This window comes from Sporosarcina sp. P32b, assembly GCF_002743335.1.
In the GTDB taxonomy this organism is placed as follows: Bacteria; Bacillota; Bacilli; order Bacillales_A; family Planococcaceae; genus Sporosarcina.
Window position 1 is genome coordinate 1 of sequence record NZ_PDZB01000001.1, and the last position, 57,671, is coordinate 57,671.

Annotated in this window: 53 protein-coding genes and 1 tRNA gene (1 of these 54 running past the window's edge); 40 read left to right on the forward strand and 14 right to left on the reverse strand. The window is 40.2% G+C overall.

Annotation, left to right across the window (positions count from 1 at the left end):
- The 14 genes from CSV64_RS16790 to CSV64_RS00060 form a co-directional block, all read left to right on the forward strand.
- Positions 1–272: hypothetical protein (locus CSV64_RS16790; RefSeq protein WP_233191837.1), on the forward strand; the 272-nt coding region annotated here is incomplete at its 5' end.
- Positions 273–1,240: 968 nt separating this feature from the next.
- Positions 1,241–2,242: a TAXI family TRAP transporter solute-binding subunit gene (locus CSV64_RS00005; protein ID WP_099633025.1), complete on the forward strand. Its 1,002-nt coding sequence runs from the start codon at positions 1,241–1,243 to the stop codon at positions 2,240–2,242.
- A 146-nt stretch (positions 2,243–2,388) separates the two neighbouring features.
- Positions 2,389–2,913 (forward strand): DUF1850 domain-containing protein, encoded by a 525-nt coding sequence (locus tag CSV64_RS00010; RefSeq protein ID WP_099633026.1) that lies wholly within the window; start codon positions 2,389–2,391, stop codon positions 2,911–2,913.
- On the forward strand, positions 2,903–4,939 hold the full coding sequence (locus tag CSV64_RS00015; protein WP_369823466.1) for a TRAP transporter permease: 2,037 nt from the start codon (positions 2,903–2,905) through the stop codon (positions 4,937–4,939). The genes CSV64_RS00010 and CSV64_RS00015 overlap by 11 nt, the downstream gene beginning before the upstream one ends.
- A gap of 383 nt (positions 4,940–5,322) precedes the next feature.
- Positions 5,323–5,472 carry a hypothetical protein gene (locus CSV64_RS16720; protein WP_169535185.1) on the forward strand — a complete coding sequence of 50 codons (150 nt, stop codon included), beginning with the start codon at positions 5,323–5,325 and terminating at the stop codon, positions 5,470–5,472.
- Between the two features lie 184 nt (positions 5,473–5,656).
- A tRNA-Val gene (locus CSV64_RS00020) sits at positions 5,657–5,729 on the forward strand.
- Positions 5,730–5,940: 211 nt separating this feature from the next.
- The gene (locus CSV64_RS00025; protein ID WP_099633027.1) at positions 5,941–6,834 is read left to right on the forward strand and encodes an RluA family pseudouridine synthase; all 894 of its coding nucleotides are present in this window, start codon (positions 5,941–5,943) and stop codon (positions 6,832–6,834) included.
- 190 nt (positions 6,835–7,024) lie between these two features.
- Entirely contained in the window at positions 7,025–9,127 is a 2,103-nt protein-coding gene (locus CSV64_RS00030) for a heavy metal translocating P-type ATPase (protein ID WP_099633028.1), read from the forward strand.
- A 95-nt stretch (positions 9,128–9,222) separates the two neighbouring features.
- Entirely contained in the window at positions 9,223–10,611 is a 1,389-nt protein-coding gene (locus tag CSV64_RS00035) for an aldehyde dehydrogenase (protein ID WP_099633029.1), read from the forward strand.
- Positions 10,612–10,923: 312 nt separating this feature from the next.
- Positions 10,924–12,414 (forward strand): UDP-N-acetylmuramoyl-L-alanyl-D-glutamate--2,6-diaminopimelate ligase, encoded by a 1,491-nt coding sequence (locus tag CSV64_RS00040; RefSeq protein ID WP_099633030.1) that lies wholly within the window; start codon positions 10,924–10,926, stop codon positions 12,412–12,414.
- Between the two features lie 114 nt (positions 12,415–12,528).
- Positions 12,529–14,106, forward strand: a complete 1,578-nt coding sequence (locus CSV64_RS00045) for a peptide chain release factor 3 (protein WP_099633031.1) — start codon at positions 12,529–12,531, stop codon at positions 14,104–14,106.
- Positions 14,107–14,299: 193 nt separating this feature from the next.
- Positions 14,300–17,467, forward strand: coding sequence for an efflux RND transporter permease subunit (locus tag CSV64_RS00050; RefSeq protein WP_099633032.1), 3,168 nt, complete (start codon positions 14,300–14,302; stop codon positions 17,465–17,467).
- 429 nt (positions 17,468–17,896) lie between these two features.
- Entirely contained in the window at positions 17,897–18,661 is a 765-nt protein-coding gene (locus tag CSV64_RS00055) for a TerC family protein (protein ID WP_099633304.1), read from the forward strand.
- A gap of 152 nt (positions 18,662–18,813) precedes the next feature.
- Positions 18,814–20,163, forward strand: coding sequence for a TrkH family potassium uptake protein (locus CSV64_RS00060; protein WP_099633033.1), 1,350 nt, complete (start codon positions 18,814–18,816; stop codon positions 20,161–20,163).
- 48 nt (positions 20,164–20,211) lie between these two features.
- On the opposite strand, the gene CSV64_RS00065 is transcribed toward CSV64_RS00060, so the two are convergent.
- The gene (locus CSV64_RS00065; RefSeq protein WP_099633034.1) at positions 20,212–21,966 is read right to left on the reverse strand and encodes a B12-binding domain-containing radical SAM protein; all 1,755 of its coding nucleotides are present in this window, start codon (positions 21,964–21,966) and stop codon (positions 20,212–20,214) included.
- Positions 21,967–22,149: 183 nt separating this feature from the next.
- On the opposite strand from CSV64_RS00065, the gene CSV64_RS00070 reads away from it, so the two are divergent.
- Positions 22,150–23,526, forward strand: coding sequence for an ATP-binding protein (locus CSV64_RS00070; RefSeq protein ID WP_099633035.1), 1,377 nt, complete (start codon positions 22,150–22,152; stop codon positions 23,524–23,526).
- A gap of 64 nt (positions 23,527–23,590) precedes the next feature.
- On the opposite strand, the gene CSV64_RS00075 is transcribed toward CSV64_RS00070, so the two are convergent.
- Complete coding sequence (locus CSV64_RS00075; RefSeq protein WP_099633036.1) at positions 23,591–24,238, reverse strand: hypothetical protein; 648 nt, start codon at positions 24,236–24,238, stop codon at positions 23,591–23,593.
- Positions 24,239–24,298: 60 nt separating this feature from the next.
- Positions 24,299–24,490 carry a YkvS family protein gene (locus CSV64_RS00080; protein WP_099633037.1) on the reverse strand — a complete coding sequence of 64 codons (192 nt, stop codon included), beginning with the start codon at positions 24,488–24,490 and terminating at the stop codon, positions 24,299–24,301.
- Between the two features lie 219 nt (positions 24,491–24,709).
- Between CSV64_RS00080 and CSV64_RS00085 the strand changes: the two genes are divergently transcribed.
- From CSV64_RS00085 to CSV64_RS00110, 6 genes are all read left to right on the forward strand, one after another.
- Positions 24,710–24,886: an aspartyl-phosphate phosphatase Spo0E family protein gene (locus CSV64_RS00085; RefSeq protein WP_099633038.1), complete on the forward strand. Its 177-nt coding sequence runs from the start codon at positions 24,710–24,712 to the stop codon at positions 24,884–24,886.
- Positions 24,887–25,073: 187 nt separating this feature from the next.
- A complete protein-coding gene (locus CSV64_RS00090; RefSeq protein ID WP_099633039.1) occupies positions 25,074–25,943 on the forward strand; it encodes an NAD(P)-dependent oxidoreductase in 870 nt (289 codons plus the stop codon).
- Between the two features lie 167 nt (positions 25,944–26,110).
- Positions 26,111–26,341 (forward strand): hypothetical protein, encoded by a 231-nt coding sequence (locus CSV64_RS00095; RefSeq protein ID WP_099633040.1) that lies wholly within the window; start codon positions 26,111–26,113, stop codon positions 26,339–26,341.
- A gap of 136 nt (positions 26,342–26,477) precedes the next feature.
- Positions 26,478–26,915 carry a cyclic-di-AMP-binding protein CbpB gene (gene cbpB, locus CSV64_RS00100; protein WP_099633041.1) on the forward strand — a complete coding sequence of 146 codons (438 nt, stop codon included), beginning with the start codon at positions 26,478–26,480 and terminating at the stop codon, positions 26,913–26,915.
- 148 nt (positions 26,916–27,063) lie between these two features.
- Positions 27,064–28,503: an MDR family MFS transporter gene (locus CSV64_RS00105; protein WP_199168362.1), complete on the forward strand. Its 1,440-nt coding sequence runs from the start codon at positions 27,064–27,066 to the stop codon at positions 28,501–28,503.
- On the forward strand, positions 28,490–29,377 hold the full coding sequence (locus tag CSV64_RS00110) for a transcriptional regulator CcpC (RefSeq protein WP_099633043.1): 888 nt from the start codon (positions 28,490–28,492) through the stop codon (positions 29,375–29,377). The genes CSV64_RS00105 and CSV64_RS00110 overlap by 14 nt, the downstream gene beginning before the upstream one ends.
- Positions 29,378–29,516: 139 nt before the next feature.
- On the opposite strand, the gene CSV64_RS00115 is transcribed toward CSV64_RS00110, so the two are convergent.
- The 4 genes from CSV64_RS00115 to CSV64_RS00130 all read right to left on the reverse strand — a co-directional run bounded on the left by CSV64_RS00115 (position 29,517) and on the right by CSV64_RS00130 (position 32,409).
- A complete protein-coding gene (locus CSV64_RS00115; RefSeq protein WP_099633044.1) occupies positions 29,517–30,707 on the reverse strand; it encodes an MFS transporter in 1,191 nt (396 codons plus the stop codon).
- A gap of 139 nt (positions 30,708–30,846) precedes the next feature.
- Complete coding sequence (locus tag CSV64_RS00120) at positions 30,847–31,302, reverse strand: redoxin domain-containing protein (RefSeq protein ID WP_099633045.1); 456 nt, start codon at positions 31,300–31,302, stop codon at positions 30,847–30,849.
- Positions 31,303–31,393: 91 nt separating this feature from the next.
- Positions 31,394–31,936: a peroxiredoxin gene (locus CSV64_RS00125; protein WP_099633046.1), complete on the reverse strand. Its 543-nt coding sequence runs from the start codon at positions 31,934–31,936 to the stop codon at positions 31,394–31,396.
- Positions 31,937–32,106: 170 nt separating this feature from the next.
- On the reverse strand, positions 32,107–32,409 hold the full coding sequence (locus CSV64_RS00130) for a hypothetical protein (RefSeq protein WP_099633047.1): 303 nt from the start codon (positions 32,407–32,409) through the stop codon (positions 32,107–32,109).
- 198 nt (positions 32,410–32,607) lie between these two features.
- Between CSV64_RS00130 and CSV64_RS00135 the strand changes: the two genes are divergently transcribed.
- Genes CSV64_RS00135 through CSV64_RS00155 form a run of 5 tightly spaced genes read left to right on the forward strand, consistent with a single transcriptional unit; the run spans position 32,608 to position 37,076 of the window.
- On the forward strand, positions 32,608–33,714 hold the full coding sequence (locus CSV64_RS00135) for an ABC transporter ATP-binding protein (protein ID WP_099633048.1): 1,107 nt from the start codon (positions 32,608–32,610) through the stop codon (positions 33,712–33,714).
- The gene (locus CSV64_RS00140; RefSeq protein ID WP_099633049.1) at positions 33,704–34,516 is read left to right on the forward strand and encodes an ABC transporter permease; all 813 of its coding nucleotides are present in this window, start codon (positions 33,704–33,706) and stop codon (positions 34,514–34,516) included. The genes CSV64_RS00135 and CSV64_RS00140 overlap by 11 nt, the downstream gene beginning before the upstream one ends.
- Positions 34,513–35,310, forward strand: coding sequence for an ABC transporter permease (locus CSV64_RS00145; protein WP_099633050.1), 798 nt, complete (start codon positions 34,513–34,515; stop codon positions 35,308–35,310). The genes CSV64_RS00140 and CSV64_RS00145 overlap by 4 nt, the downstream gene beginning before the upstream one ends.
- Positions 35,307–36,380 carry an ABC transporter substrate-binding protein gene (locus CSV64_RS00150; RefSeq protein ID WP_099633051.1) on the forward strand — a complete coding sequence of 358 codons (1,074 nt, stop codon included), beginning with the start codon at positions 35,307–35,309 and terminating at the stop codon, positions 36,378–36,380. Before CSV64_RS00145 ends, CSV64_RS00150 begins: the two co-directional genes overlap by 4 nt.
- Positions 36,381–36,416: 36 nt before the next feature.
- On the forward strand, positions 36,417–37,076 hold the full coding sequence (locus tag CSV64_RS00155) for a potassium channel family protein (protein WP_085428510.1): 660 nt from the start codon (positions 36,417–36,419) through the stop codon (positions 37,074–37,076).
- Positions 37,077–37,233: 157 nt separating this feature from the next.
- On the opposite strand, the gene rnjA is transcribed toward CSV64_RS00155, so the two are convergent.
- The 3 genes from rnjA to def all read right to left on the reverse strand — a co-directional run bounded on the left by rnjA (position 37,234) and on the right by def (position 39,913).
- Entirely contained in the window at positions 37,234–38,901 is a 1,668-nt protein-coding gene (gene rnjA / locus CSV64_RS00160) for a ribonuclease J1 (RefSeq protein ID WP_099626313.1), read from the reverse strand.
- 3 nt (positions 38,902–38,904) lie between these two features.
- Positions 38,905–39,114 carry a DNA-dependent RNA polymerase subunit epsilon gene (locus CSV64_RS00165; protein WP_099633052.1) on the reverse strand — a complete coding sequence of 70 codons (210 nt, stop codon included), beginning with the start codon at positions 39,112–39,114 and terminating at the stop codon, positions 38,905–38,907.
- A 241-nt stretch (positions 39,115–39,355) separates the two neighbouring features.
- Positions 39,356–39,913: a peptide deformylase gene (def, locus tag CSV64_RS00170; RefSeq protein ID WP_099633053.1), complete on the reverse strand. Its 558-nt coding sequence runs from the start codon at positions 39,911–39,913 to the stop codon at positions 39,356–39,358.
- 169 nt (positions 39,914–40,082) lie between these two features.
- On the opposite strand from def, the gene CSV64_RS00175 reads away from it, so the two are divergent.
- The 7 genes from CSV64_RS00175 (at position 40,083) to CSV64_RS00205 (ending at position 47,338) form a co-directional block, all read left to right on the forward strand.
- A complete protein-coding gene (locus CSV64_RS00175; RefSeq protein WP_099633054.1) occupies positions 40,083–40,709 on the forward strand; it encodes a YkyA family protein in 627 nt (208 codons plus the stop codon).
- A gap of 377 nt (positions 40,710–41,086) precedes the next feature.
- A complete protein-coding gene (gene pdhA / locus CSV64_RS00180) occupies positions 41,087–42,202 on the forward strand; it encodes a pyruvate dehydrogenase (acetyl-transferring) E1 component subunit alpha (RefSeq protein WP_099633055.1) in 1,116 nt (371 codons plus the stop codon).
- Positions 42,203–42,205: 3 nt separating this feature from the next.
- Positions 42,206–43,183 carry an alpha-ketoacid dehydrogenase subunit beta gene (locus CSV64_RS00185; protein WP_099633056.1) on the forward strand — a complete coding sequence of 326 codons (978 nt, stop codon included), beginning with the start codon at positions 42,206–42,208 and terminating at the stop codon, positions 43,181–43,183.
- Positions 43,184–43,217: 34 nt separating this feature from the next.
- A complete protein-coding gene (locus tag CSV64_RS00190; protein WP_099633057.1) occupies positions 43,218–44,591 on the forward strand; it encodes a dihydrolipoamide acetyltransferase family protein in 1,374 nt (457 codons plus the stop codon).
- A gap of 5 nt (positions 44,592–44,596) precedes the next feature.
- A complete protein-coding gene (gene lpdA, locus CSV64_RS00195) occupies positions 44,597–46,009 on the forward strand; it encodes a dihydrolipoyl dehydrogenase (protein ID WP_099633058.1) in 1,413 nt (470 codons plus the stop codon).
- A 78-nt stretch (positions 46,010–46,087) separates the two neighbouring features.
- Complete coding sequence (locus tag CSV64_RS00200) at positions 46,088–47,047, forward strand: NAD(P)H-dependent flavin oxidoreductase (RefSeq protein WP_099633305.1); 960 nt, start codon at positions 46,088–46,090, stop codon at positions 47,045–47,047.
- 12 nt (positions 47,048–47,059) lie between these two features.
- The gene (locus CSV64_RS00205) at positions 47,060–47,338 is read left to right on the forward strand and encodes a UPF0223 family protein (protein ID WP_085133120.1); all 279 of its coding nucleotides are present in this window, start codon (positions 47,060–47,062) and stop codon (positions 47,336–47,338) included.
- A 146-nt stretch (positions 47,339–47,484) separates the two neighbouring features.
- Here the strand turns inward: CSV64_RS00205 and CSV64_RS00210 are convergent, their stop codons facing one another.
- Positions 47,485–48,114, reverse strand: a complete 630-nt coding sequence (locus tag CSV64_RS00210) for a YktB family protein (protein WP_099633306.1) — start codon at positions 48,112–48,114, stop codon at positions 47,485–47,487.
- Between the two features lie 159 nt (positions 48,115–48,273).
- On the opposite strand from CSV64_RS00210, the gene CSV64_RS00215 reads away from it, so the two are divergent.
- Both CSV64_RS00215 and CSV64_RS00220 read left to right on the forward strand, forming a co-directional pair.
- A complete protein-coding gene (locus tag CSV64_RS00215) occupies positions 48,274–48,474 on the forward strand; it encodes a hypothetical protein (protein WP_085133121.1) in 201 nt (66 codons plus the stop codon).
- 153 nt (positions 48,475–48,627) lie between these two features.
- Positions 48,628–49,419, forward strand: a complete 792-nt coding sequence (locus tag CSV64_RS00220) for an inositol monophosphatase family protein (protein WP_099633059.1) — start codon at positions 48,628–48,630, stop codon at positions 49,417–49,419.
- 56 nt (positions 49,420–49,475) lie between these two features.
- Here CSV64_RS00220 and CSV64_RS00225 read toward each other — a convergent pair whose 3' ends face one another.
- On the reverse strand, positions 49,476–49,661 hold the full coding sequence (locus tag CSV64_RS00225; protein WP_099633060.1) for a YlaF family protein: 186 nt from the start codon (positions 49,659–49,661) through the stop codon (positions 49,476–49,478).
- A gap of 100 nt (positions 49,662–49,761) precedes the next feature.
- On the opposite strand from CSV64_RS00225, the gene typA reads away from it, so the two are divergent.
- Both typA and CSV64_RS00235 read left to right on the forward strand, forming a co-directional pair.
- Positions 49,762–51,603, forward strand: coding sequence for a translational GTPase TypA (gene typA, locus CSV64_RS00230; protein WP_099633061.1), 1,842 nt, complete (start codon positions 49,762–49,764; stop codon positions 51,601–51,603).
- 24 nt (positions 51,604–51,627) lie between these two features.
- The gene (locus tag CSV64_RS00235) at positions 51,628–51,963 is read left to right on the forward strand and encodes a YlaH-like family protein (protein WP_369802560.1); all 336 of its coding nucleotides are present in this window, start codon (positions 51,628–51,630) and stop codon (positions 51,961–51,963) included.
- Positions 51,964–51,980: 17 nt separating this feature from the next.
- Here CSV64_RS00235 and CSV64_RS00240 read toward each other — a convergent pair whose 3' ends face one another.
- Together CSV64_RS00240 and CSV64_RS00245 are read right to left on the reverse strand one after the other, a co-directional pair.
- Positions 51,981–52,184 (reverse strand): YlaI family protein, encoded by a 204-nt coding sequence (locus CSV64_RS00240; RefSeq protein ID WP_099661502.1) that lies wholly within the window; start codon positions 52,182–52,184, stop codon positions 51,981–51,983.
- A gap of 13 nt (positions 52,185–52,197) precedes the next feature.
- Positions 52,198–52,695, reverse strand: a complete 498-nt coding sequence (locus CSV64_RS00245; protein WP_099661503.1) for a hypothetical protein — start codon at positions 52,693–52,695, stop codon at positions 52,198–52,200.
- 177 nt (positions 52,696–52,872) lie between these two features.
- On the opposite strand from CSV64_RS00245, the gene CSV64_RS00250 reads away from it, so the two are divergent.
- From CSV64_RS00250 to CSV64_RS00260, 3 genes are all read left to right on the forward strand, one after another.
- Positions 52,873–53,154: an Fpa/YlaN family protein gene (locus CSV64_RS00250; RefSeq protein WP_099633063.1), complete on the forward strand. Its 282-nt coding sequence runs from the start codon at positions 52,873–52,875 to the stop codon at positions 53,152–53,154.
- A gap of 64 nt (positions 53,155–53,218) precedes the next feature.
- Complete coding sequence (locus tag CSV64_RS00255) at positions 53,219–54,388, forward strand: FtsW/RodA/SpoVE family cell cycle protein (RefSeq protein ID WP_099633064.1); 1,170 nt, start codon at positions 53,219–53,221, stop codon at positions 54,386–54,388.
- A gap of 14 nt (positions 54,389–54,402) precedes the next feature.
- Positions 54,403–57,671, forward strand: the 5' portion of a protein-coding gene (locus tag CSV64_RS00260) for a pyruvate carboxylase (protein ID WP_099633065.1). It continues 178 nt past the right edge of the window; 3,269 of the gene's 3,447 nt are visible here — the first part of the coding sequence; it begins with the start codon at positions 54,403–54,405; its stop codon lies off the right edge, out of view.

The following is a 57,671-nucleotide window of genomic DNA, read 5'->3' on the forward strand; positions in this document are numbered from 1 at the left end:
GTCGTGGAAGTGCTGGCTTATTACGTTTCTTTCAGGCGTACGTAATAAGCGGCATGGGGTTGTGGTTCTTGCACGTTCATTTTCTTTTTCCTGTTTGTTCAGTAGTTTGTGGTTTAGCTGTCTATGTAAGTGGCAAGTTCATTGTCGCCACTTCGGCGCTGGTGGATGGCTTTCGCGAGGAGCCAGAGACAGGAAAAGTTCGCCTGTCTTTGTCTCCTCGCTACGCCTACCACGGCAGGCGCCTTCGTTGGAGTGGGTGTAGGGCAGTTTAGGTAGTTGTTTTTAACCGTCGCAGTGCTGTCGGATTACGTTTCTGTTAATTGTGCGTAATAAGCGGCGTTGGGCTATGGTTCTTGCACGTTCATTTTCTTTTCCTGGTTAAATCAGGAGGTTGTGGTTTAGCTGTCTATGTAAGTGGCGAGTCCATTGTCCTCACTTCGGCGCTGGTGGATGGCTTTCGCGAGGGGCCAGAGACAGGATAGTTCGCCTGTCTTTGTCTCCTCGCTACGCCTACCACAGCAGGCGCCTTCGTTGGAGTGGGTGTAGGGCAGTTCGTATACTTCTTTTTCAAAATTACAAGATCAGTATCACCAAATCACTGATCTTTTTCCTATTAGAATCACAACTTAACTGAATACCCAACGGTAGCGCAGGCACAACTGCGGGGTAGGCCGTGGCCAGGAGACAACTGGTGGCACTTTGCCAGCTGGCTCCTGGCTGTAGGCAATCCCCCACGTGCCTGCGCGGGTCCAGAAAGCAGACACTCACTAACTTCAATGCCCGACAGCCGGTCGAGAGACGCCCCGACGTAAAGTGACAAAGACTCGGATCCGCATAGTCATTCCGCCAACCGCATTTGAGGTTGGGTAAGATACGCAATTAATCATTCTTGGAACCACAACCAAAATAGATTCCACTCACCAACTTCCGTCCCCAACAACCAGTCGAGCAACGCCCTCAACCCAAAATGCCAAAGCCACGAAGCCGCCTAGTAACTCTGCCGGCCGCGTTTATCCGCCGGGTGAACCACACATCGATCCGGTCCTCTCAAGTAAATCCGAAACATTGAAAAACACCAATGGTAGATATCCGACATGCGTTAAAAGCATTATATTTCCAAGGATGAATAGCATGAATGGTACAGAGAAATAATATATTAATATTATATTGACAAGTTAAAGCGCTTTCATGGTAGAATGGTAATGTCTATGACTACAAATAGAAAAGGGGAGATGGTCACATGAAGAAAAACTCACTTCGCCTACTGGCGTTAGTTTCCATGCTCGCGCTTCTTGTGCTCGCAGCTTGCGGTAACGACGAAAAAGCTGACGGCGACAAAGGTGCAGACGGAAACAAAGAGGAAGGTAAGGCAGAGCAAGACTACAAGTTCTTGAGCTTACTTACTGGGGGAACACAAGGAACTTATTATCCACTAGGTGGATCTTTTGCTGAATTCATTACTCAAGAAACAGGCATCAAGACGACTGCTGAAGTATCTCAAGCATCTGCTGCGAATATGACAGCGCTTAAAGATGGAGACGCAAACATTGCATTCGTACAAACAGACATCGCATACTACGCTTCTAAAGGTGAAATGATGTTTGACGGAGATGTAATCGACGAGGTATCTGCTGTAGGTTCACTTTATCCTGAAACAGTTCAGTTGGTTACGTTGAAGAAAAGCAATATTAAGACATTTGAAGATCTAAAAGGCAAAAGCGTATCAATCGGTGCTCCAGGTTCTGGAACAGCTGCAAACGCTGAGCAATTACTTGAAATTCATGGTTTAGCTTTAGGCGATATCAAAGCACAAAACTTGGACTTCGGTGAGTCACAAGAAAGTCTACAAGCTGGACAAATTGACGCTGCATTCATTACAGCTGGAACTCCAACAGGTGCTGTTGAAGGTCTAAACGCTACTTCTGAAGTTTTCATTATTCCAGTAGAAGACGACAAGGCTGATGAATTAATTGAGAAATACCCATACTACGCTAAAGAAATGATTCCTGCTGGAACGTATGGTTCTGAAGTAGAGACGCCTGCAGTATCAGTAGGTGCAATGCTTGTTATGCAGAACGATATTTCTGAAGAACTTGGTTACCAGATCACAAAGGCGATTTATGAAAACGCTTCGAAAATTCAACATGCCAAAGGTGCTTTGATTAAAGCAGAAAATGGTTTGAATGGTATTGGTATTCCTGTACACCCAGGTGCACAGAAGTACTTTGACGAAGTGAACTAATAAACTGAGTTAGTTATCTGATAGGAGCACGTGGGGACGGTAAAGCGAAAGCTTTGTCCGTCCCATTCTTAATTTTTTAAAGTAATTAGCGAATTTCATACACTATTGTGCTTATTGCATGTATTGTAACAGAAAGGAATAGGCGGATGAAATCAAGAAAAATCGTTCTTCTGCTGACGTTTCTGATAGGAGTTGTAATGCTGATCATATTGTTTTATCCATATAGACAAATGATCATACTAGAAGAGGTTCGGAGCGAACAGCCAAAGGCGTATTATCTTCCATTACACGAGAGTCGACATTTTCAAATTCATTATATTCACTCCATCCATTTGTCCAATGTGAAAGAGCAATATCGCATTACCGACAATGGAAAGCTCCGTTTCGAATTTATGCAGTATGAAGATGTAGCCATCGGATTACCAGGTTATGCAGAAGAAGGCGAAGTACTGCAAGTTGAAGATGGTGTTTATACGCTTACATTCGAAAACCGCGTGATAGATTCGTTTGTTCTCTACATAGGTAGGGTGAATGCAGATCTGTCTTTGCGATATGAGCAACAAGATTATCATCTGAAAGAATTTCTTCAAAAGGGTCATTCTTATGAATTCCATGTGGCAAAGGTATCAAATTATAAGATGTTAAAAGGAGTCAGATTAAATGGAAAATAATAAAGACCGGGAAAAAGATATTCCCGCCATTTCCGATGAAGAAATGGGTACGCTTTCTGAACAAGAACAACTTGAAATTCTTCAAAAGTACGACCCAGAGTCCAATACGAGAGATTTGAAAGGCTTATTTGGCAAGATTGTATTTTTCGGTTTGTTGGCATTTTCAATTTTTCAGTTATATACCGCGATTGGTAAACCATTTACAGCTCAAATTCAGCGATCTATTCACTTAGGTTTTGCTTTATCACTTATATTCCTCATGTTCCCTGCTAGAAAAAAGATCGGTGTGCGCCGCGACAAAGTACCGTTTTATGATATTATTTTATCTTTATTGGCGATAGCAGTTGGTTTATACTGGCCACTATTTATCAACGAACTAGTATTTCGTGTAGGGCGAGTATCTGATCTCGATTTAATTATCGGTATTTTAGCGGTACTACTAACATTAGAAGCAGCGAGACGGGCGGTAGGAATGCCAATCACCATCATCTCAGTTGTGTTTCTGGCTTATGCATTCTTCGGGCCTTATTTCCCAGGGTTCCTTGCACATAGAGGACAAAGCGTGGAAAATCTCGTTCAATTAATGTTCTTTACAACGGACGGGATCCTCGGTACGCCGATTAGTGTATCTGCCACCTTCATATTCGTCTTCCTTTTGTTCGGGGCGTTCTTAGTGAAGACGGGCGTAGGTAACTACTTCAATGACTTAGCTGTAGTATTGGCAGGTCGTTTGACTGGTGGACCTGCAAAAGTCGCAATATTCTCAAGTGCGTTGCAAGGTACTATTTCAGGTAGTTCTGTAGCCAACGTTGTAGGATCCGGTTCATACACGATTCCTATGATGAAGAAGCTAGGTTATCGTAAGGAATTCGCAGGTGGAGTCGAGGCAGCTGCCTCTACAGGTGGACAGATTATGCCGCCGATTATGGGAGCCGCTGCATTCCTAATGGTTGAATTTATCGGCGGTGTAACGTATTGGGAAATTGCCAAAGCGGCCGCTATCCCGGCGCTACTGTACTTCACTGGAATTTGGATTATGACTCATTTCGAAGCAAAGCGTGTTGGTTTGAAAGGATTGGATGCATCCCAGATTCCGAACCGCAAAGAAACGCTGAAAAAGATTTATTTATTACTACCGATTTTAGGCATTATCGTCTTCTTGTTGATAGGTATTCCAACAATGAAAGCAGCATTACTTGGTATCGTACTGACTATCGCTGTGAGTGCAATTAGTAAGGAAACAAGAATTGGATTTAAAGATATGATTGACGCGTTAGTAGACGGTGCTCGTACAGCATTGGCTGTAGCAGCGGCGACTGCCTGTGCGGGTATTATTGTCGGGGTTGTGGTTAAGACGGGTCTTGGACTTAGCTTGGCAACAGGCTTGATCTCAGCTGCTGGTGGTAACGTTTTGCTGACATTAATTTTCACAATGTTCGCAGCTATCATTTTGGGCATGGGTTCTCCAACGACGGCAAACTATGTTATTACGTCTACAATTGCAGCGCCTGCCATCATTACATTATTAATGCTAGATGAGCCTACAGGTGCAGCTGTGCCGATTGTAGTGGCAGTATCTGCACACTTATTCGTATTTTACTTTGGTATTATTGCGGATATCACGCCGCCTGTTGCATTGGCTGCCTTTGCTGCTTCAGGTATTTCGGGTGGAGATCCGATCAAGACAGGTATTACTTCCGCCAAACTGGCAATTGCCGCCTTCATTATTCCGTATATGTTCGTCTTTAATCCGGCAATGCTGATGCTCGACTCGAGTGTAACGGAGATTGTATGGGTGACGTTGACTGCCATTGTCGGTATGGTTGCCATCGGGGCAGGCATAATTGGTTATTGGTATCGTAAACTGAACTGGATTATGCGAATTATAACGTTAGGTACAGGCATGTTGTTGATCTATCCAGAAACGATGACAGATATCATCGGTTTAGTTTTATTCATCATCTTACTGGCGTTCCAGTGGATGGGGAATAAGAAACATAATTCACCTAAATTAGCTTCTAATTAAATTACTTTTAAAAGACTTGCCGGCTTGAAATAAAGCTTGCAAGTCTTTTTATTTTATTTAGGATAAGAATTTTCGAAATCAACCTCTGTATTTTTGCGTTTTACTAGTCTGATTGAGTGAAAAGAACTAGATTAGATGGAATTTTCAATAAAGGACGAGACTAGTATAGACAAGGCTTTTACTGGAATGTGATTTGTGAAACACATGATAAAATAAAAGTCAAGAAGCCGAAGGACTAGAAATACCTCGAACTAATTTGGACTAATTACGCAGTTTTACCATCGCGAGTTATGTATATACTACATGTAAGCGAATCAGTCATAACGAATAAAATATAGAGGTCGGTACAGAAACCAATCAAATCGAAAAGGAGAGAAAATACTATGAATACACAAGAAACATGGTGGGAAAACGTGTTTGAAGGGCATTTGGCACATGGCTTTAACAAAGAACGGATGAGTGAGCTGGATCATGAAGAGTTTTTATATTTTGAGAATGAACCAATAGAAGAACAAGTAAACCCCATGCAGTAAATGAAAGGAGAAGCGGCCCTGAATAATGTAACGAAATTCCATGAAAATCGGTAGTTTTTCTGATGGTATAGAAAAATTATCGATTTTTAATTTCTTTGTTTACAACCAGGATAGATAATGCTATTATAGTGTTTGTGCTTGAGAGCCTAACTGGCTTACTTAAAATGCACATCCTAGTAAAATCGATTCCGTAGCTCAGCTGGGAGAGCGCCACCTTGACAGGGTGGAGGTCGCTGGTTCGAGCCCAGTCGGAGTCATAGGTGCCAAACCTAAGTTATTTACCGTAGGAACACGGTTTATAACAATAAACAGTCCTATTAGACCGAATGTCTAGGGGCTGTTTTTTTATGTCTAGATTTCAAATGAAGTTTTCATTACAATCAAATGATAGTACATACACTCACCAGTCATGCGGTGTATACTTATAGTGCGAATATTTATTTAGATAGGCAGGAGGAGTCATATACAATGAAGAGAAAACAGGTAACATCTAATGTAAAAGAATATACAGTGGAAGAACAGATAGAATTATTGCCGTATTTATTGAAGGTTATGTCAAAAAGCAGTAGGAATTCGGTGAAGTCCATTCTTACACGTGGCCAAGTTATGGTGGATGGTCAGATGACAACAAAACATAATCAGTCGTTAGCGCCTGGACAAAAGGTTGAAATACAAAGCAACAAAGCGGCTATAAACGTCTCGAAATTAGTAGGTGTATCTATTCTACATGAGGATGACGATATCATCGTGATCAATAAAGAGGCAGGCGTTCTTTCTGTAGCTTCTGAAAAAGAAAAAGATCAGACAGCCTATCGAGAAATTACAAAGTACGTCAAGAGAAGTCATCCTGAAAATCGTATTTTTGTCGTGCACCGTCTTGATCGAGATACATCGGGCGTAATGATGTTTGCCAAAAATGAAGAAACGCAGCAAGCATTGCAAAGTACATGGAATGAATCGGTAAAGGAACGTTTATATACTGCACTTGTCGAAGGAAAAGTACGAACTGAATCAGGAACTATTTCTTCTTGGTTAACGGAAAATAGTGCATTCAGAGTCTATTCAAACCCTACCGACAATGGCGGACAGCACGCGATTACACATTATAGAAGAGTACAAGCAAATAAGGATTGTTCATTGCTGGAGGTTCTTTTGGAAACAGGTCGAAAAAATCAAATCCGTGTACATATGGAAGAATTGGGACATCCAGTTATAGGGGACAAAAAGTATGGTGCTACAGGCAACCCGTTGCGCAGAGTGGGACTTCATGCAACCGCATTGTCTTTTCTACATCCACGTACAGGGGAACTAGTTCGATTTGAAGCAGAAGTACCTCAGATCTTCGTTACGCGTTCAAAATAATACATCATGTATTTTGCAGTTCCTTGGAATCTCTAAGGAACTGCTTTTTCATGTCATTTCATTCAAACGGATGTTTGAATGATTGAATTGACAAAATATCTGGAATTGCATATACTAAAGCTAATCAATCAAATGAACGATTGAATGATGGAAACGTTAAAATGAACGATTTTTTGAGAGGACTGATCACATGGCTTCTGGGAAAAATGTCTATCGCCTGCAAAATTTGTCGTGCACAAGTTGTGCCGCGAAATTCGAGAAAAATGTTCGGCAGATTGATTCTGTTGAAGATGTACAGCTGAACTTTGGTGCATCCAAATTAACGGTTGCAGGAGAGGCCTCTATTTTACAATTAGAAGAAGCGGGTGCGTTTGACGGTATAAAGGTATTCCCTGAAAAGCAGCGGATTATTAAACAGCATACCCCTTTTTGGAAAAAACGTGAAAATCAAACGACTATTGCTTCGTTAGTTTTACTAGTAGCAGGGTATGCAGTATCTACCGCGAATGGTGCTAATAACTGGCTGTCGATTGCTTTGTTTCTCTCTGCCATATTAATCGGCGGATTCAGTTTAATGAAGGAAGGATTAACGAATCTTTTCAAACTTGAATTTGATATGTCTACATTAATGACAATCGCAGTGATCGGAGCTGCACTCATTGGTGATTGGGCAGAAGGCGCGGTTGTAGTCTTCCTGTTCTCCGTCAGTGAAGCATTAGAAAGTTACTCAATCGATAAAGCGAGAAATTCCATTACGTCTCTAATTGAAATCGCTCCCACTACAGCGATTGTACTTCGTGGTACGAATGAATTTGAAGTAGATGTGGAAGATTTACGAATTAATGATGTGATTTTGATTAAACCGGGACAAAAGATTGCGATGGACGGTGAAGTCATTCAAGGGGACTCATCTGTTAACCAGGCAGCAATCACAGGTGAGTCTGTGCCTGTCCATAAAGTACTAGGAGACGAAGTGTTTGCTGGAACGTTGAATGAAGAAGGTGTAATGCAAGTTCGTGTTACAAAGCTTGCTGAAGACACGACAATTGCCAAAATCATTCATTTAGTCGAAGAAGCACAGGCAGAAAAAGCACCGACACAGCAATTTGTCGATCGTTTTGCGAGATACTATACACCAGCCATTTTAGGTATTTCTTTACTGATCATGATCATACCGCCACTATTACTCGGTGGAGTATGGGGTGACTGGTTCTACAAAGGTCTTGTCGTATTAGTAGTCGGCTGTCCGTGTGCATTAGTCATTTCAACACCTATAGCCATCGTTACCGCGATTGGTAACGCTGCACGTAATGGTGTGTTAATCAAGGGTGGCATTCATTTAGAAGAGACCGGACAAATTAAAGTCGTGGCGTTCGATAAAACAGGTACGCTAACTGAAGGGCGTCCGGAAGTAACTGATGTCGTGACCGTGTCCACATTAACTGAAGATCAAGTATTGCAACAAGCTGCTTCAATCGAGAAGTACTCCCAACATCCATTAGCCTCATCGATTATGCGAGCGGCAGAGAAATTACCACTAGGATTGCTAGCAGTGGAACAATTCCAATCGATTACAGGCAAAGGTGCAAAAGCTATGATTGGAGAGCACTTGGTGCATGTGGGAAGTCCGAATTTATTCAGAGAAATGAATACAGTCGAAGCATCAATTGAACAGCAGATTCTTACCTTGCAGAAACAAGGCAAAACCGTCATGCTCGTCTGGTCTGAAGCAGGACTAGAAGGAATCATAGCAGTAGCTGATCAAGTCCGTAAAAGTAGCTTGAAAGTCATCGAGAAGCTTCATGAAATGGGCAAGAAGACTGTTATGCTAACGGGTGATAATCAATCAACCGCTTTAGCAATTGGAGCGCAACTTGGTTTGTCAGAAGTCAAAGCAGAATTATTACCGGATCAAAAAGTCGAGATGATTAAATCATTGAGTCAATACGGTAAAGTAGCAATGGTAGGTGACGGAGTGAACGATGCACCGGCTTTAGCTACAGCAAATGTTGGTATTGCGATGGGTGGAGCAGGAACAGATACTGCACTTGAAACGGCAGATATTGCATTGATGGCAGATGATTTGGAGAAACTTCCCTATACTATCAAATTAAGCTCACGCACAAAACAAATCATTCTTCAAAATATTTCGATCGCACTAGGTTTGAAAGTCATCGCGTTGCTACTCATCATTCCAGGCTGGCTGACATTATGGATGGCGGTCATGGCGGATATGGGTGCGACCGTCATTGTAGTATTGAATTCATTGAGGCTCATGAAAAATAAAATATAATGGAGAAACTTCAGTCGAATAAATCGTCTGAAGTTTTTTCTGTTGAATAAAATGGTAGACTGATAACAAGAACAAACATGAGGAGTGTGGATTATTTGGCAATGAGCAGTCTAGAACTTGAAATGATTATGAACAAACAGAAGCAATATTATACATCAGGAGTGACGCGCAGTATGTCATTCAGGAAAATGATGTTGGAAAAATTGTATAAAGCGATTCAGAAGCATGAAAAAGAAATCTCGGATGCATTGCATCAAGATCTACACAAACACCCGCTTGAAGCATATGTAGCAGAAACAGGATTTGTTTTATCGAGCATTACACATATGTTGGATCACTTGGATGAATGGGCAGCTCCTGAAAAGGTGAAAACGCCACTCCATTTACAACCAGCAACTAGCTTTATCGTAAAAGAACCATATGGCAGCGTATTGATTATTGGACCGTTCAACTATCCGTTCCAACTATTAATTGATCCACTAATCGGTTCAATAGCAACAGGGAACTGTACGGTGTTGAAACCTTCAGAAGATGCAGTGCATACGGCGGCAGTCGTAGACAAAATTATTACAAGTGTATTTCCACCGGAGTTTGTATCCGTTGTGCATGGTCACAAAGAAGAGACACAATTATTACTTGGCGCGCCATTTGATTATGTATTCTTTACAGGCAGTGCAAAAGTAGGGAAAATCGTTATGAAAGCTTGCGCGGAAAGATTGACTCCATTGACTTTAGAATTGGGTGGTAAAAGTCCAGCCGTTGTCGACCATACTGCAGATATTAAAAAAGCGGCGGAGAAAATTGTTTGGGGTAAGTTCATGAATGCAGGTCAAACATGTGTAGCACCAGACTATGTACTGGCTGACGTTTCGATTCATGATGAATTAATCCATGAAATGAAGAGTGCGATCCAGCGTTTTTACGGGAGTGACGCACAGAAGAGTGCTGATTACGGTCGCATCATAGCAGATCGTCATTTCGATCGATTAGCGAAAATATTAGATGAAGATCAAGCATATATCGTAGAAGGTGGCAAAACAGATGCTGCGGATAAATACATTGAGCCGACGATTTTAGCGCTATCAGACTGGAATAGCGCAAGTATGCAAGATGAGTTATTTGGTCCGATCTTGCCTGTCCTGCCTTATGACAATTTAGGGGTTGCACTTCAGCAAATCAGCATGTTGCCTAAGCCGCTAGCTGCATACTTTTTCACTGAGAACGATGAGGCCGCTAATCATTTCATTGAAGTATTGCCATTTGGTGGCGGATGTATCAATGACACCGTTTCTCATGTCGCAAACATTCATTTGCCATTTGGTGGAGTAGGTCCATCTGGAATGAATCAATACCATGGAAAAGCAAGTTTTGAAACATTCTCCCATTCGAAATCGATGATGAAAAAGAGCACAGCAGTATCGGTGCCGCTCGCATTTCCTCCGTACAAAGGAAAATTGCCATTAGTGAAGCGTTTCTTGCGCTAACGGTAAGGAAATTCAAACTTTTGTCCACGCGCTTTGCTGGTTTTCGACTAGCAAAGTGCCTTTGTGGTCAACTAGATTTTTTGAAATGAACATACTAAGTCCTGCGCCATTTTCTGTTGTATATTCTGTCTCAAGATACACCTATCCACCTCGAGTACAGGGTGGATGCAATAAGAAAAGACGCGTATGATATAGGTAATTGATTAAGTAGATGCTACTTCATTAAACAGAATAAAAAAGCGTTTATGAATTACTTTTTGTTTATTTGCTATAATTATAAGAGTTATTCACCAACCTATTGGAGGAAACCATATGAACACGAAAGAATTACTATCAGTGCTACCTGTAAAAACCATCAAAGGAACATTGCCAGAAAATGTGACAGACGTGGCAGTGGATTCAAGAGCTGTTCAAGATGGAGGGGTATTTGTTTGTCTGAAAGGTTATACAGTGAACGGTCATCAATTCGTTAAGAGTGCATTGATGAGTGGGGCGCGCGTCATTATCGCATCAGAGCCGATTATGATAGATGAAGATCGTACAGCAGTTGTCTATGTAGAAAACACATCAAAAGCAATAGAGTTACTGGCGTCTAAGTACTATCAGTATCCTTCAAAGCGCATGAAGATGATTGGTGTGACGGGAACCAATGGAAAAACAAGTGTTGGTAACATCATTCATGATATGCTGCGACAGACGGAAGAAAAAACAGCCGTTTCAGGTACGATTGGCTTTAAATTAAATGATATCCTTTATGAAACAGAAAATACTACGACCGATGTTTTGACAACGCAGCAAATGATTGCACAAGCAGCAAATGAAGGCTGTGAATCGATGATCATGGAAGTTTCTTCACATGGCTTAGTTGAAGGCCGACTGGCAGGAACTGAATTTGATATCGCGATTTTCACTAACTTAACGCATGACCATTTGGACTATCATAAAACGATGGAGAATTACAGTGCAGCGAAAGGTTTACTGTTTGCACAACTAGGTCAGCAACTTGATCAGCAAAAGTTTGCGATCATTAATGCAGATGATCCATGGAGTAGTAAAATGATCGAAATGACTTCTTTCCCCATTTTTACATACGGTATTCATGTGAAGTCTTCATTCCAAGCGACAGCGATTGACATGCATTCGAACTATACGAAATTTCAATTGCAAGCACCGGACGGAACGTTCTCGGTCAGGATGCCGTTAATTGGAGAGTTTAATGTCTATAATGCCTTGGCTGCAATTGCAGCGTTATATGCTAAAGGAATGGCGACAGAAGATATTTTACCGCTGATTGCGAATGTATCCACAGTGAAAGGCCGCCTGGAAAAAGTGGAGACCTCTCTACCACTGACGATTTTCATTGATTATGCACATTCACCGGATGCGATTGAAAAAGCGATTGCGACCGTACAACCTTTAAAAAAGGAAGGCAACCGTCTATTATTCCTAATTGGAACGGGAGGCAATCGTGATCGGCTGAAGCGCCCGATTATGGGAGAAAAAGCAGCGGCTGCAGATTATGTAGTCTTTACGACAGATGATCCACGAGATGAGCCGTATGAGTCCATCATATCGGAACTTAGTGCCACAATGCCGCATAATCAGTATGCATGTATAGGTGATAGAGAAGAAGCAGTCCGTCATACTATAGAGCAAGCGAATGCAGGAGATATCATTATATTTGCCGGAAAAGGACATGAAGATTTTCAGATTATCGGCAATACGAAATATCCACATTCAGATGCGAAAATTGCCCTTCTAGAAGCAGCTAAAAAGTTTGGCGATACAACCATTAATAAATGAAGGACAGTTTGAATTTGAGAGTCTATAGTTTTTTAGTCAATTCAATGAAAATCATTGAAATGCATCCCTATTCTCTCTATGATAGAAAACGTAAGCAAAAGGAGAGTACGATTGATGCAAAAGAATAAACATGATGAAATTACATCGCGACGAACGTTTGCGATTATTTCTCACCCAGATGCGGGTAAAACGACAATTACTGAAAAGTTACTATATTTTGGCGGAGCGATTCGCGATGCAGGAACAGTTAAAGGAAAGAAATCAGGGAAATTTGCTACGTCTGACTGGATGGAAATTGAAAAACAACGGGGAATATCGGTAACATCTTCGGTTTTGCAATTTGATTATGCTGGCAAACGTGTCAATATTTTGGATACACCCGGACACGAAGACTTCAGTGAAGATACGTATAGAACATTAATGGCAGTAGATGCCGCCGTCATGATGGTGGATTCAGCTAAAGGAATTGAGCCACAGACGATTAAATTGTTCAAAGTATGTAAAATGCGCGGGATTCCAATCTTCACATTCATCAATAAAATGGACCGACAAGGTAAAGAACCATTGGAACTAATGGAAGAATTGGAAGAAGTGTTAGAAATCCAATCATATGCTATGAATTGGCCGATTGGTATGGGGAAAGAGTTCCTAGGCATTTACGATCGATTCAATGAACGTATAGAGTTGGCACGCCCTAATGCAGATGAGGAACGTTTCCTCCCAATCGACGATGAAGGCGAGCTTGCAGTAGAGCATTCTATGAAAGAGACGTCTTATTATAAGCAAGCACTAGAAGATGTCATGCTATTGAATGAAGCAGGAAACGACTTCGATGAAGAACGTATCGCGAAAGGTGATTTAACACCTGTATTCTTCGGTAGTGCATTGACTAACTTCGGTGTTCAAACATTCCTAGAAACGTTTTTACAGTTCGCACCTGAGCCACAACCTCGGTTGACGAAAGATGCTGAATACGTAGATCCTGAATCTGATGTTTTTTCAGGTTTCATCTTCAAAATTCAAGCGAATATGAATCCTGCACATCGGGATCGTATTGCATTCGTCCGAATTGTATCAGGTGAGTTCGAGCGTGGCATGACTGTAACCGTTCCACGTCTATCGAAAAACTTTAAGTTAACTCAAACGACTCAATTCCTTGCAGATGATCGTGAAACCGTCAATCAAGCAGTAGCGGGCGATATCATTGGGTTATATGACACGGGTAACTATCAAATCGGTGACACGGTCATTAGCGGTAAAGCGAACTTCCAGTTTGAAGCCCTTCCGCAATTTACTCCTGAGCTATTTGTTAGAGTAAATGCCAAAAACGTAATGAAATCAAAACAGTTCCACAAAGGAATCCTACAGCTCGTGCAAGAAGGAGCTATTCAATATTATAAAACCTTGCATACTGAAGAAGTCATTTTGGGTGCAGTAGGTCAGCTTCAATTCGAAGTATTTGAACATCGCATGAGAGCGGAATACCACGTAGAAGTGCAAATGGAAACGATGGGATCCAAAGTAGCACGCTGGATTGAAAACGAAGAAGATGTGAAAGAGTCCATGGCAGGACAACGCGCGTTACTCGTAAAAGATCGACATGATCAAAAAGTATTCTTGTTTGAAAACAATTTTGCTATGCGTTGGTTCCAGGATAAATTCCCGGACATTAAGCTGTATAACCAATTATAATATATATAACAAACATACCCGGTCGGATTAATGGTAATCCGACCGGGTTATTTGTTAAAATTGTGAATAAGTTTTGTGCATATTCGCTATTATTCGAGCAAATCATGGTGAAAGTACTCTATTCAGGTGGTATGGTGGAAAGATGAAAAGGCTTTCCCCAACTGGAGTGCTGAGAAGAGAGAGGAATAGATAAATGAAGATTAGTAGTTTTTCGGTCAAACGGCCAGTTTTTACGTTAGTCACTATGTTTCTTGTCATTATTTTAGGTGCGGTATCCTTCTTTAAAATTCCCGTAACATTGATTCCTGACCTAAATCCGCCTGTAGCGGTAGTTGTCACGAATTATGCGGGCGCTTCCCCAACAGAAGTGAGCGAGAAAATCACCAAGCCATTGGAAGAAAGTTTATCGACAGCCCCTGGCTTAAAATCGATGCAGTCTTCTTCTCAAGAAGGAGCAAACTTAGTATTCTTACAATTTGATTGGGATTCCTCGATTGATGATGTCCAAATGGATATCCTCCAACGGATAGATCAAGTAGAAGTGCCTGATGGGGCGAACAAACCGCGTTTCATGAAGTTTGATCCATCTCAATTCCCAGTCATCCAACTATCTTTACGCTCCGTCGATAAAGATACGAATATACGGAAGATTGCAGAAGAGCTGGAGAAAGAATTACGCCGTATTGACGGTGTAGCCAGTGTGAACGTGTCTGGTAAAATCATTGAAGACGTCCAGGTTATTTTAGATCCTGATAAATTAAAAGAATTTGGATTAGCGCAATCAGATGTCGTGCAGGCGATACAGGCTAGTAATGTATCTATGCCAGGTGATCCGATTGACACGAGTGATGGAAGAAAGTTAACTACAAGAATTTTAAGTACAGTTCAAAATATCTCGGATGTACGAGGGATTCAAATAGGTGCCAATCCTCAGACAGGTGACAAAATTAAAGTCTCTGACGTGGCGGATGTAGCATTATTGGAGCCGAAAGTACAAACCGAAACACGAGCCAATGATGAGCAGGCCGTACTATTGTCTGTACTTCAAGAATCAGGAGCAAATACTGCAACTGTCTCTAAAGAATTTAAAAAGTCTTTAGATAAGTTATTGGAGAAAGATGCATACAAAGATATTGAATCCGATGTTATTTTTGACCAAGGGGATTATGTACAGCTGGCAATTGGCAATATCGGTCAGTCACTAATTCTCGGTGGGTTGTTCGCCATGCTCGTATTATTTGTCTTCTTACGTGGCATTAAGAGTCCAATCATTATTGGAGTAGCCATTCCGTATTCAGTTATTGTGACGTTCGTTCTCATGTATTTTGCAGACTTCTCATTGAATATTATGACACTCGGTGCACTTGCCCTTGGTATAGGGATGTTAGTCGATAATGCTATCGTCGTAATAGAGAATATTGAGCGGCATTTAGCTATGGGGAAAACACCAACAGAAGCAGCAAAAGATGGTTCAAAGGAAGTGGGCGGAGCTATAACCGCGTCTACGTTAACGACTCTAGCAGTATTTGTACCGGTAATCTTCATCACGGGGATCATTGGTCAAATCTTCACAGAGTTCGCGTTAACCATTTCGTTCAGTTTATTTGCATCGTTAGTCGTAGCATTGACTGTCGTGCCAATGCTTGCGAGCCGTTTGTTGAAGACGCCTACTGAAGAAACACTTGAGAAAAAGAATCGTGTGAAGAAAAATCAGAGATTCGAAAAGACTGTCAAATGGGCATTGAGCCATCGTTTGATCGTGTTACTGTTAACAACTGCTTTACTTGCAGGAAGCGTATTCGGGATTATAAAAGTAGGAACCGAATTCCTACCTGCTACGGATGAAGGAGCTTTCAGTATTAATGTTAAGTTACCAAACGGTGCTTCACTTGATGCGACAGATGACGTAGTTGAACGAATTGAAGAAGAAATGAAAAAGCAAGAAGATGTAGAAGTGTACGTCAGTTTAGTTGGGGGAACCCAGCAAAGTATGGCGCAAGGCGGATCAGAGAGTAATATGGCAGAAGTGTATGTGAAACTTATCCCACTCGACGAACGCGATCGCTCTGTCTTTGAATTTGTAGATAAAGTACAGCCAATCGTTGAGAATGAAGTTGGGGATGACGCAGAAGTCAGTTTCAACTTGCAGACCGCTGCCGGTTCGAGTCCGAATACATTAACATTCTCCCTAAATGATACTAATGAAGAACGTTTAGGAAAAGCAGTATCAAAGCTAGATAAGAAGTTACGCGAGCTGGATACTGTGACGGACGTTGAAAATGATTTAGTAGATACAGTGGAAGAAATAAAAATTGAAGTGGATCGTGAAAAGGCTTCAGATGTAGGATTGGCACCCTATCAAATAGCGCAAACGGTTAGTGACGTTACGCGTGGTGTCTTTGCTTCACAAATCGTCTTTGAGAAAACAGGCGAAGTAGTCGGAGTAAACGTTGGGTATGATGAGCGTTTCCGCAATAGTATAGATAAATTAAAAGAATTGGAATTAAAAACACCACTGGATACGTTTGTTAAGTTGAAGGATATAGCAGATGTGGAAATCGCGGAAGGTCCTGCAGCGATTGTACGTGTAGATCAAGCACATTCGATCGCGTTTACTGTGAAATATCTATCCAGTGAATCATTGGGAGATATGACGAAAAAGGTAAATAATATTGTAGATGATCTGGATTTACCAAGTGAAGTGGAACTTTCATATGGTGGAGATCGCGAACTATTTGAAAGTGCAATTAACGATATGCTGTTGGCAATAGTACTGGCAGTTGTATTAGTCTATATCGTAATGGCTGCACAGTTCGAATCGTTCAAATATCCATTTGTTATCATGTTCTCTGTACCACTCATGCTAATTGGTGTTTCACTTGCGTTATTCTTTACGAATACACCAGTCAGTGTAACGGCAGTCATAGGACTTCTCATATTGGTGGGAATTGTCGTCAATAACGGAATTGTGTTGGTTGACTATATTAATCAGCGTAAGGAAGCAGGACTTAGTTCGTACGATGCGATCCTATCGTCTGTACGCGACCGTGTCCGTCCAATCCTAATGACAGCTCTCACAACTATTCTGGGCTTACTACCGCTAGCACTAGGCCTTGGTGAAGGTTCTGAGTTGAATCAGCCGATGGGGATTGCAGTAATTGGTGGATTGATCAGTTCTACATTCTTGACGTTGTATATCGTACCGATCATTTATAGTTTGTTGGATCGGGAGACACGTAGAGGTATGAATAAGCCAAAAAAAGCACAACCGATAACGGGAGATCAACCCGTCACGGTAACTGAAACGGTAACCGTGACCGAGACAGTAACGGAAACTGTAACTGTAAGAGAATCTAAGTAAAACATACTGCCGGCAGATGGAACCTTCCATTTGCCGGCATTTTTTTATATGTTGAATAAATAGTGCTAATGAAAAGTATAGTAGTACTAGTAAACAGTACAATAGGGAGTCGCTTAACGATATACCTGTTTAATTCATAACATCTATACTCTTAATTTAATAGCTAGATAGGCATCCCAAATCATTTGCAAATCAAAGTTATCATGTTATAATACTTTAAAAGTATCCGATATCTTAATAACTTTTGACGCAATGTCAAAGGGGAGTAGCTATAGGGAAACCTATTTCATAATCGTCAATACGTGACTGCCACAACGGTCATCGGTTATGATAGCTGGATTTTGAACGTGAAATTCCGACTTAGCGAGACCTTTGCCTATTTATTAGGTGAGGGTCTTTTTATTTTGTAGAAAACAAGGAGGAATTATGTTGGATCCGATTTTATTAGAATATGCATGGGTACTCTTAGTACTAATCGTACTCGAGGGCCTATTAGCAACAGACAACGCAGTCGTAATGGCAGTAATGGTAAAACACTTACCGAAACTACAACAAAAGAAAGCATTATTTTATGGTTTACTAGGGGCATTCGTCTTTAGATTCACTGCACTATTTATGATTACGTTTTTAGTGAAGTTCTGGGAGATACAAGCGATCGGTGCCATTTACTTACTGTTTATATCCGGTAAAAGTATATATGATAAAGTTACTCATAAGCCGGAAGGGCATCCGAAAAAGAAGCCAAAAAAACAATCAGGTTTCTGGATGACCGTGTTAAAAGTGGAACTTGCCGATATCGCGTTCGCATTAGACTCCATGCTTGCCGCTGTTGCACTTGCGGTAACGTTGCCGGAATTAGGTAACTTCCACGTCGGTGGCATCAACGGCGGACAGTTCATTGTAATGTTGCTAGGTGGTATGATTGGTTTAGTCATGATCCGTTTTGCAGCGAAACAATTCGTGGTTATGCTTGAAAAATACCCAACATTGGAAACAGCAGCATTCTTAATTGTAGGATGGGTAGGTGTAAAGCTAGTTGTGTTAACTCTGGCACATCCTGCACTCCTCATCATTCCAGAATCATTCCCGCACTCTACATTGTGGAAAACGACATTCTGGGTTGTGTTATTAGCCCTAGCAATCGGTGGATATCTACTGGCCGTTGCAAAGTCTAAAGTGAAAGCTAACAGATAATACGAAAACAGTCTCTTCCAAGTAAATTGGAGGGACTGCTTTTTTCTTCTGTAGTGTAGAAGAGTGTAAAGTTCTGTATATAGCTATCTTTTCATCATGGGATTTGATAAAGTAGGAAAATGAAGTTTCCGTTATGAAAGGAATTTGAAAAGATGAGGCTTTCCAGGGAAGTTTTTCATAAGTTTACTCCAGCACAGATTATCGCCTTCTACTACTTTTTGGCAATTGCATCCTCTTTTCTCTTGTTGAATTTGCCGGGTGTATATAAACCGGGAGTGAAAGTGGCCTTTATAGATAGTTTGTTTACCGCTGTGAGCGCTGTGAGTGTAACGGGGTTGTCACCTATTAGTATAGGAGAAACATACTCTGTATTCGGCCTATGCATGATCATGCTCGTACTTCAACTCGGTGGTATCGGCATCATGTCATTAGGAACATTTTTCTGGCTACTTGTAAAAAAGAAAATCGGCATGAGAGAGCGACAACTGATTATGATTGACACGAATCAGTACACATTACAAGGTGTCGTTCAATTAATTCGTCAAATCATCCAACTGATCGTAGCCATAGAGATTATTGGTGGCGGTATTTTAACATTATACATTTATCGTTTTTATAACTCATTTAGTGAAGCGTTGTTGAATGGCATGTTCATGGCAGTTTCTGCCACTACCAACGCAGGTTTTGACATTACCGGTTCATCGATGATGCCTTATCATGATGATTATATCGTGCAGCTACTACTTATGATATTAATTATTTTAGGTGCTATTGGGTTCCCAGTTCTGATTGAAGTGAAAAGTTTCTTTTCGAAAAAAGTACCACATTTTCGTTTTTCGCTTTTTACCAAGATTACGACGGCGACATTCGGTGTTCTATTGCTCGTAGGCACATTAACTATTTGGTTGCTAGAATCATTCAATTCATTTAAAGGAATGAGCTGGCATCAGCAATTTTTCACGGCGTTATTCCATTCAGTTTCTGCACGATCTGCAGGTCTTGTGACGTATGACGTGACGCAATTTAGTGAAGCGACAGATATTTTTGTCAGTGCGCTCATGTTCATTGGTGCTTCACCAAGTTCAGTTGGTGGCGGAATTCGCACGACGACGTTTGCTATTGCACTATTATTCCTCATTAACTTTGCGAGAGGAAATGACGTCATTCACATTTTCAAACGCCAAATTAAGCTGATTGACGTATTTCGATCGTATGCAGTCATTCTCGTAGCGTGTTTTATGGTGTTGGCTGCATTATTGTTGTTGTTAGTTACGGAGCCTGGGATACCTGTTATTCCATTATTATTTGAAATCACTTCAGCCTTCGGAACATGCGGTATGTCACTCGGTATTACAAGTGATTTATCGGTGTTTGGTAAGTTGATTATTATGGTACTCATGTTTATCGGGCGAGTAGGATTAATATCGTTTATCTACACGATAGGTGGAAAGTCGAATAAAACGCCTTATCATTATCCAAAAGAGCGTGTCATTATTGGGTAATTTAAATTAAAAAACGCAGCAAGCGAATTTCGCATGCTGCGTTTTTTATTATGAAGAGACGGTTTCTAGTACTTGTTCGGATAAATGATAGTGCTGTGCTTTTTCACCTGGTGTGTATTGGACAATTAGATAACCCGAACTTTTTGTTACGGAAAGGTCTTCATTCAATTGAGCGAAAGTCTTAGTAACAAAAACTTGCTTTCGAATCGTTCGTTCAGTATAACCAGTTGATTCAAACAGATCACCGAGCAAATGTGGTGAACGTAAGAGTGTCTGATACACCTCTTTTAACTCTTCTTCAGGAACAACAGCACTCCACCAAATCTTTCTTGGTAAAAACTTTTGGTGAAGTAGATAATCCATTTTCAATAGACTTTCTACTATTGAAGTATCGATTTTCAATATTTCTACTAAGAAGCGTTCTAGACGGGTGAACAAGTCTTCAAACTGATGACCGATTCGTGACCAGCCTTGCTTCTCCCAAAATGCGCCGAATAATTGGAAGAAGTCGAATGGTGTATCGACCAATTCCGTGACAATATACTCCATAGAGTGGATGAATCGACCTGAATTCCAATATTTCTCGAGAATGTCTTCTGTTTGTTTAATCCTCAGCATATCATCGAATGACAGGACATTATTTGATACAATTTCATAAGGAGCGGTGTCGATATAACGATAACCATATTGCTCTGCTTGGATCCGTAAACCGGTTCCGCGCAGAAGTTTCAAAAACCCTAACTGTAATTCTTCAGGTCGTAAAGCAAACACTTCGTTAAATGTGTCACGGAAAGACGCATAATCTTCTTCAGGTAGTCCTGCAATTAAATCAAGATGTTGATCAATTTTGCCACCTTCTTTAACCATCGTGACTGTACGTGATAATTTAGTGAAATTTTGTCTTCTTTTTACCAGTTCATTTGTTAGATCATTAGTAGATTGGACTCCGATTTCAAAACGGAATAGGCCTTTGGGAGCATTATCATTTAAAAACTGAATCACTTCTGGTCGCATGATATCGCCTGTAATTTCAAATTGAAATACGGTTCCAGGCAGATGTTCATCAATTAGAAATTGGAACATTTCCATTGCATAACTTCTACTAATATTGAATGTACGATCGACAAATTTAATCGTTTTAGCGCCATGCTGCATTAAATAGCGGATGTCTTCTTTTATGGCTTCTCGATTGAAGTATCGGACACCCACTTCAATTGAAGAAAGGCAGAATTGGCAAGAGAAAGGGCAGCCACGGCTTGTTTCGATATACATTACTCGATTTGAAAGATGCGGAACATCCTCTGGAAAACGAAAAGGAGAGGGGAGTTCACGAAGATCCAATTTAGGACCTGGAGCAGTAATCTTTAATTTTCCTTCTTCACGATATGCAATGCCTTGTACAGAAGAGAGTACAGTTTGTCCATCTACTGCTTGAAGTATATCTTTAAATGTCTTTTCGCCTTCGCCTATCGCAATAATATCTATTTCGGGTACTCTTTTTAACCACTGATCATAGTCATACGTCACTTCAGGTCCACCACAGACTATAACGGTTTTAGGACTTGTCAGTTTCAGCAGACGAATTACTTTTATTGTTTCTTCTATATTCCAAATATATACGCTAAAACCAACGACGTCTGGCGAATGTTGATATAGCTCTGAGACGATAGATAGTGTAGGATCATGAATAGTGAATTCAGCTAGTTCGCAATGGAATTCTGGTGCTGCATAAGCCTTTAAATAGCGAATAGCGATATTCGTGTGTATATATTTAGCATTTAATGTAGATAGAACGATGTTCATGATAAAACTCCTAATCTTAAAATAATGTGAGAATATAAAAAACATAAAAAAGACTATAGGCCTATGTGAACGAGTACGTCAATATGGCATAATAAGAATCTAACAGGATTTATTTCCAAAATTGAAAATAGGTTACAGAATAATGGTGGATAATTGCAATTGAATTGAGGGGGTACTGCTATAGTGTTAAACACACTAGATATCAATCGTTATCTAGAAAGTTCGCTTTTTAAAATCGTCTTAGATGAAGACGGCGATATACTTGATATGACAGAAGCTGTTAAATTACTAATGCCTAAAGACTTTATACCACATCATATATCTGAAATATTTGATCTTACTTTATTGCAACAAATAGAGAAACGCTTACTTCTTTCTAAAACAGAAACGATAGCGGATCAAAATGTATTGACTGGTTTCCTAGACGTGCCGAATAAAAATCCAGAACCTTGTTATATTATATACCAGCAATATAGGGGTAGGGCGATTTTAACAATAAAAATTGGTGAACAAAATCATAAATTACATCAACTGTATGAAAGCGCCTATGTCACAGCGACTATGCCAATGGCGCTTGTGAATGAATCGGGTTATATTATTTCGACGAATGATTTATTTTCGGAAATATTCCCAGACCAAATTTCTAAAGAACTACTACATTTACAAGATCTTTTTAATTTAATGGTTCCAACCTCCGCATTTGCTTTTGAAGAATATATTTTAAAAGCACTAACACAAGAAACTTCGACAGTGAAAATGTCATACACATCTAAGGGAATACAAAGTTACCAAGATGTTAGCTTGAAATTAGATTGTAAAACACAAATGTTCATTTTACGAATTGAAGATATTACGGAACGTGAACGCTTATTTGATCAACTGGCTCACTCCGACCAATTATCCACGACTGGCGAAATTGCTGCAAGTATTGCGCATGAAGTCCGCAATCCGATGACGACATTACAAGGGTTTCTCCAACTGCTGGAACATGAAGTAACGGGTAATGCCAAAATGTATGTTTCAGTCATTCAGGATGAGGTCAAACGTATGAATCATATATTGAATGAGATGTTAGCCATGTCAAAACCGACTGTTGATGAAATCACGATATTCTCTTTATCCGTTTTAGTAGAAGATGTGCTACTCTTGCTTCGTCCTAAAGCATTATTGGATCAAATTAATATAGTAAATGAAATCAATGCTAAAGAGCCGGTGCTTATTCAAGCAAACCCCAATCGTATTAAACAAGTGTTTGTTAATCTTTTGAAAAATGCAATGGAAGCAATGAGTGCAAAAGGTACCTTGTCTATTTTGATAAGCGAGACTGATCAGGAAAGCGTAGATATCTTTATATCTGATACAGGGGTTGGAATGAAAGAAGAAATGCTAGAAACTATTTTCTTACCATTTATTACGGATAAACCAGGAGGAACCGGTTTAGGACTTCCGTTTGTTAAAAAAACTATTCAAGAGCATGGTGGCTCTATATCAGTTACGAGTGAGATTGGTAAAGGTACAGTTTTCCATTTATCGTTTCCTAGAGTTTCGGTATCATTATAAGAATAATTATAAGATCATATTGAAAAGGCCGAATCCAGAGGATCGGCCTTTTCAATATGCAATATTACTTGATTGTTGCTGCCATATCTTTGAAGTCTTTTAGATGTTCATTATCTTCTTTAGCATAAATGGTTACACGAATTAATTTGTCTTCACGTTCGATGACATAGCCTGTAAAATGACCTTCGGGGGAATCTACTTCTGCGCCTTTAACTGATTTGATATCGTCAGCTTGTGGAAGATCTGCTTCATCTGTGAGCTCAACAGGTGTTTCACCGTCACTGGAAGCTTTCAATAATTCTAGTGTGTTTTCATAGAGTTCATCAAACGTATAAGACTCTTCATCTTTAGGCGTAGTTTCGATACGCATGAACATTTCGCTATCTTCTTCTAGAATCAGACTGTCTCTGCCTGGTTCTTCACTTGTAAGTTTATATCCAGGGAACACCATCATGGAGTAATCCTGTTCATCGCTTGCTGTCTCCACAGCGTCTTTCATAGCATCCACGCTTGTTTTTTCGTCGCTGTCTGTTTCAATTTCAGCTTCATTTTCGGAAGAAGTGTCTTCTCCTGCATCTGTTTCGGGAGCAGCAGGTTCTTCTATAGCATTACCTGTTGTTTCTTTTTCAGGGTCTACATCAGAAGTTCCGCACGCAGCCAGCATAATTGAAGCTGTTAGTGAAGTGAAAATAATACGCCATTTGTTGTTCATATGTAACCACTCCTTCATATACTATTCTATTCTATTAGACGGACTACAGCGAGGAAGGTTTCATTCTCGTAAACTATTAGTCAAGATAGTATAACGTTTATGATTGATTACTGTTTTTTCCTGCATTACCAATGCATCAAAACTCTCCATATACGCTAAGTTTACAATTACAGAGTTTTCGTTCACCTTTTCAACAATTCCTTGTAAGCCTTCTTTGAATTCAATGATATCACCAATTTCTGCGATCGTCATTCCAGTCATCCTTTCTTCAATCATCAATTAGGTCATACGAAATGATAAAGATGTAAAAATGGGAATTCCTTTCTAGTTTGCCCTATTATCTACGAAACGTAAAGACTTATTTTTTAGAAACGAAAGAACATTACATAAACATATTGTCACTAAATGTCGAGAATATTGCGGTTTAACAATAGCGAGTTGTTGGTATATTAAAGGATAGGGTAATAACAGATGGAAGGTGTGCAAGTAGTGCATAATTGTAAATTAGAAATAGAACGTGTCAGAGAACAATTAATTCAAGTTGCAGAAGAATACGGTATGAACGCTGAAGGCACCATTGAACTTAGTCGTAAATTAGATGTATTAATTAATGAATTTAACGAGAAAAATGAAATAAAATTACCCTGAAATTATACCTAAATTCAATGTTTAACTCATAATAAAAGTGGGGATAATATAAAAGAACACAGCAACATTCTCATTTCCCCCTTTTGTGGACCAATCTTGTATTGGTCCTCTTTTTTGTTTGCCCAATTGTAAAAATATTTGAACTTCTGTACGATAGAAATAATCATACATAATGAGGAGTGAGAATATGCAAAAAGAAAAAATTTCATTTATTGGAACAGGTGTTATGGGTTCGAGTATTATAAAGCATTTACTTAACGCATCTTATGAGGTTACGGTTTTCACTAGAACGAAAACAAAGGCTGAACCGCTAGTAGCACTAGGAGCAAAATGGGCGGATAACGTTGCAGAAGCTATTGAACAGGCTGACATTATTTTCACGATGATTGGCATGCCGTCCGATGTGGAAGAGGTGTATTTATCCGATCAAGGTATATTTGCAAATAGCCGTCCTTCTCAAGTCGTAGTGGATATGACTACTTCAAGCCCTGAGCTGGCTATTGCTATTGCAGAAAAGGCTGCTTCTTTACATATGGAGGCACTAGATGCACCTGTATCTGGTGGGGATATTGGGGCTCAGAATGGCACACTTTCTATCATGTGCGGTGGTCAAAAAGAATTATTCGAAAAATTATTACCGATTTTATCTGTTTTCGGTAAACAAATTGTCTATCAAGGACAAGCGGGAGCTGGGCAACACGCTAAAATGTGCAACCAAATCACTGTCGCTGGAAATATGATTGGGGCATGTGAAGCGATTGCTTATGCTATGGAGTCGGGACTTGATCCGGATACTATGTTACAATCCGTCACTTCGGGTGCAGCGAATTCCTTTAGTTTATCTGATCTCGGACCTCGAATTATTAACCAAAATTATGAACCAGGATTTTATGTAAAACATTTTGTGAAGGATCTAAATATTGCCTTACAAGAAACAGAAAGACTGAATCTACAATTGCCAGGATTACAACTTGCTCGTGATATGTATGCCGACTTACTAGATAAAGGCTATGGAGAAAAAGGAACACAAGTCCTGATCAAAAAATATATAAAGTAAAAACTAAAGACTCTTTATGTATGTCGTGTAAAGAATCCAAAATAATAAACCCGTTATACATTGAATAATATTTTTTGCGAATGATCTGTTGAGTGTTAAATGCACATACTTTCTCACTTATTGCACATGCTCTTTACTATAGTATGTACGAAAAGGAGGGAGTTATGATGTGGGATATTTGGTTATGGCCTATGGTGTTTGTATCAGTCGTTATGTTGGGGATCGGGTTAGCTGGAGTACGGAAAACAAGTCGTTCATTTCAGTTGAATGAAAAAAATCGTATACCTGATATTGCAGCGGAGCATCCGTATGCTATGAATCCATTACTGTGGATTATCGTGGTCGCATCAGTTTTCATCTTTATCATCATTTTTTATTATTGGGCCTCTTTCTATTAAAGAAAGAGGTTTTTTGTTTTGTGAATACGCTTTCTTTTAAGGTGAGAAATGGCTTTTTGTGGTATGATGGAAAAGAAGCAGTGAACGGATTTTTAGGTACATGTATTTAGATGAAGAACAGAAGGAGCGATCACCTATGGTTTCCATAAACAATAAAGATTTTCTTACTGCGCCCATCATAGATCGAATTATTTCTTCGGAAAAAGTTGCCCACGTACAAATAGGGAATAACGCAGAGCACGCACTACTTGTTTTGACCAAGACTGGCTATTCTGCAATTCCTGTACTGGATAATCAGTATCATTTAAAAGGCCTTCTTGGAATTGGGATGATTACGGATTCTATTCTAGGTATGGAGCGCATTGAATATGAGAGATTAGAAGATATTAAAGTAGATGAAATTATGGATACGAATCTGCCAACGATCCGTGTAAATGACCGTTTTCAACGCGCAGTAGATCTATTGATTAATCATCCATTTTTATGTGTCACTGAAGAAGATGGAACATTTGCGGGCATAATTACAAGACGTGTAATTATGAAAGAATTTAAAAAATATATTTACAACGTATAACGTATACTGAAGTGGGATAAATAAAGCAATGAAGAAGTGATCATAGTAATATGTTAAAGGGCTCCGATAAAGGAGTCTTTTTCTAATAGAAGGAGTTGAAATAGCTGTGCGTAAAGAAACTAATCGGCCCTTTGTGCTTGCTGCCGTTATGCTCGCTATGTTTGTAGGGGCAGTGGAAGCGACAATTGTTACCACCGCAATGCCGACAATAGCTTCTGAATTAGGTGGATTTTCACGATATAGTTGGATATTCTCGTCTTATTTATTAATGAGTACCGTAACGGTTTTAATTTACGGAAAGTTAGCGGATTTATTTGGTCGAAAGCCGATTTTTTTTATGGGCTTGACGATTTTCTTAATCGGTTCCGTACTTTGTGGGTTTGCTGTCTCTATGGAGCAGTTAATATTCTATCGTCTCATACAAGGTTTAGGGGCGGGGGCTGTCATGCCAATTGCGACTACGATCATCGGGGATATTTATTCCACTGAAGAACGTGCGAAGATACAGGGTTATTTATCGAGTGTCTGGGGCATTTCTGCAGTTTCAGGTCCTGTAATTGGTGGATTGATTGTACAGTACGTTAGCTGGCAATACATATTTTGGGTGAACGTGCCACTTGGACTCCTTTCAATGGCTGTTATTTATTTCTTTTTACATGAACCAAAAGAAACGCAGAAAGCTTCTGTCGATTACAAAGGTGCTTTTTTCCTGACATCTGCACTGGCAACTATTTTAATCTGGCTAGTAGAAGGAGGCCAAGGATTCGGTCGATTCTCTGCTATCGGAATAGCGTTAATCATTCTTTCAGGCATTTCATTTTGGTTATTTTTCAGACAAGAAAAGCTGGCAAAAGATCCACTAATCTCTTTTAGCATTTGGAAAAACCCCGTTATCTTATATGCGAATCTCGTGTCGTTGACTACTGGAGTTATTTTAATAGGGGTTTCTTCTTATTTACCTACTTATGTATCCGGAGTTATGGAACAACCAGCAATCATCGCAGGTTTCACTTTAACTGCTATGTCCATTGGCTGGCCTTTAGCATCCTCCATGGCAGGGCATTTACTCATACGCTTCGGCCCATTTCTCGTATCGTTTGCCGGTGGTGTGTCCTTAGTGATTGGTACGACGATGTTTGTCTTTATGAACGCATCATTAGGACCCGTATGGGCAGGTTGTTCAAGCTTCTTCATCGGAGTAGGAATGGGGCTAACCAATACATCCTTCATTGTTACGATTCAAGGAGCTGTGCCGCGCGTACAAAGAGGCTCAGCTACTGCAGCGAATATGTTTATGAAGAATTTTGGCAATACGATTGGTGCTTCAGTGTTTGGTGCCATATTGAATGGTACACTCATTACCTATTTTGCGAAAGAAAAATTGCCCTACACGATTGATGACGTGAATACATTGTTAACCAAAGACGGTCGTTCGATGCTAACCTCGCAAGAGCTAGTCAGTTTACAAAATGGTTTAGACAGTTCCTTACACTGGGTGTACATAGCGATTGTCGTATTTGCAGTCATCAGTTTATTATTGATCTTACGAATTCCACGAGGGAAGGTGCAGGACCATGTCAACAATTGAACTGGATATAATTAAAGCGTTAGCTGAAGAGGGGAATATGCGTAAAGCGTCAGAGCGCCTTCATTTGTCGCAACCTGCTTTGTCACAACGCCTTCAGACGATTGAAAAAGAATGGGGCATGCAGTTATTCATCCGTTCACAAAAAGGTCTTGAACCAACGCCTGCAGGTGAACACGTGATCAGCTATGCGAAAGAATCTTTGGCGAAGAAAGACGAGACGATGGAATTGATCGCCTCACTTGAAGATAAAGTACACGGAACATTGAAGATTGCTTGTGCCTCTATTATTGGTCAGACTTGGTTGCCGCAAGTATTGAAAGACTATGTAGCACTTTATCCTGATGCCAAAATTTCCTTAATGACAGGATGGAGCTCGGAAATTTCCAAAGCTTTGTACGAAGGGGAAGCACATATCGGTATTGTTCGAGGGCAAACAGATTGGAAAAGTAATCGCGTCTATTTATTCCGTGATCAGCTGTATCTAGTAGATTCCGAAATCTCAACAATTGATGAATTAAAAGATACGAACCGTCACTTTATTCAGTATAAAAGTGATTCAAACTATTACATGGAAATCCAGCGCTGGTGGAATAAACACTTTAATCAAAATCCAAGCCGGCAGATTGTAGTGGATCAGATTGAAATGTGTAAGCAACTCGCGTTAAAAGGTATCGGTTATGCCATACTGCCTTCCATCACATTGTCAGGTGACGAGAAAGTCAATCTGATTCCGCTACTCAATAGCGAAGAAGAGTTTGAGTTGACACGTGATACTTGGTTGATCGGATATGGTTCGACATTCGAATTGAAGCAAGTGAAGGCATTTGTAGAGATTGTGCAGGAGTATGCGGAGTTATTAAGAAAAGATCAATAAAAAAGAGCTTCCATTCATCGTGGAAGTTCTTCAAATAAAGACAAACTCTAGTAGTAATAGAGTTTGTCTTTATTAATTTACTAGTATTAAAGATTTATAATTAGTGAATGTCTACCAATGACTGCTGTACCGCTACTATTTATGGTGTTCTCGCAGACTCTATAAGTGATTTGTTGTTCCTTGCCCAGTAGAAAGCAAGAATAAAGCAAAGTAGTAGAATGATCGTGCCGACTATATAGGGGGATTCCCTATTCATATCGAATATATATCCGGCTGTGGCAGGACCAATCATGTTTCCTAGACTCATATAGGCATTCATCATGCCGGCTGCGTAGCCCTGTTCTTTCCCGGCTAGTTTAGAGACTAACGTGTTGACTGCTGGTCGCAATAACGAAGTGGCGGTTGAGAAGATCGTTGCTACCAAAAGAATAGTGAAGAATGTATTGACGAATAAAATACCTAACATAGCGAAAGCCGCTAGCACTAAATTAATGAGAATGACACGCATTTCACCGAAACGTTTAAACAAACGATCGATAACAAACGTCTGGATGATGACGCCGACAAATCCGCCAACCGTAATGATGATTGCGATTTGAGAAGGTGTGTAATTGTATTTTTGATCGACATATAACGAGATCGTTGATTGGAAATTAGCCAATCCAAATGAAAATACAAACATGACAACTAGCATAATGAAATAGGACGTTTGTGTAGATCTACGCATTTGCTGGAAGATGTTTTCATTCGTTGTAGCTCCTTGCAAGACGGGCTTAGGATTAGGAAGAAGCAACAAGGACACAACCGCTGCTACAATGGATGCCGATGCGGCAAAGTAGAAAGGGAAGTATAAGCTGATTTTTGATAAAAAACCACCAATGCCAGGACCTATCATAAAGCCTAACGACATCGAAGCGCCAAGTAATCCCATTCCGCGACCACGATTTTTAGGAGATGTAATATCTGCCACAAATGCCATGGTAGGTGGAACAATAAAGGCGGCACCGAAACCGGAAAAGAACCGTGAGAGATAGAGCATCCATAGTTCAGTTGATAAACTGAAAGCTAATTGAGAAAGTCCGTAAACAACCAATCCGAAAATAATAATGCTTTTTCTGCCGTATTTATCGGAAAGATTTCCTGAAATAGGAGAGAAAATAAATTGTGCAAAAGAAAACATGGCGATCAATAGTCCGAGTGCACGTCCTGCAACTCCGAAAGTACCTAAGAATTCAGGCATAATAGGGATGATCAAGCCTACACCAGCCATGGCGATGAACATATTGAACATGAGAATATACATTGCGATATTTGTAGGTGTTTTGTTCATTCGGTAGCTCGCTTTCCAAAACTTTTTACTAATCTTATCACAAATAAATCTGCAATGTTTGTATGAGGGTTGCAATAGCGTATTATGAGGAAAATAGATGTAAAAAAACGACCCCATTTAGTAGGAGTCGTTGATAAAATTAATCTTCTTTTTTCATTTCATCTAGTACACGATTCACACGTTTTTCAAGCATTTTCATACCGCTGCCGCCCGCTTGGAAGTGGCGTAACTGACCCTCTTTGTCAAAGACATAGTACGCAGGGACATATTGGTTTTCAAATGCATCATTTAACTTCAATTCACTATCAACGAAAATCGGTTGTGTAATATCATGCTCAGCTGCTACGTTCTTGATTTGTTCAAGATCGACATCATCTTCTGAACGAGGCATGTGCACAGCCACAACATTCAGTTCATCTTTGTACTTATCCCTGAAGTTGTTTACATCCGGCATCGCTTCTTTGCACATATGACAACTTACAGACCAAAAGTGTATAAGTGTCGGTTTTTCTCCAACGAGTTCCGATTTAGAAGTTTCACCATTCAACCAAGTAGTAGCACCTTGAAATTCAGGCATTTGTTCACGTAATTTCATCAAGAATTCCTCCTAGCTAAGTGGGTATATATATTATGTGATAAAAAAATCCCCACGATTAGTGTAACGCGTGGGGATGGTTGTCCAAAAATTAAAGAGTTTCTTGACCTGGACGCCAGTTCGCTGGGCAAAGACCGCCAGTTTGTAGTGCTTGTAGTACGCGAAGAGTTTCGTCCACGTCACGACCGATATTGTTATGGAATACTGTCTGGTACTGAAGTTCGCCTTCAGGATTGATGATGTAAAGGCCGCGCAATGCAATACCTTCTTCTTCGATCAATACACCGTATTCGCGTGAAACGGAATGGTTAGTGTCTGCTGCTAGTGGGTATTTTAGTTGTTCAAGACCATTGTCTTTACGATCAGTGTTAATCCAAGCAAGGTGAGTGTGGATAGTATCAGTAGAAACACCGATTACTTCTGCATCCAAGTCTTCGAACTCATCGTAACGATCCGACATTGCAGTGATTTCTGTTGGACATACAAAAGTGAAGTCCATTGGATAGAAGAAAAGAACTGTCCATTTGTCGTTTTTAATGTTTTCTTGTAAACTAACTTTACCAAAAGATTTGTCAGCTAGTACTGCCTCCATTGTAAAATCTGGAGCTTGTTTACCTACCATACGTTCGGCCATTATATAAAACCTCCAATTAGTCTTTTGTACAACGACATGACTGTGTTGCACAATTCTTACCTAGAATAACAAAGTTCCGAGTTGAATTCAATTAGAATGACTCGAAGATAATAATAGTTATTATAAAGAACACTTAACCTAATATATATATTTAGGATCTGAGTATCTGATTACTCAAAGTCTTGTTTACAGTCAGAAGGTTTTACTGGGCGTGTTTGGCATGTTTTGCAATTCGGATCGCAAATCATTTCTCGCCATTCATCGCAATCTTTACAGTAACGCGCGTCAAATTCATCGCTATAATGTAATGGTTCCATGCAATCTACGCAATGAGAAGCCATCTCTTTCCATGTTCGGATTTTCTTATTGTTTACTAGAAAAATTCCTTCTAGATGATTTTCTTTTGTAGCGGGCTCGACTTTTCGATTCCGCTTGGCATCAGAGTCCAGATAAAAAAATAAATGGTCTTCCAACTGAATCCCTCCTCAATATGGTTTCATTCTACTATGTCATCTGCGAAAAAACAATTTTCATGACTATTTTCCTGTAGGCTGTTTTCGTATTCGACATTTAATATATGGTTGATTTCACTATCAATTTGTGTATAATAAGTAAGTTTACAACTATTGATATAGTACAAGACATAATACGTTATGCAAGGAGGAAACCTATTGACTACTGAACCAATTATTCGTTTTGAGAATGTTACAAAGCGCTACAATGAATCTACAACTGTCCTTGATCGTGTTTCATTTGAAATGGAACGCGGTAAGTTTTATACATTACTTGGACCTTCAGGATGTGGGAAAACGACTATTTTACGTTTGATCGCTGGTTTTACGGAGGCGACAGATGGATCGATCTTCTTTAATGGAAAGAAGATCAATTCGGTACCCGCAAATGAACGTCAAGTAAACACGGTATTTCAAGACTACGCATTATTTCCTCATTTAAATGTGTATGAAAATGTTGCATTCGGTTTACGCATAAGAAAAGTGAAAAAGAATGAAGTGGACCGCCGAGTAAAAGAAGCGTTGAAATTCGTCAATCTGGAAGGGTACGAATCCCGTGAAATTACTGAAATGTCGGGTGGACAACGTCAACGCGTTGCGATTGCCAGGGCGATCATTAATGATCCAGAAGTGATTTTACTAGACGAGCCATTGTCCGCACTTGATTTGAAATTGCGTTCTGAAATGCAATATGAACTGAGGGAGCTCCAGCAACGTCTTGGTAAAACATTTGTTTTTGTTACACATGACCAAGAGGAAGCACTTGCGATGTCAGATGAAATTTTCGTCATGAATAATGGAGAGATTCAACAGTCGGGGACACCGATTGATATTTACGATGAGCCGATTAACCGTTTCGTGGCAGACTTTATTGGAGAGTCCAATATAGTTTCAGGAAGAATTATTGAAGATTATTTAGTGGAATTCACAGGCAAACAATTTCCATGTGTAGATGGCGGATTCTATCCTAATGAAAAAGTGGATATCGTCATTCGTCCTGAAGATTTGGAAATGACAACTGTTGAAAAAGGAAGGTTAAGCGTCACTGTAGATACGCAATTATTCCGGGGAGTGCATTATGAACTTTCCACGTATGACTCTGATGGTAATGAGTGGCTAGTTCATTCAACAAAACCAGCGGACGTAGGGACATTAATCGGTTTGGATTTTGAACCGGCAGACATTCATGTAATGCGTCTAAATGAATCGGAAGCTGACTTTGATGCACGTCTGGAATCGTTTGGAGTGGCGGAAGATGAGGAGTAAAAACCCGTTACGTTTTATATATGCCACACCGTATGCAGCCTGGTTATTATTATTTGTGCTGGCACCGATTGCTGTCATCGTGTATTATTCATTTTTCGATTTATCGGGCCATTTAACGCTGGCTAACTATCGCAATTTCTTTACGTCAATTTACTTCAAATTAACACTGAGCTCATTTTGGTATGCTTTTCTCATAACCTTTTTTGCTTTATTAATATCATATCCAACAGCCTACTTCTTAACAAAAACAAAGCATAAGCAGTTATGGTTGTTACTCATTATCATACCATCGTGGATTAACCTATTGTTAAAGACGTATGCATTCATTGGATTGATGGGTATTTATGGCCCGATAAATGGTTTTTTAGAAGCTGTTGGTATAGGCAACCAGCAAATACTATTCACCGATTTTAGTTTCGTGTTTGTCTCTGTGTACATTTTTATTCCATTTATGATCTTGCCGATCTTTAACTCCTTGGATAAAATCAATCCTACTTTACTTGATGCCTCGAAAGATTTAGGAGCGAATGCATGGGTGACGTTTAAACGAGTGATTTGGCCGATGACTACTGATGGTGTGAAATCAGGTATACAAGTCGTGTTTATTCCGGCGCTATCCTTATTTATGGTTACCCGTTTAATTGCAGGTAATAAAGTAATGACACTGGGTACCGCAATCGAGCAACAATTCCTCGTTACACAAAACTGGGGAATGGGTTCTACGATAGCTGTGTTTCTAATTATCTTCATGTTCTTAATTATGATACTGACATCTGGTAAAAAAGGGGGCATCATTAAATGAAGAAACTGGGTATTATGCCGAGAACTTATTTGGCAGCAGTCTTTGTGATTTTATATGCTCCTATTTTTTATCTCATATATTACTCCTTCAATTCAGGAGGTGGGATGTCGCATTTTGAATCATTCACATTGGAACATTATCAAGCGGTATTTCAAGATACCCGACTGTTAATTATTGTCTTGAATACGGTGATTATCGCATTATTATCCGCACTACTATCTACTACAATTGGCGTGATTGGTGCGCTTGCCATTTATTTTATGAAAAACAAATCTGCACGCCAGACGGTATTGTCACTGAATAATATATTGATTGTTAGTCCGGATGTCATTATCGGTGCATCATTCTTAATCTTATTCACGCTGATCGGTGTGAAGTTGGGCTTTGCTTCGGTACTCATTTCTCATATCGCTTTTAGTATACCTATCGTTGTCATCATGGTGCTGCCAAAGTTGTTAGAAATGAGTACTACATTAATAGATGCCGCACTGGACTTAGGTGCTTCACGTAAAGATGTACTGACGCGTGTCATTTTACCTTATATTAAGCCGGGTATTTTCGCAGGTTTCTTTCTTGCGTTGACCTACTCATTGGATGACTTTGCCGTAACTTTTTTCGTGACAGGAAATGGATTCTCTACATTATCCGTAGAAATTTACTCTATGGCCCGCACAGGAATCACTTTGACAATCAATGCATTATCAGGATTGATATTCTTAATTACAATGGTCCTAGTGCTTGGTTATTATATAATCGGAAATAAAGCAAAATCACCTCAGGGGGTGAAGAAATGAGAGGATTAATTAGCAGTGCGTTTGTAATTATACTCGTTTCGGGTCTCCTGTTGTTCACTAATTATCAGCTTGAGCATAAGACGGGGCGCGTAGGAAAAGATACGATTACGGTGTATAACTGGGGCGAATATATAGACCCGGATCTTCTAAAACAATTTGAAGAAGAAGAAGGCATCAAAGTGATTTATGAAACATTTGATTCGAATGAAGGCATGATGGGGAAAATCGAACAAGGGGGAACTGCTTACGATGTGACAGTCCCGTCTGAATATGCGGTACAGATGATGGAAGAGAAGGATCTCTTACTGCCACTAGATTTCTCGAAAATTCCGAACGTTACACATATCGATCCATACTTCATGAATTTGCCATTTGATCCAGACAATAAATATTCGATTCCTTACTTCTGGGGAACTGTAGGGATTGCATATAATGCATCCTTATTAGAAGGTCAGACGTTTGAGAGTTGGGAAAGTTTGTGGGATGCTTCATTGCGGCAGAAGCTTATTTTAGTAGATAGTGCGCGTGAAGTGATCGGAGTATCATTGAATTCACTAGGTTACTCATTGAATTCGACTAGTTTGCAGGAACTAAAAGAGGCGACAGACAAGCTAGAAACGATGGGTCCGAACGTTAAAGCAGTTATAGGTGATGAAGTCACGCAGCTAATGATTAATAATGAAGCGTCCGTAGCGCTCACATGGTCTGGCCAGGCAGCAGATATGATATCTGAGAACGACGATATCAATTATATCGTGCCGGAAGAAGGTTCGAATTTATGGTTTGATAATATTGTCATCCCAAGAACGTCTACGAATGTCGAAGGAGCCTATAAATTTATTAATTTCATGTTGGATCCTAAAGTGGCAGCACAAAACGCGGAATACGTGGGTTATTCCACTCCAAATACTGCAGCACTGCCATTTATGGATGAAGAAATTACAGAAGATGAACGATTTTATCCGGATGAAAAGGCGAGGGAGAACTTCGAAGTGTATGAAAACTTAGGATTAGAAACACTTGGAGTGTATAATGAGTTATTCCTGAAATTTAAAATGGGATTGCGATAAGACATGTAACTATTCGCAATAGCGAGGAGTAATGAGATGAAAAAGGAATTTGTAGTAATTGGCTTAGGTCGTTTTGGCGGTAGTATCGTTAAGGAATTGATTGAACTGGAAGCAGACGTTATGGCGATTGATAAGTCGCAAGAACGCGTGGAGGAATTTGCGAATATTGCTACACAGGCTGTAGCTGTCGATACCACCGATGAAGCAGCATTACGTTCACTAGGTATACGGAATTTCGAACATGTGGTTATCGCAATCGGAGAAAACATTCAAGCGAGTATCTTGACTACGTTGATATTGAAGGAAATTGGTGTACAGCGTATTACGGTGAAAGCGCAAAATGACTATCATGAAAAAGTGTTACGAAAGATCGGAGCGGATCAAGTCGTTCACCCTGAGCGGGATATGGGGAAGCGAATTGCAAATAACTTGGTTTCGAATAATATTCTAGATTATCTAGAATTATCCGATGAATACTCCATCGTGGAGATTCAAGCGAATAATCACATCGCAGGCTCTTCGCTGATCGATTTGGACATTCGTGCCAAGTACGGTGTGAATATCGTAGCGATCAAGCGTGGAACGCATATACTAGTCTCTCCACAGGCGATTGAACAGATAGAAGTTAATGACGTGTTGATTGTAATTGGTTCAGATTTGGATATTCATCGATTTGAACGGAAGGCATTGCATTAAACGTGCGGAGTGGGAGAGAGCAGTAGTATCGATATAGACGACTTAAATTATGTTGGATCATAAAAAATGAAAAACTGAAGGCATGCTCCTAGTTTATAGGAGTTGCCTTCAGTCTGGAGCAAGTGCTAAACTGCACTTGCTTTTTTTTATGCATTTTTTAAAGTTCCATGATGACGGGAAGGATCATCGGTTTACGCTTCGTTTTCTCATATAAATATGGAACGAGTGTATCGATGATGTCGCCCTTCAAGTTGTTGATGGAATCAGGTTTGGCAGCTAGTTTGCGCTGTAATGTTTTGGAAAGCATATATTGTGCTTCGTTGATCATGGCACCTGATTCACGCATATAGACAAATCCTCGTGAGATAAGATCAGGACCGGATACTAAGCGGTTCTTTTTCGTGTCGATTGTTGCGACAACGATGACCAGACCATCTTCTGAAAGAATTCGTCTGTCGCGTAGTACGACGTTGCCAATATCACCAATGCCGCTTCCGTCGATGTAAACATCGCCCGAAGGTACACGTCCAGCAAGTCTAGCTGTCGAGTCAGTAAGTGCGAGTACGTCGCCGTTACCCATGATGAAAATATTATCAGGCTCGACATCGCAGTCTACTGCAAGTTGAGAGTGCATATTCATCATACGGTATTCACCGTGGATAGGCATGAAGTATTTAGGTTTGATTAAACGTAACATGAGCTTTTGCTCTTCTTGCGATCCGTGACCAGATGTGTGGATATTGTTTAATGGGCCATGAATAACTTCCGCACCTGCACGGAACAAGGAGTTAATCGCTTTGTTAACGCTAAGCGTATTACCTGGAATGGGTGAAGAAGAGAAAATAACTGTATCTCCAGGTTGGATCTGAACTTGTCTATGCGTACCGTTTGCGATACGTGATAGTGCAGCCATCGGTTCACCTTGGCTACCCGTACACAAAATCATCACTTTATTAGCAGGAAGCCGGTTGAGTGATTGAGCATCCACGAATAAATCTTTCGGAGCGTCAATATAACCGAGTTCGCGGCCGATGGTAATCGCATTATCCATACTACGACCGAAGACAGCGATTTTACGACCGAAAATCTGCGCTGATTCAATCACCTGTTGCAATCTATGGATATTTGAAGCAAATGTAGCAAAAATAATCCGCCCATCTACTGTACGGAAAATATCATTCAGGCTTTCTCCCACTTTACGTTCAGACATTGTGAAGTTAGGTACTTCTGCATTGGTACTGTCTGATAACAAACAAAGTACACCTTCACTGCCGATTTTAGCCATCTTATGCAAGTTAGCAGGTTCACCGACAGGCGTAAAGTCGAACTTAAAGTCTCCAGTATGAACGATATTACCGGATGGAGTTTTAACTACTACGCCGAATGCGTCAGGAATACTGTGCGTAGTTCTGAAGAATGATACTGCAGTTTTACGGAATTTAATAAAATCATCTTCTTCAATTTCATGAATTTCCGTAGTGCGCAACAATCCATGTTCTTCCAACTTATTGCGAAGTAATCCAATTGCTAGTTTACCGCCATAGACAGGAACATTTACTTTGCGTAATAGATAAGGAATTCCGCCGATATGGTCTTCGTGACCGTGTGTGATGAAAAGACCTTTAATCTTATCGATATTACGTTCAAGGTATGTGTAATCTGGAATTACATAGTCAATGCCTAGCAATTCATCTTCTGGAAATTTGATTCCGGCATCAATAATGATGATTTCATCTTGGAATTGTACACAATACGTATTTTTACCGATTTCACCTAGTCCGCCTAGGGCAAAAACGGCTGTTTCATTGTTTTTAATAGATTTCATTGATTAGACCTGCTCAACGTGAAAGTCTGGGGAGGCTTGTTCATATGTTAAGTGCTCGCCTTCCAGCTTTTGTACGTATTCAATCATCAGATCGCGACCTTTTAATTGATCACGGACTTCTTTTTCTGTTTCAGCTTCTACATACAAGCTGAGTGTGTTCTCGCGGACTGGAACTTCATGTACGTTTAAATGGTAATATACTTTGAAAATCATGTTTAACTCTCCTTTTTACGTTCCTAATAATACATATCATCAATAATAGCATGCAATTTCCCTAAAATAAAGAAAAGCCCACCAATTTAGTTGGCGGGCGTAAAAGTCTAAGCAATTGTCTTTTTACCGAGCAGGCCATTAAGTCGTCTTAGCAGTTTGCGTTTTAGACGTTTATACATGGCATCATCACTCCTTGACAAGACTGTAACAGAAAAACTTCGGTCTGTCAAGTGTAAGAGCTTTACTCTCTGTCAAATGCTATGGCGTCGGGGATGTCCTTGAACGGAGCGTTGTTGTCAATATGGTCATAGAACATAATACCGTTCAGATGATCCAATTCATGTTGGAAAGCAATTGCGGGCAATCCTTTCAAGCGTTTCTTGATTATGTTACCTTCCTTATCAAAAGCTTTCACTGTAATTCTTGCATACCGAGGAACATAGCCAGGAACTTCGCGATCTACTGATAAACAGCCTTCGCCGGTCTCTATATAGGTCTTTTCAACGGAATGGCTAATGATCTTAGGATTAATCGCTATAAAGTTTTCCAATAGAATCTCGCCATCGGGAATATGCAGAGCGAAAATTCTTTTGGATGCATTCACTTGTGGTGCGGCCAAACCGATACCAGAACGTAAGCCGTATTTTTCACCCAGTTCGTCATTTTGGCTATTGACTACATATTCCAACAGCTCATCGCATAATTGACGGTCTTCATTACTTAAAGGAAAGCGCACCTCTTTGGCTTTTAAACGCAACGTCGGGTGGCCTTCTCGGATAATATCTTTCATTAAAATCATTTCTACTCTTCCTCTCGGATATATTAGGTTTAGTACAATCTACGATAAGCGGGTAACAAATGTGCTTAATGGGTATATAATCGTAAAAACCAATTTCCTCTTATACAGTATAAACGAATGAGAAAAATGGTGAAAGAAAAAAGTATATAAAGCGTCAGGAGGGTTATTAATGAAGAAAGTAATTTGTTTATTGTTCATACTCCTTCTACTAATTGGTTGTTCCAAAGAGTCTGAAGTAACTCAACAACTTACAGATTTCCTTGTTGTTATGAATGAAAAAGAAAAACAAGGGAACAACTTTGGGAGGAAGTTATTTGAGAAAGAGCAGAAAGAACAAATATTGTTCATTGAGACGATAGAATTGACTCAACAGCAATACCAGGAAGTGAAACAGCGAGTGGTTGCGATGAAAAAGTCAGCGCGTGAACGGGCTCTTTTGATAGAAAAAGAGGAAAGTGCTTCACGCGAATCGAAGAAAGCGATAGATCAGATGTCTGAATGGATGGAGCAAGTGGATTTAACTGATCATGTAGGTGAAGTGGTTGAAGCACTTTATGAACGGTCTGAAATACATGAAAACTTCATATTGCAGTATAAGAAGCTTATAGACAGTCAGACGCAATTGTATACACAGATTGAAGATCAGTCCATCCGTGAACGTGAACTGCAAAATCACGTCAGTGAAGTAAATGATTTAATCTCTTCTAGTCAACAGTTACTTACTGAATTCAATGAAGCGACTAGAGAAGTAAACAGATTAGCAACTCGCGCCGTGAAAAGTTTAGAAAAGCAATAAAAAGGAAATGTAAAATAGAGAGTATGACCTCTTAGATGGTTATTGAAATGAAGTGAGTTATTCATTGCGATCTGTTGTAAATGGCGGTTCGCAAATGGAGTAGGACCTGCAATCTGAAATGGCAATGTGAATCCTCAATGATCACTTGGACGAATGTAGATTACCTGGTAATTGTCAATAAAAAACACCACTGTACCAATACAGGATCGATATTGTGTTAGTACAGTATACTTTTAGAAAAATGTGAAAAACAAGCGAAAGTGTTTAATTACAATGGTTGACCAAGCGCTCAGTTTTGCGTATACTAGTAATTATAAGAAGTTGTATCAACTTTATTTGAAAACGATATAATACAGATATGAAGGAGAGATCAAGATATGGTAGCTAAAAAAGGTAATCAGTATGATCCAGTGAAAGCGCTTCAACTGATTGAAAGCCAATTTGATATGGTGCAAATATTGAATGAAGAAGGAAAAATCGTGGATAAGGACTTGGACCCGAAACTTCCGGACGAAGAATTAGTGGAATTGATGAACCGTATGGTTTACACACGTATCCTTGACCAACGATCCATTTCTTTAAATAGACAAGGACGACTTGGGTTTTATGCTCCGACGGCAGGACAAGAAGCTTCCCAGTTAGCTTCTCAATATGTGTTAGAAAAAGAGGATTTCATTCTCCCAGGATACCGTGACGTTCCTCAGTTATTATTCCACGGTTGGCCGTTGCACATGGCATTTCTATGGTCGAGAGGGCATTATGCAGGTAGTGTTATTCCTGATGGACTCAACATTTTCCCACCACAAATCATTATTGGTGCACAGTATGTCCAAGCAGCTGGTGTAGGTTTAGGCTTTAAGAAAAAAGGACAAAAATCAGTTGTCATTACGTACACAGGCGATGGCGGAACATCTCAAGGGGATTTCTACGAAGGATTGAACTTTGCGGGAGCTTTTAAAGTACCAGCAATCTTCGTCATTCAGAATAACCAATATGCAATCTCCACACATCGTGATGTACAGACCGCGGCGAAAACACTGGCTCAAAAGGGTGTGGCTGCAGGCGTTCCAAGTGTACTAGTAGATGGAATGGATCCTTTAGCAGTATATGTTGCAACACGTGATGCAAGAGAGCGTGCAGTTAATGGAGATGGACCAACACTCATTGAAACAATGTGTTACCGTTATGGGCCTCATACGATGGCTGGTGATGATCCAACACGCTACCGTACATCCGACATTGACGATGAATGGGAAAAACGCGATCCAATCGTTCGTTTCAGAACCTATTTGGAAGCGAAAGGTATTTGGTCTAAAGAGCAAGAAGAAAAAGTAATTGAACGTGCAAAAGAAGAAATTAAAGAAGCAATCAAAAAAGCAGATGGACAGCCTAAACAAAAAGCAACAGACTTCATGAAGATTATGTATAAAGGCGATGTGCCGTTTAACTTACAAGAACAATTGGATGCGTATGCTGGAAAGGAGTCGAAATAACCCATGGCAGAATTAACAATGATTCAAGCGATTACAGATGCGCTTCGTACGGAGCTGAAATCAGATGAAAACGTATTGCTGTTCGGTGAAGACGTAGGCGCGAACGGAGGTGTCTTCCGTGCAACGGAAGGCCTTCATAAAGAATTCGGCGAAGAGCGTGTTTTTGATACGCCGCTAGCTGAATCTGGTATTGGTGGATTAGCAATCGGATTAGCACTTACTGGTTTCCGTCCTATTATGGAAATTCAATTCTTTGGTTTTCTGTTTGAAGTAATGGATTCCGTGAGTGGACAAATTGCAAGAATGAACTTTAGAACAGGTGGACATTTCAATGCACCGATCACAATCCGTGCACCATTTGGTGGAGGAGTAGCAACTCCTGAAATGCACGCGGACAGCTTGGAAGGTCTTGTAGCATCACAACCTGGTTTAACAGTAGTTATCCCGTCGACTCCGTACGATGCAAAAGGATTACTTATTTCTGCAATCAAGAGCGATGATCCGGTGATTTTCTTGGAGCATATGAAACTATATCGTTCATTTAGACAAGAAGTTCCTGAGGAAGAATATTCTATCCCTTTAGGAAAAGCTGATGTGAAGCGTGAAGGTAAAGATTTGACGATTGTCACATACGGTGCAATGGTGCAGGAAAGCCTAAAAGCTGCTGAAGCACTTGAAAAAGAAAATTACTCAGTAGAAGTAATCGATTTACGTACGATTCAGCCTCTTGATATCGAAACGATTATTCAATCAGTCGAAAAAACAAACCGTGCAATCGTAGTACAAGAAGCACAGCGACAAGCAGGAATTGCTGCTAACGTAGTAGCTGAAATTACTGAACGAGCTATTTTGAGTCTTGAAGCTCCCGTACTACGTGTGACAGCACCTGATACGGTATACCCATTTGCAGCAGGCGAAAATACTTGGTTGCCTAATGCGAAAGACATTGCAGCGAAAGCAAAAGAAGTACTAACATTCTAAATACTTATTGGACAAACCAGGAAGGGTGAATTACGTGACTTATGAATTTCGATTACCAGATATTGGTGAAGGTATACACGAAGGGGAAATCGTCAAGTGGTTCGTAAAACCAGGCGATGAAATCCAGGAAGATGATACATTACTAGAAGTGCAAAACGATAAATCCGTAGTAGAAATTCCGTCACCTGTATCAGGTACTGTAGAAGAGATTTATGTTACTGAAGGTACTGTAGCAGTTGTTGGAGATAAATTAGTGCGTTTTGACGCACCGGATCATGGTATTCCAGATCATGAAGACGATGAAGAAAGCGCGGACTCTTCTAACGAAGAAGCGAGTGCAGAAAAATCTCATGAACAAGTAGGGGAAGCGCTTGGAAGCGTAGATTCCAAGAAACCTGAAGAGGCGTCTGATGGACAGTCGTCGACAGAACCGCCAAAAGAACAACCAGTCAATACATCTACTAATGAGGTCGATGAAAATCGCCGAGTCATCGCGATGCCGTCTGTTCGTAAATATGCACGTGAACAAGATGTTACGATAGCGCAAGTTGCGGGTAGCGGGAAAAATGGCCGCGTAGTAAAAGAAGACATAGATTCATTTAAAGCGGGAGATCAACAACAATCTGTTGAAGGAACGACTGAATCACAGCAAGCAACGGAAACATCTTCAAATTCAGAGAAACAAGCTCCTATCATTGAAGGTGAATTCCCAGAGACTCGTGAGAAATTATCACCTATGCGAAAAGCAATCTCTAAAGCCATGTCGAATTCTAAACACACCGCTGCACATGTTACATTGCTGGATGAAGTGGATGTGACTGCACTTGTTGCACATCGCAAAGAATTTAAAGCAATTGCAGCAGAGAAAGATGTTAAGTTAACGTATCTTCCATATGTAGTAAAGGCGCTCGTAGCAACATTGCGTGAGTTCCCTCAACTAAATACTTCATTGGACGATGCGACAGAAGAATTAATTCAAAAACATTATTATAATATTGGAATTGCAGCCGATACAGATCGCGGTCTAATGGTACCGGTCGTTAAAAATGCTGATCGTAAGTCCATGTTTGCTATTTCAAATGAAGTGAATGAGCTCGCTGGAAAAGCGCGCGACGGGAAACTTCAAGCAACAGAAATGAAGGGTGCATCTTGTACAATTACGAATATTGGTTCTGCAGGTGGACAATGGTTTACACCGATTATTAACCACCCTGAAGTAGCTATTTTAGGTATTGGAAGAATTTCTGAAAAACCTGTAGTGAAAAATGGTGAAATTGTAGCAGCACCTATGTTAGCATTATCTTTAGTATTTGATCACAGAGTGATTGATGGCGTAACGGGACAATTAGCGTTAAACTATCTTAAGGAATTAATAAGTAATCCATCACTTTTATTAATGGAGGCGTAAATCACATGGTAGTAGGAGATTTTCCAATCGAAGTTGACACACTCGTAGTAGGTTCAGGCCCAGGAGGATATGTAGCGGCAATACGCGCAGCACAACTTGGTCAAAAAGTTACAATCGTTGAAAAAGATACAATCGGCGGTGTTTGTTTAAACGTTGGCTGTATTCCTTCTAAAGCAATGATTTCTGTTGGACATCGTTTTGTAGAAGCTCAGAATGCTGATACTATGGGAATCACTGCGAAGTCTGTCGAACTAGACTTTTCTAAAGCTATGAAGTTTAAAGAAAGCGTTGTTTCTAAGTTAACTGGCGGCGTATCGGGTTTACTTAAAGGAAATAAAGTAGAAACAGTTGCAGGTGAAGCGTATTTCGTGGATGCGAACACTGTACGCGTGATGACAGATAATTCTGCTCAAACGTATAAATTCAACAACGTTATTATTGCTACGGGTTCACGCCCAGTTGAAATCCCTTCATTCAAATTTACTGACCGTGTTATCAATTCTACCGGCGCTTTAAGTTTGAAAGAATTACCGAAAAAGCTTGTCGTTGTTGGCGGCGGCTATATCGGTACAGAACTTGGTTCAGCTTATGCTAACCTAGGATCTGAAGTAACTATTCTTGAAGGTGCGGATGATATCCTTGCTGGTTTTGAAAAGCAAATGACACAAATCGTTAAAAAAGGCTTAAAGAAAAAAGGCGTTGAAGTAGTTGTCAAAGCATCTGCTAAAGGCGTTGAGGAAACAAAAGATGGCGTCGTAGTAACATACGAAGCTAAAGGTGAAGAAGTGAAAATTGAAGCGGACTACGTTCTTGTAACAGTGGGCCGTCGTCCGAATACGGATGAAATCGGTTTGGAAAGTCTTGGCTTGAACATGACTGACCGTGGTTTAATCGAAGTGGACAAGCAGTGCCGTACGAATGTCCCGAATGTATATGCAATCGGTGATATCGTAGCGGGTCCTCAGCTTGCGCATAAAGCTTCTTATGAGGCGAAAATTGCAGCAGAAGCTATTTCTGGAGAGAAATCTGAAGTAGATTATATGGCTATTCCTGCTGTATGCTTCACGGATCCGGAACTTGCAACGGTAGGCTTAAACGAAAAACAAGCAAAAGATGAAGGGTATGACGTAGTAAGCGGTAAATTCCCGTTTGCAGCAAATGGCCGTGCTCTTTCGTTGGATGCTACAGAAGGTTTCGTGAAGCTTGTTGGTCGCAAAGAAGATGGTTTATTACTAGGAGCTCAAATTGTTGGGGAAAATGCTTCTGACATGATTGCAGAACTTGGATTGGCGATTGAAGCAGGTATGACTCTTGAAGATATATCTATGACAATCCATGCTCACCCTACACTAGGTGAGATTTCTATGGAAGCAGCAGAAGTTGCTCTTGGTAAGCCGATTCACATGATGACGAAATAAAACAGCTAGAATTGAACAGCCCATGGGAGTGTTTTTCTCATGGGCTTTTTCACATTTTTAAAAAATGGGGGGATTTTCATGTGGAAAACTAGAGTGACGGAAATTTTTGGAATTGAATATCCGATTGTGCAAGGTGGGCTTGCGTATCTAGCTTATGCAGACCTCGCCGCTGCTGTTTCGGAAGCGGGGGGACTCGGTCAAATCACTGCAATGAGTCTACCTTCACCAGAAGCATTAAAAGAAGAAATCCGCAAAGTTCGCCAAAAGACTGATAAACCTTTCAGTGTAAATTTTGCGATTGGTAATCATGGTAGAACGTATGAAGCAATGGTGGAAGCGGCATTGGAAGAGAAAATCGATATTATATCGGTTACCGGGGGAAATCCTGCGCCGCTTTTTGATATGTTAACAGGCACTGATGTGAAAAAGATGGTATTGGTGGCTGCAAGAAGACAAGCGCAAAAAGCTGAAGAGATTGGTGCGGATGCTGTCATAGCGGTTGGACAAGAAGGTGGAGGACATTTAGGTCGTGATGATATTGGCACGATGGTTTTAATTCCAAGGATTGTAGATTCAGTCAGTATACCGGTCATTGGATCGGGTGGTATTGGTGATGGACGGGGCTGGATGGCAGCCCAAGCACTCGGAGCAGAAGGAATCGAAATGGGTACTCGTTTCATAGCGACAAAAGAATGTGTCGATGCATCACCTGCTTATCTTGAAACTCTGTTGGCGAGCAGTGAACAAGATACAACGATTATCAAACGAACAATCGGTGCACCCGCACGTGCTTTATCGAATGACTGGACTGATAAAATTTTGAAGTTGGAAGCGGAAGATGCGGGTTACGAAGGACTGAAAACATTTATTAGTGGAGATGCAAATCGTAAGTTCATCCATGATGGTATAAAAGACCAAGGCTTTGGTTGGGGCGGTCAAGTAGCGGGTATGATTGAGGATGTCCCAAGCGTCGCCGAATTGTTTGAACGAATGAAAAATGAAGCGAGTACTATACGAGAAAAATGGAGTGTCAGATAAGGAGAGAAGTAGATGGCAGGTTATCAATATCCACTACGTGCGGATTGGTCAACAGAAGAAATCGTGAAGGTGATCGATTTTTTCACAAAAGTGGAGCAAGCCTATGAATCAAATATCGAACGAGACGAATTTATGAGATACTATCGGGCTTTCAAAAGTGTAGTACCATCCATGGCTGAAGAAAAAACGCTATGCAAGGAATTTGAGGAAAGTAGTGACTATGTGGCGTTTCGTGTAGTGAAAGCGGCAAAAGAAAGCAAACCTGGCGAATTGCTAAAGGTGAAAAAATAAACAAAGCAAAAGACACCTATATCAAAAGGTGTCTTTTATTATGATTTCACATGTAAATACACTAATTTCTTCAGAATGCCAAATTAATTGATCGAGAATAAGAGTATTCGGGGGGAACAAGTATATGCAAATTGACAATTTTTATTTCACTCAAAAGAATGAATAACTACATCATAAACAGGCAATAACTTCGTGAACGTATCTTCTGCGTACTCATAAAATTGCTCTTCGCTCATTTTAGATGCTTCATCTTTTGATAGATGACGACCAACTAAAAACTCTGCTTTTTTCACGGTTTGCAGACGATCCAGCAATTTTTCGAGTCCTTCTGTCCCTACTTCACTAATGCGCTCAGCTTCAGGCTTCATGTGATCTCCGGAAACAACAAAATCTTTTGGTAACGAAGTAATAACTTCCATTTCATTTTCTAAACGTTCAGCGATCCCTTTTTTATCGGGATTTTCATAAATAATTGCCAGTACGATGAATAAATGAGTGCCCCATAAGCCAATCTGAAAGTGAGGTAACGCTTTATAACCTCGCTTAGCAGGAGCGAATGCCACCCAGCTATCTCGTGGCGGATTTACAGTTCGTCTTGCGTGTTTTGCGACATGTGGAAAAAACTCACCCGTACCGTGTGCGGAAAGGCGGTGTGCAAAATGATTTCCTAATTCTATGAACTTCGGTTGTATCTTTTCCTGCAAAGCTTTCATGCGATGATCCAAGCCATCAACGGTAAAAACATTAAAATCATTTGATGACCAATAAGACTGAATCAAGAAAATCTCCTCCAGTTTGTAGTGACTACGTTTATCTTATCAGTAAACGGGGAATAATTTAAAATAACAAGGCTTCTAACCACTAAAAGTCGGAATTTTTGCATATCTTACTAATAAGACGGTTAGAGCAAATATTAACTAAAAGGGGTGCTACTTATGAAACAGGTCGTTCATTTTATCCGAAAAGAAGATGTTGAGAGAGAATATGTGAGAACTTTACAATTGGAATTGGATTATGAATTAGCTACTCTATACGACGCACTGCAAGACCAAGACACAGTTCAAGTTGATAAAAGTAAACTACGATTGACAGAAATTCACAATGAATTGGAGACACTTAATGTTTTCTCGATGTGAGTATGGCTTAGTTAAAGACATCCCCATTTACTTCAGAAATTGAAGGAAATGTGACGGGGTGTCTTTTTACTTAATATCCTATACCTGTTATCTCTTTTGTTCCGTTGTCCCTGTGTTATACTAGCGATAGTCGGAATGGGAAGAGGTGGCAGAATGAATCTTAATGCGATAGATCGATATGCGAAATCGTTAATCAAAGAGGCTGGCCACAAAATACGAGTGTCTTTTTTTAGTACAATTGACATCGATTCAAAGGCAGATGCTAATGATTTAGTTACCAATATCGATAGAGAAGTTGAAAGCTTTTTTGTTGAACGGGTAAGACAAGACTTTCCAGAGCATAAGATGGTTTCAGAAGAGGGATTTGGAGATAAGATTTCTTCGCTTGACGGAGTAATTTGGTTCCTAGATCCAATTGATGGAACGATGAATTTTATCCATCAGAGAAGAAACTTTGCGATTTCATTGGGGATTTATGTAGACGGCGTGGGGATGCTGGGCTACATATATGATGTAATGCGAGATGAGTTATACCATGCAGCGAAAGGTGAAGGTGCTTATTTCAACGATGAGCGTCTGCCACAGCTGGAGGTCACACCACTTGAAGAAGCGATCATCGGCATCAATGCTAGCTGGGTTGCGCCAAATCATCGAGTGGAAAACGAAAAAATTATTGAGCTCGTCACACGTTGCCGTGGAACGCGATCCTATGGTTCAGCAGCAATTGAGCTAGCCTATGTATCGTCTGGAAGAATTGACGCGTATATTTCTATGCGACTGGCACCTTGGGATATAGCTGGGGGAATTGTCATTGCGCAAGAAGTTGGAGCTATAGCAACGAATTTAGAAGGTGTGAGACCACATCTACTTGGATCTGACACATTTATTGTTACACGTCCAGGACTGCATGAGGAAATTTTATCAAAATATATCCGACTAAAATAAAAAAAGGGGCTGTTTGTTAAACCAAAATGGTTTAATGTACAGTCCCTTTGAGCTATTTATAGCGTGCCTTCTCTACGCATACGTGCTTTTGTTTTGAATCCATTACCCATTATTAATACTAGAGCGATTATCGCGAGAACGACAACTAATATGCTGCGCATACCTACTCCGATGCCAATAGCGGACATGGAAAGTACGGCGCCGAGTGAATAAATTACGAAAATCCACTTAATGTCTTTCAAAAAAATCCCTCCATATAAATTAAAATATTATTTAATTGGACTATCTTGTGCTATAATAACACAGTTGAACATCTGAAATAAAGATAAACGGAGTGAAAAAATGACAAACGAACGTACTGATCTTAGAAATATTGCAATTATTGCCCACGTAGACCATGGTAAAACGACATTGGTCGACCAATTACTTAAACAATCCGGTATTTTCCGGTCGAATGAGCACGTAGATGACCGCGCAATGGACTCAAACGAACTAGAGCGTGAACGAGGAATTACGATTCTAGCTAAAAACACAGCTATTGAATATAATGACACAAAAATCAACATCTTGGATACACCAGGACACGCTGACTTTGGTGGCGAAGTGGAAAGAATCTTGCGTATGGTTGACGGCGTAATTTTAGTTGTTGACGCATTCGAAGGATGTATGCCACAAACTCGATTCGTATTGAAAAAGGCTTTGGAAACAAACTTGAAGCCAATTGTTGTAGTAAATAAAATTGACCGTGATTTCGCAAGACCAGAAGAAGTAGTAGACGAAGTACTTGAATTGTTCATCGAGCTTGATGCAAACGACGAGCAATTGGAATTCCCGGTTGTTTTTGCATCCGGATTCAATGGTACAGCAAGTCTTTCTCCTGATCCTGAAACACAAGAAGACACATTACGTGTTCTTTATGAATCAATTCTTGAAAACATTCCATCACCAATCGACAACCGTGACGAGCCACTTCAGTTCCAAGTATCACTACTTGATTATAACGATTACGTTGGTCGTATCGGAATCGGACGTATTTTCCGTGGAACAATGAAAGTTGGAGAACAAGTCGCAGTTCTTAAGCGGGATGGCTCTGTAAAGACTTTACGTGTAACAAAATTATATGGTTTCTTAGGCTTGAAGAGAGTCGAAGTTGAAGAAGCGTACGCGGGTGACCTCGTAGCGGTTTCAGGAATGGGAGACATTGATGTCGGCGAGACAGTTTGTCCAACTGATCATCAAGAAGCACTTCCAGCACTTCATATCGATGAGCCAACGCTACAAATGCGTTTCTTAGTAAATAACAGTCCATTCGCTGGTCGCGAAGGGAAATGGGTTACTTCACGTAAGATTCAAGAGCGTTTAGATCAACAGCTTGAGACAGACGTTTCATTGCGTGTAGATCCAACTGATTCTCCAGACGAATGGATCGTATCTGGACGCGGAGAGCTTCATTTGTCCATTCTTATCGAGAATATGCGACGTGAAGGTTTCGAACTTCAAGTATCCAAGCCACAAGTAATCATCCGTGAAATCGATGGTAAGCGTAGCGAGCCATTCGAACGCGTTCAAATTGACGTGCCGGAAGAACATACTGGTTCAATCATTGAATCTATTGGTGAACGTAAAGGTGAAATGTTGGACATGATTAATAACGGTAACGGCCAAGTACGTTTGATCTTCTTGGTACCTGCTCGTGGATTGATCGGTTATACAACAGACTTCCTTACTTTAACTCGTGGATACGGTATCTTAAACCATACATTCGACAGCTATAAGCCAGTCACTACAGGTAAAATCGGTGGCAGACGTCACGGAGTACTTGTGTCTATGGAGAACGGTACAGTAACTGGTTATGGTGTTATGCAACTAGAAGATCGTGGAACTATGTTTGTAGAGTCAGGTGTAGAAATTTATGCTGGTCAGGTAGTAGGCGAAAGTAACCGAGATAGCGATTTGACGATTAACTTAACGAAAATCAAGCACGCTACTAACGTACGTTCAGCTTCTAAAGACCAAACTGTTACAACGAAAAAACCGCGTATTATGTCGCTTGAAGAAGCATTGCAATACATTGGTGATGACGAGTACTGTGAAGTTACACCAGAATCTATTCGTATACGTAAAAAAGTTCTAGATAAGAGTGAACGTGAACGTGTAAATAAAAAGAAGAAACTTGGCGAATAATAAAGGTAGAAGGGAATGTATGGAATGAGAGTTGAAGATTCAGAAATGGTCTACAATCGGTTGTCAGGAACTGCTCGTATAATTTATGAGTACGCGCCAAATTTCACGACAGCCGGCTATATTCTGTTTGCGCTCGTTTTCATCATGTCTGCTATTGTGTATAAACTCGGATTTGCGAGGAAGATCAGTTTTGGTCGAAATGTTATTATTTATACGTTCTTATTTATTGGCTGTATAATACTAACATTCTTAGCTTTCTTCCTTCCAATCGTAGAAGGACTGTTTGTGGCTGCTGCCATTCTCATTATCTATCGTGTTCGACGAATGAATGAACATAAAAAAGACTCCGTTACTCAGTAACGGAGTCTTTTTATTCATTAAAAATCTTTTTCGGTAGGATCGGAACTGCGGTAGAAAACAAAATTACCAGTTGCAATCCGTTTCTCTGTCAAGCTGCCGATCCGCTCCCGACAAGTGGGACACATATACGTATGAATGGGTCGGTTTCGTAATTTTTTGGCAAGTGGATTGTCATCCTCTAATTGATCGTTTTGGTCACATATGACACATTTAACGCGCATTGGAATTTCTCCTTCAATCCACTTGGATAGCCTGAACATAACGAATCGGTGAATCTTGATTCGAACCATCTTTAAACAGTACATGTACGGGACCGTCTTCTCGAAGAGGTTTACCGTTATGGCTGAATTTGAAAATAATGTTGGCTGCTTCCTCCAGTGGATATGTGTATTTTTCATCATTTGTAATGAGTGTAAAAGTTGTTGCGTTTGCTGATGGAACCGCATTGTGTATAAATGGTTTCAATACAATACCGAAGCTGCTTGACAACATTTTATCTTTTTCATATCTTTTTTCGCTTTTTAAAGTGGGTGGATAAGTTGCACCTTCCATAATTTCTCTGGACCAGTGTTTACCCATTCTTTCTTTATACTCTTCCATTTCATCTTTTTCGACAAAATCCTCCGAGAAAAATTCATCCAGATCGATACGACGATCATCAAATATCCAAACAGTAGGATCTAATGTAATTACATGTTTCACATTCCCGGTAATCGGTATAATAAGTTCCAAAATATATCCTCCTCAATCCATAGTCACTAGATTAAGTATACCTTTTCATAGAAGAAGTGAAAAGGATTTCATTTCAGTTCGTTTTTTTCATTGGGTAACACTTGCATTTTGTAAGAGCAAAAGATACAATTTAGACATTAACAACTTGCGGGAATAATGAATAATGGGGGCGTCTCCATGGATATAAAAGTTCAAGATACGTACAAAGAACAGGCCATGAAACAACTGCAAATCGATGCAGAGAAAATTGCAAAGCTGATCAAAGTTCAAATGGATAATTTAACGATGCCGCAATGTCCACTATATGAGGAAGTGCTTGATACGCAAATGTACGGATTATCCCGTGAGATTGATTTTGCTGTTAAGCTAGGTCTAGTTGAACATGACAAAGGCCGTGAAATAATCTCTGTTTTGGAAAAAGAGTTAAATGTTTTACACGAACTGTATACAAAAAAATAAATGGAAGACTCAAACTACTCCAACAGTTTGAGTTTTTTATTTAGGACGAAGAGGTACTATGAAAATGAAGACTTATATGAATCGAATTTTACGCAATTTTGACTATCCTTTATTTATCGTATATTTACTGCTCTGTTTATTTGGGTTAATTATGATTTACAGTGCAAGCATGGTATGGGCCGTGAATATTTATAACTTTGAACCTTCCCATTTCTTTAAGAAACAAGTAACAAACCTAGCCATTGCGATCCCGGCGTTTCTGTTAGTGTCCATTATTCCTTATAGACATTATAGAAATAAAAAGTTCTTGTCTGGCGCGTTAATCGTCATGTTTACTTTATTGGTCCTTGTAAAGTTCATCGGATTTGGTGATGCGGTAGGAGCGAAAAGCTGGCTTTCATTACCATTTGGAATAGGGAACTTACAGCCAACTGAAGTAGCGAAAATTGCTTTTATCGTATATTTCTCAGGTGTTTTTGCCAATAAATATTATGCAGGAACATTGGATGAAATAAAAACCACTATCTTCCCAACATTTTCCGTTTTAACAGCCTCTCTTTTATTAGTTTTGTTGGAACCGGACTTTGGAGCAACTATGATTTTATTCCTTGTTGCTATATCGGTAATCATGGCCAGCGGAATGAAAGTGAAGAATTATCTGATCATCAGTCGTTTCTTTGCTTTGCTTGGCGTATTGATTGGGATTGTACTATGGATTAAGTGGGATACGGTCATGACTGTATCGCGTATGGGTCGCTTTCTAGCCTTTACGGATCCCTTTGAATACATACAAGGTTCAGGTCTGCAAATCGTTAACGGATACATTGCTATCGGTGCTGGAGGGCTCAAAGGAGTGGGTTTAGGAAACAGTATTCAGAAACTTGGCTATTTACCTGAGCCACATACAGATGTTATCATGGCAGTAATCTCTGAAGAAACTGGATTACTCGGAACGACGCTTGTTCTTGGAGGTCTCTTTTTCATCGTGATGAGAGCGTTTACTGTTGCTTTGCGTACAAAAGACGCACATGCAAGAATGCTCGCAGCTGGTGTAGGTAGCTTGATAGCTATTCAAACACTGGTAAACTTAGGTGGATTGACAGGTTTGATTCCGTTAACAGGAGTTACATTGCCGTTTATCAGTTATGGCGGTACATCTGTTGTGTTCTTGTCGATTGCGCTTGGTATATTGATGAACGTTTCGATGTTTGTGAAGTATGAGAGAACAGAGTAGAGGGGATTGATTTGTTGGTGGAGAGAAGAGAGATTAAGAAAGTACTAGTCGCAAACCGCGGCGAAATTGCAATTCGTGTTTTTCGAGCGTGTACAGAATTAGGTATTGCGACAGTTGGTATTTATTCAGCTGAAGATCGTGCCTCACTACATCGTTACAAATCCGATCAGTCGTTTATAGTGGGTGAAGGTAAGAAGCCTATCGATGCATACTTGGATATTGAAGGGATTATCGACATTGCGAAAAAAGCAAATGTCGATGCAATTCATCCTGGTTATGGATTTTTAGCAGAGAATTCTCAGTTCGCAGCACGTTTGGAAGAAGAGGGGATTATCTTTATTGGACCGACATCAAGCCATTTAGAAATGTTCGGTGATAAGGTAAAGGCTAGAGAACAAGCAATATTAGCTGACATCCCCGTAATACCAGGTAGTGATGGACCGGTTACTTCCGTAGAAGAAGTTGCAGCATTTGGTGAACAGCATAGCTACCCGATCATTATTAAAGCTTCGTTAGGTGGCGGAGGACGTGGTATGCGAATCGTCGAATCACCAGAAGAAGTGCAAGAGGCTTATAACCGGGCGAAATCCGAAGCAAAATCTGCATTTGGCTCTGATGAAGTTTATGTCGAAAAATACATCACCAACCCAAAACACATAGAAGTACAAATACTTGGTGATACATATGGAGAAATAGTCCATTTGTACGAACGAGATTGTTCTATTCAGCGTCGCCATCAAAAGGTAGTAGAGATAGCTCCTTCCATTTCTTTGACAGAAGAATTACGCCATGAGATTTGTAATGCGGCAGTTAAACTATCAAAAAATGTATCTTATATCAATGCGGGGACAGTAGAGTTTTTAGTAGCTGACGATTCCTTTTATTTCATCGAAGTCAATCCACGTATCCAAGTGGAACACACAATCACTGAAATGATTACAGGAATTGATATTGTGCAGTCACAAGTACTCATCGCAGCAGGAGAACCACTTCATTCTGAGCAAGTGAATATACCAGAGCAACAAGATATCCCATTGTTTGGTTACGCTATTCAATCACGTGTGACAACGGAAGATCCGTTAAATGATTTCATGCCTGATACAGGCAAAGTAATGGTCTATCGTTCGAGTGGAGGATTTGGGGTTCGCTTGGATACAGGCAATGCATATCAAGGTTCTGTTATTAGCCCTTATTATGATTCATTACTAGTGAAAGTTTCGACTTGGGGCCCGACCTTTGGGGATGCTGCAAGCAAAATGCACAGAAATTTGAAGGAATTCAGAATTCGTGGAATTAAAACAAATATACCTTTTCTGGAAAATGTCGTATGCCATGAAAACTTTTTATCCGGCAATTACAACACGAGCTTTATTGATAAAACTCCAGAATTATTCGCGTTTGCCAAGAAACAAGATAGAGGAACGAAAGCTTTATCGTATCTTGGAAACGTTACCATTAATGGATTCCCTGGCATTGATGACCCGACACGTCCTGTTCTGCATCCGGTACGCATTCCGAAAATCGATTATAACGCGCCAATCCAAAAGGGGACAAAGCAGATTTTGGATGAGCAAGGTGCAGATGCGTTAGTCGAATGGGTTTTAAAGCAAGACGATGTATTGCTGACAGATACTACCTTCCGTGATGCGCATCAGTCTTTACTGGCTACACGCATGAGAACGAAAGAGTTAACGCAGATTGCAACCGAGAGTGCGCATCTATTACCTGATCTCTTCTCATTCGAGATGTGGGGAGGCGCGACATTCGATGTAGCGTATCGGTTCTTGAAAGAAAGCCCGTGGGATCGACTCGAGAAATTACGCAAGCAAGTACCTAATGTGTTGTTCCAGATGCTCTTCAGAGGAGCAAATGCAGTTGGCTATACAAACTACCCTGATAACGTCATCCGTGAATTTATAAAAGAATCAGCTGCGTCAGGTATAGATGTATTCCGTATTTTCGACAGCTTGAATTGGATCAAAGGTATGGAAGTTGCAATTGATGAAACGCGTTCAACTGGAAAGATTGCAGAAGCGACGATCTGTTACACTGGAGATATTCTGGATGACAATCGTGCAAAATATACGGTCAATTACTACAAAGAGATGGCCAAAGAACTTGAATCGGTCGGTGCTCACATATTGGCGATTAAAGATATGGCAGGATTGCTTAAGCCTGAAGCCGCTTATCGATTAGTATCAGAATTGAAAGCGTCAACAAGTCTGCCAATTCATTTGCATACGCACGATACGAGCGGTAATGGTATTTATATGTACGCCAAAGCGATTGAAGCTGGAGTGGACATTGTCGATACAGCAATTGGTTCCATGGCGGGTATGACATCACAGCCGTCTGCCAATTCACTTGCTTATGCGATGCAAAACAATGAACGTCATGTACGTGCAAATACAGAGTCATTAGAAAAACTTTCGCATTACTGGGAAGATGTGCGGAAATATTACAAGCCGTTTGAAAGTGGTATGAACAGTCCTCATTCAGAAATTTACGTACATGAGATGCCGGGCGGCCAATATTCGAATTTGCAACAGCAGTCTAAGGCTGTTGGGCTTGGAGAGCGTTGGGAAGAAGTAAAGAAAATGTACTCCCGCGTGAATTTCCTCTTTGGAGATATTGTCAAAGTGACACCGTCTTCGAAAGTAGTGGGGGATATGGCGTTGTTCATGGTACAAAATGAATTAGACGAGCACACGGTTATTGAAAAAGGACAAACTATCGATTTCCCGGAATCCGTTATTGAGTTTTTCGAAGGTTCAATCGGTCAGCCATATGGCGGTTTCCCGAAAGAGCTACAGGAAGTAATATTAAAAGGTCGCAAAGCGATTACGGTACGTCCGGGTGAGTTATTGGCGCCAGTTAACTTCCAGGATGTACTGAAGAAGCTGACGGAAAAAATGGAGAAGCCTGCTACTATGCATGATGCGCTCGCTTACGTTCTGTATCCGAAAGTCTTCGAAGAATATATTGAAACGAGAAAACAGTTTGATGATGTTTCTGTCATCAATACACCAGAATTCTTGTATGGTTTACGTTTAGGTGAAGAAATTGAGATTGAGATTGAGTTTGGTAAAACACTTATCGTCAAATTGGTGTCGATCGGTGAACCCAATCCCGACGGAACACGCACGTTGTATTTCGAGTTAAACGGACAATCACGTGAGATCATCATCCAAGATTTCCAAGTGGAAACAAAAGACGATACTAAGCAAAAAGCCGATCCTTCAAATGAGACGCATATTGCAGCTACTATGCCAGGAACTGTTCT

Excerpts from the sequence above, each read along its gene's own strand:
- CSV64_RS00005 (WP_099633025.1), top strand. The coding sequence starts at position 1,241 with ATGAAGAAAAACTCACTTCGCCTACTGGCGTTAGTTTCCATGCTCGCG.
- CSV64_RS00010 (WP_099633026.1), top strand. The coding sequence starts at position 2,389 with ATGAAATCAAGAAAAATCGTTCTTCTGCTGACGTTTCTGATAGGAGTT.
- CSV64_RS00015 (WP_369823466.1), top strand. The coding sequence starts at position 2,903 with ATGGAAAATAATAAAGACCGGGAAAAAGATATTCCCGCCATTTCCGAT.
- CSV64_RS16720 (WP_169535185.1), top strand. The coding sequence starts at position 5,323 with ATGAATACACAAGAAACATGGTGGGAAAACGTGTTTGAAGGGCATTTG.
- CSV64_RS00025 (WP_099633027.1), top strand. The coding sequence starts at position 5,941 with ATGAAGAGAAAACAGGTAACATCTAATGTAAAAGAATATACAGTGGAA.
- CSV64_RS00030 (WP_099633028.1), top strand. The coding sequence starts at position 7,025 with ATGGCTTCTGGGAAAAATGTCTATCGCCTGCAAAATTTGTCGTGCACA.
- CSV64_RS00040 (WP_099633030.1), top strand. The coding sequence starts at position 10,924 with ATGAACACGAAAGAATTACTATCAGTGCTACCTGTAAAAACCATCAAA.
- CSV64_RS00045 (WP_099633031.1), top strand. The coding sequence starts at position 12,529 with ATGCAAAAGAATAAACATGATGAAATTACATCGCGACGAACGTTTGCG.
- CSV64_RS00050 (WP_099633032.1), top strand. The coding sequence starts at position 14,300 with ATGAAGATTAGTAGTTTTTCGGTCAAACGGCCAGTTTTTACGTTAGTC.
- CSV64_RS00060 (WP_099633033.1), top strand. The coding sequence starts at position 18,814 with ATGAGGCTTTCCAGGGAAGTTTTTCATAAGTTTACTCCAGCACAGATT.
- CSV64_RS00065 (WP_099633034.1), bottom strand. The coding sequence starts at position 21,966 with ATGAACATCGTTCTATCTACATTAAATGCTAAATATATACACACGAAT.
- CSV64_RS00075 (WP_099633036.1), bottom strand. The coding sequence starts at position 24,238 with ATGAACAACAAATGGCGTATTATTTTCACTTCACTAACAGCTTCAATT.
- CSV64_RS00080 (WP_099633037.1), bottom strand. The coding sequence starts at position 24,490 with ATGACGATCGCAGAAATTGGTGATATCATTGAATTCAAAGAAGGCTTA.
- CSV64_RS00085 (WP_099633038.1), top strand. The coding sequence starts at position 24,710 with ATGGAAGGTGTGCAAGTAGTGCATAATTGTAAATTAGAAATAGAACGT.
- CSV64_RS00090 (WP_099633039.1), top strand. The coding sequence starts at position 25,074 with ATGCAAAAAGAAAAAATTTCATTTATTGGAACAGGTGTTATGGGTTCG.
- CSV64_RS00095 (WP_099633040.1), top strand. The coding sequence starts at position 26,111 with ATGTGGGATATTTGGTTATGGCCTATGGTGTTTGTATCAGTCGTTATG.
- cbpB (WP_099633041.1), top strand. The coding sequence starts at position 26,478 with ATGGTTTCCATAAACAATAAAGATTTTCTTACTGCGCCCATCATAGAT.
- CSV64_RS00105 (WP_199168362.1), top strand. The coding sequence starts at position 27,064 with ATGCTCGCTATGTTTGTAGGGGCAGTGGAAGCGACAATTGTTACCACC.
- CSV64_RS00110 (WP_099633043.1), top strand. The coding sequence starts at position 28,490 with ATGTCAACAATTGAACTGGATATAATTAAAGCGTTAGCTGAAGAGGGG.
- CSV64_RS00115 (WP_099633044.1), bottom strand. The coding sequence starts at position 30,707 with ATGAACAAAACACCTACAAATATCGCAATGTATATTCTCATGTTCAAT.
- CSV64_RS00120 (WP_099633045.1), bottom strand. The coding sequence starts at position 31,302 with ATGAAATTACGTGAACAAATGCCTGAATTTCAAGGTGCTACTACTTGG.
- CSV64_RS00125 (WP_099633046.1), bottom strand. The coding sequence starts at position 31,936 with ATGGCCGAACGTATGGTAGGTAAACAAGCTCCAGATTTTACAATGGAG.
- CSV64_RS00140 (WP_099633049.1), top strand. The coding sequence starts at position 33,704 with ATGAGGAGTAAAAACCCGTTACGTTTTATATATGCCACACCGTATGCA.
- CSV64_RS00145 (WP_099633050.1), top strand. The coding sequence starts at position 34,513 with ATGAAGAAACTGGGTATTATGCCGAGAACTTATTTGGCAGCAGTCTTT.
- CSV64_RS00150 (WP_099633051.1), top strand. The coding sequence starts at position 35,307 with ATGAGAGGATTAATTAGCAGTGCGTTTGTAATTATACTCGTTTCGGGT.
- CSV64_RS00155 (WP_085428510.1), top strand. The coding sequence starts at position 36,417 with ATGAAAAAGGAATTTGTAGTAATTGGCTTAGGTCGTTTTGGCGGTAGT.
- rnjA (WP_099626313.1), bottom strand. The coding sequence starts at position 38,901 with ATGAAATCTATTAAAAACAATGAAACAGCCGTTTTTGCCCTAGGCGGA.
- CSV64_RS00165 (WP_099633052.1), bottom strand. The coding sequence starts at position 39,114 with ATGATTTTCAAAGTATATTACCATTTAAACGTACATGAAGTTCCAGTC.
- def (WP_099633053.1), bottom strand. The coding sequence starts at position 39,913 with ATGATTTTAATGAAAGATATTATCCGAGAAGGCCACCCGACGTTGCGT.
- CSV64_RS00175 (WP_099633054.1), top strand. The coding sequence starts at position 40,083 with ATGAAGAAAGTAATTTGTTTATTGTTCATACTCCTTCTACTAATTGGT.
- pdhA (WP_099633055.1), top strand. The coding sequence starts at position 41,087 with ATGGTAGCTAAAAAAGGTAATCAGTATGATCCAGTGAAAGCGCTTCAA.
- CSV64_RS00185 (WP_099633056.1), top strand. The coding sequence starts at position 42,206 with ATGGCAGAATTAACAATGATTCAAGCGATTACAGATGCGCTTCGTACG.
- lpdA (WP_099633058.1), top strand. The coding sequence starts at position 44,597 with ATGGTAGTAGGAGATTTTCCAATCGAAGTTGACACACTCGTAGTAGGT.
- CSV64_RS00200 (WP_099633305.1), top strand. The coding sequence starts at position 46,088 with ATGTGGAAAACTAGAGTGACGGAAATTTTTGGAATTGAATATCCGATT.
- CSV64_RS00205 (WP_085133120.1), top strand. The coding sequence starts at position 47,060 with ATGGCAGGTTATCAATATCCACTACGTGCGGATTGGTCAACAGAAGAA.
- CSV64_RS00215 (WP_085133121.1), top strand. The coding sequence starts at position 48,274 with ATGAAACAGGTCGTTCATTTTATCCGAAAAGAAGATGTTGAGAGAGAA.
- CSV64_RS00220 (WP_099633059.1), top strand. The coding sequence starts at position 48,628 with ATGAATCTTAATGCGATAGATCGATATGCGAAATCGTTAATCAAAGAG.
- typA (WP_099633061.1), top strand. The coding sequence starts at position 49,762 with ATGACAAACGAACGTACTGATCTTAGAAATATTGCAATTATTGCCCAC.
- CSV64_RS00235 (WP_369802560.1), top strand. The coding sequence starts at position 51,628 with ATGAGAGTTGAAGATTCAGAAATGGTCTACAATCGGTTGTCAGGAACT.
- CSV64_RS00240 (WP_099661502.1), bottom strand. The coding sequence starts at position 52,184 with ATGCGCGTTAAATGTGTCATATGTGACCAAAACGATCAATTAGAGGAT.
- CSV64_RS00250 (WP_099633063.1), top strand. The coding sequence starts at position 52,873 with ATGGATATAAAAGTTCAAGATACGTACAAAGAACAGGCCATGAAACAA.
- CSV64_RS00255 (WP_099633064.1), top strand. The coding sequence starts at position 53,219 with ATGAAGACTTATATGAATCGAATTTTACGCAATTTTGACTATCCTTTA.